This is a genomic window from Desulfocicer niacini (assembly GCF_054657595.1).
In genome coordinates, this window is sequence record NZ_BAAHYK010000027.1 from 1 (window position 1) to 57,671 (window position 57,671).

Genomic DNA, 57,671 nt, shown 5'->3' on the forward strand with positions numbered 1-57,671 from the left:
CTTTATCTCCTTCAAAGCGGTTTAGTACAGGGGCTGCCGGCGCTGTGGCCGCCCATAAACCATGATCTAAATTTTTATCCGTCATTTTTTATTTCCTTTTTCATCGAGTCATGGGTTGCCATGGGATCTAAAGAGTGTTGTTTTTCCATCGAGCCGTTACGGGTACGTCCATGCCGTTACAAACATATGGTTGTAACAAAAGCCAAAGCTTCTATTGCCTTCGGGATCCGTATTCCCATTTCCTCCGGGAATGGACTTGAGCATGTCGATCTTAAAACTTCAATCCGTAGTATACCATAGAAGTATCACAGTTTACACAAAGACATACCAGTCGAGTTTATTGCTGTCAAGCCCTTTATATTTTTTATCATCGGTATTTTATAATTGCCCCGGGAATGAAGGAATCTGTTTATTTCTGTCGGCTTTAAAGAGGCAACGAGATGTGGTGGTGGGCCATGTGTATTCAGGAAGGGGCCCTGGCAAGCAATGTCCAGGGCCCGGTGTGGAGAAGTCAGGAAGTCTGTCGTACTGCCAGTACCGGGCAGGGGGATTGACGAATGACACGGTGGGTGGTGGAGCCCACCATGAGTTTTTCCAAAAGCGTATGGCCGTGGATGCCCAGAATAATCAGATCCATATCTTCATCCCGGGCATACTGGATCAGTTCCCGGTAGGGTTCGCCATCCAGCAGCATGGTTTCCGGGGTGCACCAATGGCGACTGTCCTCGGGGACCATGCGGTGGAGCTGTTGGGTGAGTCTGTTTCTGATCTCTCTGATTCGCCTGAGTTTTTCCTGGCGTTTTTCGGGGCTCATTTCCATGTAATTGCGTGATGAGGTTAGGCGGTAATAGTCCCCAGGGCTGATGTCCAGTTCGTTATCCTGTTTCAAATCAAGGTTTTCTGTGGGCTTGATGACATGAATCAGGTGCAGGGTGGCCTGGAATTCCTGGGCCAGACTGATGCCGTAATCAAAGGCAAGCCGGGAATCCGGGGAAAAATCACATCCCACAAGAATTTTGTCCATTTTAATGGTGTGGTCTGGGGCCGGAATGAAGGTATGCTTCTGTGTGTGGAGTATCAGAAGGGGGCAATGGACGGTTTTCATCAGTTTTTCCGTGACAGAACCGATGAGCAGGCGGGCCATGGCGGACTGGCCCTGGGTGGCGGTGACCACCAGATCAATCTTTTTTTCCCTGGCGATGCGGCTGATTTCGTCGGCGGCATTTCCCTTGGCAATGACCAGTTCATGGGGAACGGGAAGATCAACTGACATTTTTTCGAGTTTTTCCAAAGCAGCCTGGTTATGATGATTCTGGAGCTGCACAGGGTCCAGTGAGCTTGTGCTGTTGGCCAGAATGATGGGAACATCCATCACCACATGACACAGGAAAAGCCGGGCACCAAACTCTTTGCACAATGCCACGCTATAGGAAAGGATAGTGGGGCTGTAATCGGAAAAATCCATGGCACACATAATTTTCTGGGGTTGGATTCTCATGGTTGCCTCCTTTGTAAAAAACGTTGATGGTGTTTTGATAACTCAAGGGGCTTGGTCCTTCTGACCACAAGTTATCACTGGTGACAGATGGTGTGATCAAGCCCTGAATTGCTTCAAAGGGTATGGCTGTTTCCGTTTGACAGACAAAAGAAAGGTAATGAAAGCATGGGTATGCTGATCAAGGACAGGGGCGTAAGCAGAAGGATGGAACATAGGTTTGGAATCAGGAGCCGACAGCCCGGATATTCACACCCTATGTTCGTATTTTAGTATTGTGAATTCATGTGTGTCAAGGTAAATCAAGGGGGGCTTATGCTGCCACGCCAAATTTATGATGGGGGTTGACCTTACTTCAATTTAAACAATGCATTGGTCAACGCCGTCTTCATTACTTCTTCCAACGAGGGATGATAGACCGGCATCTGCAGGATATCCTCAACTGTCAGGCCATGCTCAATGGCCAGAACCAGGGTATGGGCCATGTGCTCGGCTCCACGGCCGAAGATTTCCGCCCCCAGCAATATGCCGCTGCTTTTATCTACATAGACCTGCATCATCCCCTGGTGATCGTTATAAATTTTATGACGCGGTCCGCTGTCCATTCGGGCCTGTCCCATGACAGTCTGTCCCGGATCCAGTGCGCTGTAAACCGCACCGACACAAGCCATCTGAGGATCGGTGAAATAGATTCCCATTCCCGGGGTTCTTTTGCCCTCTTTACGTAAAGGGAAATCAATGGCACTGTCAGCAGCAATTCTACCTTCAATATAGGCTTCATGCCACAAGGGCAGATCCTCCGTGGCATCACCACATATAAACACTGGCGAATCACCACACTGCATGGTTAAAGGATCGTATAGCGGTAAGCTCCGGTCATCAAGAACAAGTCCTGAGTTTTCAAGATTCATGGTTCGAAGGTTGGATCGGCGGCCGCTGGCCATGAGTACCCGCTCATAGGTTTTTGTTATTGTCTCACCATCCGGGGTGAGATATGTAAGTTCATATCCATCTTTCACCTTGACTGCACTGGTAAATTCTCCCTGAGGGATGATATCGAGTTCCTGCTGCATGGCCTGCATCACCTCGTTTTGCATATCGGGATGGGTAAATGCGCCAATGCGACCCGTGTGGCCATACAGGGTGGTTTTAACTCCGAGGCGGTGAAATGCTTGCCCGATTTCAAGGGCGATCACGCCAAGGCCCACAACCGCCATGGACCGGGGAAGATCATCAAGCTCAAAGATAGTATCGCTGGTATCCAGTTCGTGGCGTAACGGTGCAAAGATCGGGGCCACATAAGGTGTGGAACCGCAGGCGATGATGATTTTGTCTGCCTTGATCCGCAATTGGCCATCCACATCAATGGTTTGGGGATTGATGAATGTGGCTTGCCCTTCAACCTTGAATTTAGGGTGAATGGAATCGACATATCTTAAAACACCACCAACAAATTTTTCCCTACGATCCTTATGAATCCTCTCAAACAGACGCTTGCCATTCACATGATAGCTGGCATCAATACCGAAAAAGCTTCCGCCATCAATGGCATGGGCCAGATCCGATGCGGTAACCAGCATTTTACTGGGCATACACCCCACACGGGCACAGGTTGTTCCGTAGGGTCCATGTTGAATCAACAGCAAACTGTCCGTCTGTTTTCGAATTCGGCTGAATGCCCCCAGCCCTGCTGTGCCCACACCAATAATGGCATATTCCACATCACGTTTTTCCATGGCAATCTCCATTTCAGATAAACATTATTGACATCCATTATTTATCCTGCAAAGTAGTTTACACTTTTTTGTAAATTTCCATTCCCATGGGGGTGATGGAAAGCGTAACTGGGAATGAAGGATGCCACATTATTATTGTAAAAAAAACACCGGCAGGTTTCAAGTCAGAGCTGGGGAACGGGCGTATTCCCATTTTCCTGCTCTCCTGCTTAATTGTGATCAAGCCGACCCCATCACCATGTGGCCCATGCTGTGACCAATTCCCTGGTATGCCAATTGTGACTCAAAATTTTTTATAAGACCAGACCATAACCCCCATGGCCATAACCAGCAAACCTGCAGCAATGGAAAATGTACCGGCAAAACCGATCATTTGATAAAGCCACACACCGGCGAGGGGAGCAAACAGTGCTCGGACACCCACCAGGGAAAGGTGCAGGGACTGATACTCTGCTGTGTCTTCATCTCTGCAGAAATAGGCAGACCCGATGGTCCATAAAAGAGCCATGCCCGCCACAAACATACCATTAAACAACATGTACGATACCAGCATATAATACACCTGGATACCCCATATTTCAAAATTAAACGGAAAAAATTCCGTAAGGGTAATGGAGACGATATAGAAAAACATGGCAAGATAGGTGATCCCGGCAAAGATCCGTGGATCCACCCTGCCCAGAAGCCTCCCGCAAAGCGGCAGCAATAAAATTGCCACCACGTTGTATCCGTTTTTATAAAAGGCCACGCTGGCATAATTCAGGTGCAGCAACTCATCAAACAAAATGGTGATCACCGTGATGGAGATCATGAAGGCGATGCCGTAGAGCATGAACCCGATTTCAAAATGTCGGTAGGCTGAGTTACTTCGTAAAATATCCACCATGTTTGCAACCGACTGCCGGATGGAGGCCTTTATCCCCCGGGTAAGGATTTCCGGTGGCGGAGGCGGTTGCCGGTATTCAATGCGGGTGAAAAGATAAATCGCCCCGATGCCAAGCAGTGACACCACGGGAAAAATCCAAGTGAACACGTAGTTGTCAAGGTCCAGGAGCAGCCCATACCCAAAGGTGACCACCAGCATGGTCACCTTGCTCACCGAAGTGGCATAGCTGAACAGGGTCGAAAAATGGGCGTGACTGTAGCTGTTTTTCAAGAACAGGTTAATCAGGGGGAGGGTCACCGGCCATCCCATATAATATATGAGAAATATCAGGAGAAACAGATAATTATATATGGGGGTAGGGTAGGCATGGGGAAAAAAGACAAGAAAAGCCATGGGTAGATGACTGATGATACCCACCACCTTCAGAAGCTTTTTCTTGTTGACAATGCGTTTTAGAAATTCATTTAAAATAAACAGAAAGGCGAACACCACCACGCTGAACTGAAAGAGGAATCCCAGTTGAAAGTTGGAACCGTGGAGGCTTTTTATAAAGACAAATTCGTTGAGGGCTAGCACGCCCTGGATCACACCGTTTAGAAGGGCGTAGGCAAGATGAAGATAAAATGTTTTGCGTTCGTTGGGGGTCAGGTTCAAGTTTTAAAATTATCCTTTGACAAAACAGCTGTGTTAAAATCATCTTATTATGATAACAGTCATGTAGTTTAATATCAAAAGATTTTATCCCACGCAAAAAAACCACGATCTGTTGTAAGGAGATGCAATGACGACAAATGAGATACTGATTCTATCGGCAGCGGAAGTGGCCGCCTGCCTTGACATGCCATCGGCCATTGATGCCATGAAGGGGGCCTTTGCCCAGCTCTCTTCCCACGAGGCCCAGGTTCCCTTGAGAACCCAGATGTCCATCCCCGAAGCCCACGGTACGGCATTGTTCATGCCGGTGTATCTTCCCCAAAACCGTCAGATCGGGCTTAAGACAGTTACAGTTTTTGAAAGCAATCCACAACAAAACCTGCCCCTGATTCATGCCATGGTGCAGATACTTGATGCCGCCACGGGAAGGCCCCTTGCCATCATGGACGGTGAAGTTTTAACAGCCATACGAACGGGGGCTGCCAGCGGTCTTGCAACGGATCTGCTGGCCCATGAAGATGCAGGCATTGTCACCATCATCGGTGCCGGGATTCAGGGACGCACCCAGCTTGAAGCCGTGTGTGCTGTGAGGACCATAAAAAAAGTCCATATTATCAGCCGTTCCCTCCAAAGTGCCCAAAAATTTGCCGGGGAAATGTCGGAACGACTCTGTGTTCAGGTATCGGTTTCGGAACCGGCAACGGCCCTTGCCGAATCCTCCATCATCTGCACGGCCACCACCTCTCTGACCCCGGTGTTTGAAGATGCCATGGTAAGATCCGGGACCCACATCAACGCCGTTGGCTCCTATCGCCCGGACATGTGTGAAGTTCCGCCGGAAACGGTGAAACGTTCCCGGCTGTTTGTGGATCAAAAAGAAGGGTGCTGTGCCGAAGCCGGTGATATCATCCAGCCCATTACCGCCGGTATCATCACAGCTGCTCATATAATGGCAGAGCTGGGGGAAGTTGTTTCCGGTAAGAAACAGGGCCGCTTGACCCCACAAGAGATCACCTTTTTTAAATCTGTGGGCAATGCCGTGCAGGATTTGGCCGTGGGCACTCTTATCCTTGAAAAAGCAAGAATAATGGGTCTGGGAACTCTTGTGCCTCTTTAATAAGTTATCCATGGTTGATATCGGTGATTTCCAATCCATGATTTTCCAAATTTACAGATTTACCTTGACTTCAAAGATGAGAATTATTAGAGGAAATGGGTATATACTCATTTTTTGAAAAGGAACCTGTTGTAGTTTATTTTTTTTATAAAAAAAGATTGCTGTCGGGAACCGGAATATGGGTCTGCCCGTGGCAGGAGATTAATTTTAATGACGGTGTCAGAACCGGTATTTACAACAAAAGGGTGAATTAAAGGGAGATCACATGAAATCCAACCATGCCATACAATCATTACGCTTTATAATAACATTTTTCCTTATTCTGGTGTTCCAGGCGACCTCCCTCCAGGCGGCCCCCACCGGCAAACTGATCATGTTCCATGCAGGCAGCCTTTCCGTACCCTTTGCAGCCATGGAAAAAGCCTTTGAAGCCAAGTTCCCCGGGGTTGATCTCCTAAGGGAAGCTGGCGGCAGCACCAAAATGGCCCGGCTCATTTCAGAAGTGGGAAAACCCGCGGATATCATGGCATCGGCCGATTACAAGGTGATCGACGGCAACCTGATTCCTGATTTTGCCGATTGGAACATCCGTTTTGCAACCAACCAGCTGGTGCTCTGCTATACAGATCAGAGTAAACACAGCGACACCATAACGGCGGACAACTGGTACGAAATTCTCAAAAAAGAGGGCGTGATATGGGGCCATTCAGACCCCAATCTTGACCCCTGCGGTTATAGAAGCATTATGGTGCTGCAGCTGGCGGAAAAGTTCTATAACATCCCGGGACTGTATGAACAACTCCTTTCCAACCGCCCCATGAAGAATGTCCGTCCCAAGTCCGTGGAACTTGTCAATCTTTTAAAAACCGGCAACATGGACTACGCCTGGGAATACCTCTCTGTGGCGGTACAGCACGGCCTTAAATATGTAAAGCTTGATGATCACATCAACCTTGGCAATTATAAATATGATGCCTTCTACAAACAGGCCGAGGTAAAGGTCACCGGCAAAAAACCGGGCACCTGGAAAATCCTCAACGGTAAATCCTGCACCTACGGTATCACCATGATAAAGAACAGCAGCAACCCCGAAGCCGCCGAAGCATTCCTTCACTACCTGCTCTCCCCAGAGGGTGGACTTAAGATCTTGGAAGATATGGGCCAGCCTCCGTTTATTCCGGCAAGGATCACCTCAGAAGCGATAAAAACGTCCCTGCCGGTATCTCTGCAGGAGCTTGTCGAGGTTAAAAATTAGATCCATTTTGAAATCGCCTTCCCTCACCAGGGGTTCCGATGCTTTCTGGTTTTTCGCCATCCTTTTAAGCCTCCCCCTGGTTCTCCTGGTCATCCTGCCCCTTGGCAGGATGATCACCATGCCTGAAATGGCAGACCTGATCTCAACCATCCGGGAAAAAACCGTACAGCAGGCCCTGTTAAGAAGTCTCATGACCGCCCTTTGTGCAACCCTGGCAGCAGTGATTTTTGGTACTCCCCTTGCATATATCCTGGCCCGTAAATCCTTCAGGGGGAAAAACATCATCGAAGGGCTGGTGGATCTTCCCATCATGATTCCTCACCCGGTCATTGGTATCGCCGTTTTAAGCCTTTTCGGGCGCAATACCCTGCCGGGCAAGATGCTTACCTTCTTTAATGTGGAGATCATGGGCTCTCTCACCGGTATTGTCACTGTATTGATCTTTGTGGGTGCCCCCTTTTACGTGAACAGCGTGAAATCAGGGTTTGAAACCATCCCCCTGCGGCTGGAAAAAGCATCGCGCAGCCTGGGAGCGGGGATGACATCCACTTTTTTTAGGGTAACATTGCCCCTGGTGTGGCGGCACATGATGCTTGGGGCGGTGCTGTGCACGGCCCGGGCCATCAGCGAATTCGGAGCCGTTGTCATCGTGGCCTACCACCCCATGACTGCCCCGGTGCTCATCTATGAACGATTCACGGCCTATGGGCTGAAATACTCCCAGTGCGTTGCCTTTTGGCTTATTTTAATTTCTTTATTGCTTTTTATCTCCATGCGTCTGCTCTCCAGGGAAAGAGGGGAAAGATAATGATCAATCTCAATGATGTCTGTGTGACCCTGCCAGCTTTTTCCCTGAAAAACATTTGTCTGTCCATCCCGAGCAATGATTTTTTTGCCATCCTTGGCCCTACGGGATCAGGAAAATCCCTGCTTCTTGAAGCCATTATGGGATTGATGCCCATCTCCTCGGGTATCGTTTCCATTGACAATAAGAATGTTAACACCCTTCCCCCGGAAAAAAGAAACATGGGAATTGTCTATCAGGATTTTGCCCTGTTTCCCCACATGACCGTGAAACAAAATATTTTTTATGGGGTCCGATACCATGCCCTTCCCCGGGCCGGGACAGTTAAACGATTTGATCAGCTGGTGGATCAGATGGAATTGTCACGCTTGCTGAATAGATACCCAAAAACCCTGAGCGGTGGGGAAAAACAGAGAGTGGCATTGGCCCGGGCACTGATCCTTAACCCTGGGATACTGCTTTTAGATGAACCCTTGTCTGCCCTTGATCCCATGCTCCAGGATGACCTGAAAAACCTGTTAAAGCGGCTGCACCTGGAGTTCTCTTCCATCTTTATCATGGTTTCCCACAGCTTTTCGGACGTTCTTTTTCTGGCAAAAAACGGTGCCATCATCCGTAACGGTACCATTGAACAGACGGGCACCATAAAAAATTTGTTTGAGAAGCCCAATTCTGCTTTTACCGCCCGATTCACCGGCATGAAAAACATCTATGTCCGGGCCGCGTCCACCCCGGCCCTGGCTCCGCTGTTCCGTCAAAACGGCAATCTGCCCCGATGCGAAGATCGTCACATGGCCCTGAGACCCGAATCCATTCTCCATGACAACCCCGGACCGGAAAACACCTGCTGCGCCATGGAAGGGGTGGTCACCCGGCTAATTTCCAGGGGATTTTTTTATGATGTCATCATTAAAATGGATACCGTGGAACTGACGGCCCAGTGGACGCGGCACGACGTGCTGACAAAACAGATCAAGCCCGGGCGGCGTATCCCCTTTTTCATCCCCTTCAACAGTATCCACACTTTTTAATCAGTTATGATCAATCCCTCCCTTTTACACGGGAAGGCGCATAACAGGCATTGACAAAAAACGTATACAGTTATAATGTCCCGGACATGAATGAAAAATCATCAAGCCGTTCCAGACATATCGGTAACACCTCAGAATTCATTGCCGATACCTTGAGAGAAGCAATTTTCCAGGGAGAGTACAAGGTCAATCAACCCCTGCGCCAGGATCAGATTGCCAAAAAACTCAAAGTCAGTAAAATCCCCCTGCGTGAAGCCCTGGTTCAATTGAAATCCGAGGGACTGGTGGCGTTCATGCCTAACAGGGGTGCCGTGGTGTCTGGTCTATCCCTGGCTGAAATTAAAGAAATTTTTCTTATGCGCATTGTCCTGGAAAATCTTGCCATCGCCAATGCCATCCCTGTCATCCCGGTGCGGGATATTATCCGGGCCCAGAGTGTCCTTGAAATCATTGACAATGAAAACGACAAAAGCCAGTGGACCGATCTCAACTGGGAATTTCATAAAACCCTGTATCAATCCTCAGCTATGCCCCTGCTTGTGAATACCATTCAGACCCTTCATAACAATGTGTCCCGCTTTCTGGTCATTTATTATGATACCCTGGAAGGTTCAGACGTCTCCCAGAGGGATCACTGGGATCTTCTGGCAGCATTCAAGGCAAAAGATATTTCAAAGGCCCAGGAAGTTCTGGAAAGGCATTTAAGCACCGCAGAACGAAAATTGAGAAAATTCCTCTCCTGAAATTTGCCCCTTTCTGATGCGAGATGATCTGTGTTTTACCATTCCTGGGTGAGCCAATGGGGCATGAGAATGCCATGATGCCGTCCCCAACGGCCAACCAATCCGGCCCCGGAACGTCGGCTGTCCATTTATGCCGGCCTAAAAGACGCAGGAGATTTCATCATGAACCATCGCATTATCTGGATCGACACCCTGAAAGCCATGGCCATTTTCATGGTGGTCATCGGCCACACCATTGGTCTGCCCAAACCGGTGGAGCGGTTAATTTTTTCCTTTCACATGCCAATTTTTTTCTGGATGTCAGGACTTCTTGTGAAGGAAACTGTTAAAGACATCCCATTTGGAACCTATGTGAAAAAAAAGGTCATAAGTCGCCTGATTCCCTATTTTAACTTCTCTATATTAAGTTATATTTTATGGTTTTTTCTCTTTCGCCACTTCGGCAGTCAGGCCCAGCTGGCCATAAGCCCTCTTCGAACCTTCATCGGCATTTTTTACGGCAATGGCATCAACCACTGGATGGATCACAACACAGTATTGTGGTTTTTTCTATGTCTTTTTATCACGGAAATCCTTTTTTTCTTCATCTTAAAAATGCCCTCAAGGTTCTGGCTTATTGTGACGCTGCTGCTGTTTTCCATCTCAGGATACCTGGACACCTGGATTAACCCCCCCGATGGTTTCAGGCTGCCATGGAACATTGATATTGCCCTGTCCATGGTGGTGTTTTACGGTATTGGGTATCTGTGCCGGGAAGTTTTAATGGGTGATATTCAGAAACGTCCTGCCCTGCAATGGTACCTTACCGTCATCTGTCTGGCCTGCTATGCTTCATGCAGTTTTGTAAATGGCAAGGTGGCCGTGGTGGCCGGAAATTATGGAAATTATTTTTATTTTTATGCCGGGTCCTTATCCGGAATTTTATTCTGGAGCCTCATGGCCATGCAGATTCCGCCCAACCGCCTGATATCAAAAATCGGAGATAGCACCCTGATTATTTTTCCTCTGCATTTGCTGGTATTTCCTTTTTTAACGGCAATCCTTGTGTATGGATTTCAAATACCATCAAGCATCAAGGAAAAATCCATTTTGATTTCCATTGCCTATGCCGTTGTAAGCATCCTGATTTTACTCCCCGTGGCAGATGTGATTAAAAAATATTTTCCATTTTTAATTGGTCTTCCAAGGAAAAAATAGGTAGATATTTCAATATCTTCATCAGTTTTTAAACTGTGATTCAATCAGGACTGCAAGGTTCATTATCTTGCGTGCTTATGGGGGGGAGGTACAACATGGGCCATATGGGGGGGCAGATTTGCATTATGGAGGCTTTCGTTGAAATTTGCCTTGAAACACAGATAGTTATCAAAAAAATAGAACCTGATAAAAAACTCAGGCTCTCATACCACATAGTCTGACCCCGTCGGCCAGCCAGCTGTGACGGGTGTCAGAGTTTATGCTCAAGCCCCAAATCAAATATCAAATTTAATGCCCTGGGCCAGGGGAAGGCTTTTTCCGTAATTGATGGTGGTGGTCTGACGGCGCATGTATCCCTTCCAGGCATCAGAGCCGGATTCACGCCCACCGCCGGTTTCTTTTTCCCCGCCAAAGGCACCTCCGATCTCGGCCCCTGAAGTACCGATGTTGACATTGGCAATGCCGCAGTCGGAACCGGCGGCGGAAAGAAATGCCTCTGATTCCTGGAGACTGTCTGTGAAAATAGCTGAGGAAAGCCCCTGATCCACCTCATTGTTCAGGGCAATGGCAGCCTCCACATCTCCGGTATATTTGATGAGGTAGAGTATCGGCACAAAGGTTTCTTCCCTGACGATGTCATAGTGGTTTTCAGCTTCAGCTATCACCGGGGTCACGTAGCAACCCGATTCAAACCCTTCCCCTTGGAGCACGGAACCGCCGGTGAGGACAGTTCCACCTGCTTCTTTCAAACGATCAAGGGCTTTGAGATAATCGGCCACGGCTCCGGTATCAATGAGCGGTCCCATGTGGTTGGCTTCATCCATGGGAGTCCCAATTTTCACAGATTCATAGGCCTTGACCAGAAGATTTTTCACATTGTCATAGATGGATTCATGGACAATGACCCGGCGGGTGGTGGTGCAGCGCTGCCCGGCCGTGCCCACGGCGGAAAAAACAATGCCCGGCACCGCCAGTTTCAGGTTCGCGGCGGGTGTCAGAATAATTGCATTGTTTCCCCCCAGCTCCAGAATGGATTTCCCGAACCGTCTTGCAATGCGTTCTGCCCCATGACGTCCCACCCGTGTGGAACCGGTGATGGAGATCAGCGGCACCCGTTTATCGTCCAGCATGCGCTCGCCCACATCTGCACCTCGTCCTACGATCACGTTGAAAAGGCCTTCCGGCAGTTGGTTTGCCTGGATCACCGGTTTAAGAATATTCTGAACGGCAATGGCCGTCAAGGGTGTCTTAGAAGAGGGCTTCCACACACTTGTATCCCCGCATACCGCCGCCATCATCGCGTTCCAGGACCATACGGCCACGGGGAAGTTAAAGGCGGAAATGATACCCACGATACCCAGGGGATGGTAATGATCATAAAGTCGATGCTCCGGGCGTTCCGAATGCATGGTAAACCCATACAGCTGGCGGGACTGACCCACGGCAAAATCGCAGATATCGATCATTTCCTGCACTTCGCCCTGGCCTTCCTGGAGGGATTTGCCCATTTCACAGGAAACAAGAGCTCCCAGATCCGCTTTGTTTTCCCGTAGGGCATTTCCGATCTGACGTACCACCTCTCCCCTCTGGGGAGCCGGAATCCTTCGCCATTGGATAAAGGCTTTGGCCGCCTGTTCAATGATATTTTCATAATCGGCTTGGGATGCCAGATACACAGATGCAAGCTTTTGTCCATCTGCCGGAGATACAATGTCAAGGGTTCCCTGATCCTTGGTGTCATTCCAGTTCAGGCCCGTGGATGCGCCCTGATTCATATCCTTTAATCCCAGTTTTTCCATGAATGTCATTTCATTTCTCCCTTGAAAAGGCATCGTCGATACGTCATCTCTTCCCTGACCGGTGTCCCACCCATCGGATCAGATAAAGGGGGGTGTTTACGCGAAACATTTATCCTTCGACGCTGCGCTTTTTTTTCTGTTGTCAATTTCTTCAATAATGTGGGACAATTTTATTTTTTTCATCTTTGCTTCAATTTCCACCTGGATATCAGCGAACAAATCCAGAAAGTAACCGTTCACAAGGGTGGTTTCCTGCTTATCATGAAGCGGATCAGCGGTGACATCCAGATGAAAGGCCTTTCGATCCTCCAGTGCGCAATAAATTTCCTGAAGATCAATTTCCATGGGATCTTTAAGGAACATGAATCCCCCGGAAGGCCCTTGGATGGTTTTGAGCAATCCACCTTTGGCAAGGGCGGACAAAAGCATTCGGACCTTGGATGCATTAATCCCGGTATAGCGGGAAATGGCACTGCTGGTTTGTGGTTCCGGCCAGGTGCGGGCCATGAAGCACAGTGCTTTTACTGAATTTGATAATTTTGTTGATGCAGACATAAATTCCTCTTATTAATGTTACGCTGACCGAAACATACATCGTTGTTGTGGTTATTTCAAGTTAATTTTGATTTGTATTTTATATTTTTATATATAATCATTTTTTGATTTTTTAAAATTACTGCTAATAACTATAAATAACTAATACTCAAATACCAAATCTCTTTTCCCGGCTCATGGCATTTTGGAGATTGGTCACAACATGGGCTCCTGTGGGGAGGGGCAGGCGTGACCATCTGTTTGTATTTGTGCATTTGCTATACCCTTCTGTTTGATTAATAAATGTATCTACCAAATTCTGGCATCAACGATTGGCATTGTTCAGCGTTTTTTAAAGATCTCATTGGTTTATCTTCAACGATTAATACATTTTCTATCCATACAGGAGGTAATTCTTCTATTTTTTTAATGCTTGGGGATGATTTTCAACTGTTTCTAAAAAATATTCGATCCCTTTAATAATTTCTATTACTAAACTTTCCTATATTTTCATTGTGATTATTAATTGAGGGGATTAATTAAATTTCAAGGCATAATCGCGGTGCAGGCCTCAGTCAGCACCGCGATTTCAGGCGGCGAAGCCGCCGTAAACGTTTTCAAATAACCGGCTTGACCGGTTCATTTTGATTGTTGTAATTAAGCATCTTCACCCCTGGACTTCAGTTGGCAAAGAAGCTGCCCGGGCAGGTCCCAGACCCGGAAAAGCCCGGAAAGATTTAGTGGGTGATGACAGATTAAATCCAGGGTCTTTGCTGCTTGCAGGTCCTGGCTGTCCACAACCAAAACCCAGGCCCTGGCCAGCAGGTGCAAAAGATTCAAGTGGGGTTTATGAACCAACGGCAGGGTGGCGGCAGCTGCCCCCAAGTGGAATTTGGCCAATGCCGGATCTTTTTTCAAACAGGCAAGAAAGGTCATTCCCAGGCTGGCCATGAAAAAGGATTGTCCGTTTTCATGGGCCCGGATAAGAAAGGTTTCGGCACGGCCGGGGTGCCCCGCTGCAATTAAGATGACGCCCTTGAGGGCAAGGGTATTTCTGAACCGTGACAGGGCGAGACCTAAATCTTCTGACATATCCAGGGCCAAATCGGTCAAAGCTTCAGCCCCGGCCAGGTCTCCTTTCAGCAGGGAGATCAGGCCCAGTTCCTCGTATGCGGCCATCATGCCTAAGGGTGCCCTGATCCGGCCAAAGGCATCCGCAGCCTCCTGAAGGCGAAGGTGGCTTGATTCAAGGTTACCCTTGCCCAGTTCGCAGATCCCGATATTGCACAGGGTCCATGCCTTTTTAATCTCATCGCCTACTTCGCTCCCGGCCTTATGACCCTGCCAGAAATATTCCATTGCCTTGTCCATCCGGCCCTGGGCCTGCCGACATAACCCCATGCGGACCGTCACCCAGAAGGCCTGTTCAATGCCGGGATACACCTTAAGACTCAGGCCAAAGAGGCGGATGGCTTTGTCCCATGCATTTTCTTTCTGGGCCACAGCCCCCATCAGCAAAAGGGGAAATGCCCGGCCGGACCGGTCTTTTTGTTTTACGGCAAGCCTTAAACACTGCCCGGCCATCTCTTTGAGCTCTGACGTCTGCCGGGCAGAAAGCCGCTGCCTTGCGGCCATATCCAGCCAGCAAAGGAGAATCAGGGACATATCCGGGCAGGGTTCGGTACGGGCCATTTCCATGACAAGGGCTTTGGCCGGTTGAAATAGGGCGCGGCTTTCATGGTACCGGGTATGCATGTCAAAATAGATGTATACACCCTTTGCAGCACGAAGCAGGGTAAAAAGATCTTTTTGGTCCACGGCTCTTTGCCATGCCTGACGGATATTGGGAAATTCCGCATCCATTTTTCTGCGGCAGGCCAACATTGTCTCACCGATCAAGCCGTGCTCATTTTCACGGGCCAGGTATAGGTAATGGTATTTATGGGCATCCAGTATTTCATCCTCTAGGCCGGATGCCGACAGGTGTTTTCGGGCATACTGCCTCAGCAAAGGATGCATTTCAAAACGTCCGGTTTCAGGATCTGCCCGGAGAAGCGACTTTCTTACCAGCCCCGTTGTCTTAAGTGCTGCGGTTTCCGGGTCGATTCCCGCAACCCGGGACACCGCCTTAAGCGTAAAGCTATGCTGAAAAGCGGCAAGCTTCATCAAAAGGTCTTTCTCTTTTTTGGTCAGACAGGACCAGGAGGTTTCAAACATAGCCGATATGCTCTGGTGACGTTTAGGCATATCCCGGATATTGGTCTTTAAGAAATCCAGGCTTTCCTGGATCCTGTCCGCAATTTCTTCCGGGTGGAATACATCCATCCATCCGGCTGCCAGTATCAGGGCAAGGGGCATGCCCCCGGTCAGGTCGCAGATCCGTGATATTGCATGAAAATTATCCTTGTTCAGTTTTACATCCGGCCTGATTCTTTCGGCTGTGGAAAGGAAAAGGGCAACCGCATCCCAGGTTTTTTTCGCTCGGCATAGGGCAGCTGCCTTTTCACTGCTAGCCAAAATAAACCTGGGACGGGAAAGGTCTGATACGCAGAAAAGATGTTCCCCTTCGAGCATGAGCCTGGTTCTTGATGTGACCAGGATTTTAAGAAAAGGGGCCTTTGCCAGCAATTCCAGAACAAGGCCTCCTGCCTGGGGCAGATGTTCGAAATTGTCCATTACCAGCAGAACTTTTCTGTGCTCCAGGAAATTAAATATCTGGTCTTCCAATCCGGTTTTTCTGTCCGAGGCAAGCCCCAGGGCCTTGAGCAGTTCGCTGGCAAGTTCACCGGTTGACCTTAAGCCTGCCATCCCGATAAAAAACACCCCATAGGGGAAATAATCCATAAGATTTTTAGCAAGCTCAAGGGCCAGCCGGGTCTTGCCGACGCCCCCCTGCCCGGTCAGGGTAAGAAGCCGTACTTCAGATGCTGCCATTAGTCCTGCCAGGTTTTTTATCTCATCCTTCCGGCCCACAAAGCGTGTGGACTGGGCCGGAAGCCTGATCTGGGGCAGGGTTGCGGCTGATTTGAACTCCCCGTTCCTGCCGGTTTCCCGGATACGTTCCCCAAGTGCCCTTGTCTCGTCTTCAGGCAGGACGTCCAGTTCCTTTTCCAGCAGGGTTTTACATTTTTCATACTGGCGCAGGGCAACGCCGGGCTGCCCTGTTTTTGCATAAAGGCGGATCAACAGCCGCTGGGCCCCTTCATTCAGGGGGTCCAGGGCGGCCAGTTGCCGGGCATGGGAAAGCGCCTGTGAATATGCGCCCCGGCCCATCCCTGACCGGGTAAGGTATTCCAGGACTTCAGCAGCCCGCTGGCCTAGCCGTTCGGATTGTTCCAACTGCCAGTCCTCAAAATCCGGGGCATCTTTGAGAAAGAACCCCGAAAGAAAAGAAGGCTTGCAGATATGAGCCGCCTCTTCAAACGCCCTGATCTGTTGCGATCTGGTCTGTTCCGGTTTGATCTGCTTTGGGCTGTCCCGCTTTCCCTCCCCCTTGCTCCGGGGAAGCACGGCGGTAAGTTCCAGGAACCGGTTCACATCCACCTGCAGGTTTTCATGGGGCACAAAACCGATGGTCTCCCTGTCAATGTCCAACCAGGACTTGCCCAGCGCCTTTGTTATGAGCGAAAGAGCCTTTCGAAGTGATGCCCTGGACCTTGCCGGGTCGCTTTCCGGCCAGAACATGGTGGCCAGTTTTTCCCTGGAATGGGGTTTGGCGGTAACAGCCAGGTAGGCGACCAATGCGACGGCCTTGCGCCGGCGGATCTTTACTGCCGTACCGTTAACACGGAAACACGGGGGACCGAAAAATAAAAATTCAATCTGGGTCATGGGCTGTTTCTCCTGGGGAAGACTTATATTATCCCCCCGGATTTGGCAATTATTTAATTTGGGACGGTCGTGTCACGCTTTTGGGAACATAAAAGGAACGGTGGTCGGTTATTAAGGGCCTAATTGTTTGAAATTTTAAAAAGGAGATTTTCCAAATGATATCCCAATGGATTCTGCCAGCGTCCCTGACCCTAATATGCTGGGGCGTATGGAGCTTTATCCCTAAAATTACCACCCGGTACATTAGTCCCATGAGTGCCATGATCTATGAAGTCATCGGTGCTATCATTGTCGGAGTCGTAATTCTCACTCGCCTGGATTTCAGGCCGGACATCAATCCCAAGGGCATTTGTCTGGCCGTTGTTACCGGGATCGTGGGCCTTACCGGTGCTCTTGGTTTCCTTTTTGCCGTCAAGTACCAAAAGGTGTCTGTGGTGGCCATGTTTACTTCATTGTCACCGGTGATCACCCTTACTTTGGGATGGCTGGTTCTAAAAGAACCCATTACCCTGAAAGAGGGGGTGGGCATTATCAGTGCCTTTGCAGCCATCTATTTTTTTGTAAGTTAACTTTGTTAGACCCGGATATTCATGACGTTTTAATGAAACCGGGTAAGACTTTTATTTACGGGAGTTCAGCATGAAAAGTACGATTGTGAAAAATCTCAGGCCAGAGTTCGAGCCGGTGGCAGTGGTTTGGAGCGATACCATTCCCGCCGGTTCATTCCAGTACAAAAATGGCAAATTCGGTTGTGTTCTTTATTTATTCGCCCAAGCCAGCACATGCGGCAAAATTGCCGGCGGCAGTCGCGAGAGCATCCTCTGCACAGGCGGTCGCGCAGCATTGGGTTTTGGGACCGATTTCGATGCATCGGATGATCAGTTGGATTTGCATGCCGCCTTGTTTAGCAAGGGGCTGAAATCAGCAGTAAACAGGACCGCATTTCAAGCAACAATGGAGGCCGCGCCTAAGAACTGGCGATCCATGTACGAGTATGGCGAGCGCAGGCATTGTAGTTCGGAATTGGCCAAGGAGTGGATCCTTCATGAATTTCCACGATACGATATTCCGTACAGGTACGTTCTGTTTAAACCTTTGAGCCGCACCTCTTTTGATGAGAATATCCGCGCCATAATATTTCCGGTAAATCCGGTTGAGTTTTCAGGCCTTGCAACGCTTGCAGGGTCGGTCATGCAAGGGACCGACCCTGTTCGGGCTCCCCAGGGTACGGATTGCTGTAGTATAACCGCTTTTGCCTATTCCGAGGCAGAATCAGCGTTCCCCAGGGCCGTGCTGGGCATGATGGGGACCGATGGCCGGGAGGTAATGCGCAGGCGTTTTCGAGACGATATCCTGACACTTACCCTGCCTGCGCCCCTCTTCCTTCGGATGGAACAGGAGGCAGACGACTGCGTTTTTCAAATCCCTTCATGGAAAAAGCTGGTTGAGTGTTGATATCAATGGTGTTCAGGGTAAGGGCAATGGCAATCAGTTTTTTTTAAGCCCTGTCTGATCAGGAAGCAATGGACCCAAGGAAACCTTGTTATCATTTTTCCATAGGGTTTGTTTCTTACATTTGGGCCATTGAGATCATACTCAATAACCTATGCGGAACAAGAACACTTGATTTCGTCCGCTTGAGCGCCTGACACGATAATCGCGGTGCTGGACGTAGTCAACACAGCGATTCACGGCGGCACAGCCGCCGTGAGCTTTTGAAATCTGCGATTTACCCGTCAGTATTTCACTTGTTGAAATTAAGTATCATGACCTCCGAATTCGTGATATTTCATCTTTAAATTCCAGTACTCCTGCAAACTGCCTTTGGACTAACCACGTCACAAGATCGAGGAATTTGTCTTTGAGCCCGGAATCGCCTTTTAGCTCAGGCTTGTGTTCAGCCCAAATGGTTCTATGGCTTTGAGTAAAAATAACCTATGCGTTTAAATTGGTGCGCAAAACGATTCTTGGGTTTAATTTTATAATTCCATTCTCCGTGGAATTCATCCCTAAGAATATTCAAGCTGGCCATTTCTTCATCGGTAACTTTTATTCCAGATTTATATTCAGACGAATCTACATCAGTTTTGATTTTCAACCCCTTCTTTGTAGTTGTATTAACAATAAGATTGACTATTGTTGCAAGGCTTTCCAACGGACGTCCCCTCCAATTTTTACTCATGAAAGAGAACATCTGATGTTCTATCTTGTTCCATTTCCTGGCACCTGACGGAAAATGACAAATTTGGATATCAATGCCCAGTTCGTTCGAGAGATTTTGTATTTCTTTTTTCTTTGCATCGACTGAGATAACAGGTTGCCCGGAGTCTTGAAATTCAGCTACTTGCTCATTTATACAATGGAATTGAGCATCCCTATCTGGATGTTGCTTCCCTTCCAAAATCTTTCGGTTGGCCTGCATGCTGTACCCCATTGTTTGCAATATAGTATGTTTGTTTCACCTGCGCTATCAGCACTTTTTTCTGTTCGACCTTCATGTTTTGGACAATAGTATGAGTGGGTGTTAAAAGTTAAACTTTGTAAATTTGATTTTTGCTCAAGGCCTAATGTGAAAATTGCGTCTGGTATTCCGGTCCTCGTTAATAGTTTTGAAAATTCGGTAGCAACGTTATTTTCAAGGAATGTCTCATCAAAAAGAGAATTGCATAGCTCCCCATACTTACTGGCAAATTTTTCAAAGCCTCTGTGTACAGAATCCCTTAATGACTCCTGAATCGCCTTTGCTGCTTTTTCCTCTTTTTGTCCACCAAGTAAACTCGGTAGCGCTAATTCGTAAATTTTTCCGGCTAATGATAATCCTAAGCAACATTTTGTTTTGATTTTGGCTTGGTGAATCTGTCCGCTCTCAGAGCGTGCCGGATATTTTTAAAAACAGGTTCCACCGTTATCCTCGCACTCTGTGGAGCATATCCGGGAGGAAATAAAGGGGGGGTGTAACTGTTGAAGAAAAATTGACTCATCCGTGGAATATTGCCATTGATGCACTTAAAAATGAAATCACTCTCAATATACCCGGGACTTGATGATCCTGGAAATGGGTGTTATGGTCTGGTCCCATAAAAAACAGGGCTGATTGAGAATAATGGCCTTATCTCTGAAAAATAAAGCCCTATGCTCTGTTTTACCGGGTTAGGTCTCGATGTTTTGTTTCTGTCTGGCCAGCCGTCCGGGCAGGATTGCAACCGTAAAGTATGGGGTTTGTCGGTGGGCCGACATGGCAGTTATTGAAATAATGAAATTTTAAAGCTGGAGAAGGTATGAAAAAAATTCTGGTATTGGGAGCAGGGCTGGTGGCAGGGCCGTTGGTGAAGTATCTCATGGATTCCCCGGATATTGAAGTGGTTCTGGCGGCACGGGATCAGAAAAAAGCGGAACGTCTGGTGGAGGATCACCCCTCCGGAAGCATAATAACCTTGAATATTGATGATGAACCTTCACTCAAAGAGATGATCACCGGCGCTGATCTTGTGATAAGTCTCCTTCCTTGGACATTTCATCCCAGGGTGGCCAATCTGTGCCTGGATCTGGATACCAATTTACTCACCGCTTCCTATGTCAAGCCGGAGATGCAGGCCTTGGATGCCAGGGTAAAAGAAAAGGGGCTGATTTTTCTGAATGAAATCGGTGTGGACCCCGGTATTGATCACATGGCTGCCATGAAAATCATCAATGAGATCAAGGCGACAGGAGGGGAGGTGACCTCCTTTTATTCCTATTGCGGCGGTTTGCCAGCCATGGCGGATAACAACAACCCGCTGGGGTATAAATTTTCCTGGAGTCCTGAAGGGGCTCTGATGGCTGCGGGAAATGATGGTCGTTATCTTAAAGATGGTGAAGTTGTCGAGGTGGCAGGAAATGAGCTGTTTGAACATTACTGGCTCCTTGATGTCCCCGGTGCCGGGGTTTTTGAAGCCTATGTGAACCGGGATTCAATACCATACAAAGACGTTTACAATATTCCTGCGGCCACCAGCATATACCGGGGGACCCTGAGAAACATCAGCCATTGTGAAACCTGGACTTATTTTAAAAAGCTGGATCTATTCAGCCGGGAGAAGCTGTTTGATTTTTCAATTTTCTCCCCGGCCCAGGTGATGGCGCAGGTCATCAACAGTGACGGCAAGGATCTTCAAAGGGATCTTTGCGCCTTCCTGAATGTTCCCCGGTACTCCATCACTGTGAAAAAGCTTGAATGGCTGGGATTGTTCAGTGACGAAAAACTTTCCCTGGGACGGGTTTCCCTGTTTGACATGTTTGTCCATGTTTTAAAAGAGAAGCTGGTTTACAATCCCGGTGAAGTGGATCTTCTGCTCCAGCACCATGAGTTCATCGGCAGTTACCCCGACGGCAGGCAGGAGAAAATTTTTTCCACCATGGTGGATACCGGGATTCCCAATGGAGATAGCTCCATGGCCAGGACAGTGGGGCTTCCGGCAGCCATTGCCGCCCGTCTTATTGTGGAAGGTAAAATTGGCGTGAAAGGTGTCTGCATTCCTGTGATTCCGGAGATATATACTCCGGTGCTGGCGGAACTTGAGACGCTTGGCATCCGTTTTATGGAAAAGAAAATGTCTTTGTGATCTTATCTGCTCATGGTGCTCGTTGGTTATGGCTATCTTCCATAGCGCAGATCTGTGCGGTTAGAAGTTCGGTTTTATTAATAAATTGAATTTATAGCGTTTTAAAAACGGCCAAGGTAGAGTTGCCATGGCCGTTTTTTTAATGAATTAATTCAGGATATGGGCCAGAAATTGTTTGCTTCTTAGCTCTTTGGGATTGGTGAAGATATCTTCGGGCGGGCCCTGCTCAATCCAGTTTCCCCCGTCCATGATCAATACCCGGTGGGCAACGTCCCTTGCAAAGTGCATCTCATGGGTGACAGCCAGGATGGTCATGCCTTCTTCGGCCAGCCGTTCCATAACATCCACCACTTCCCCCACAAGTTCCGGGTCCAGGGCTGAGGTGGGTTCGTCAAAGAGCATGACGTCGGGTTTCATGGCAAGGCTTCTGGCAATGGCCACCCGCTGCTGCTGTCCGCCTGAAAGCCTCGAGGGGTGAACATCCCTTTTATTGGAGAGTCCCACCCAGTCCAGGAGTTCTTCTGCATAGGGAATGGCTTCGCTTTTGGATTGCCCCAGCACCGTTACCGGACCTTCAATGACATTCTCAATGGCCGTCATGTGGGGAAACAGGTTGAAGGACTGAAAACACATGCCGGTTTTTTTGCGGATCTGGAGGATTTTTTTTTCTTCCTCTTTTGTTGCTTTGCCTGCGTTCACACTGAGTTTATCCACGGTGATGGTGCCAGCCGTGGGTGTTTCAAGGAAGTTGATGCAGCGAAGCAGGGTACTTTTACCAGAACCTGAAGGTCCCAGAATCACCACTACTTCTCCAGCTTTAACCTCGAGGTTGATGCCCTGGAGCACATGGATGTCTCTGCCGAACACCTTGTGGAGATTTTCGATCTTCACCATTGTTTTTTTTTCGTTCATCAGTGGGTCCTCCTGTCGCCCCGGGCCATGTGTGTTTCAATTTTTTCCTGGGCATATTGAAGAATAACGCACATTACCCAGTAGATGAAGGCGACCATGATCAGCATTTCCAGGGATTGAAAATATCGCCTGCCGATTTTGATGGCCCGGTAACTCAACTCCCACACGCCCATGAGGGAGACCAGGGAAGAGTCCTTTATCATGGCGATGAACTCATTGGAAATGGGGGGGATGATGATGCGCAAGGCCTGGGGAAAGATGATGCGGCGCATGGCCTGGGATTCAGTCATGCCAAGGGCCTTGGCTGCTTCTCTCTGGCCGATGGTGATGGACTGAATGCCAGCCCGGACGGTTTCGGTCATGTAGGCCCCGTAACAGACACCCAGGGCCAGGATACCCGCAGGGATGGCTGGCAGGGTCAGGAGATTTTGAATGCCATTAATGCCAAGGTCCTCCAGGGCTTTCCCCAGCTGGGGAAGCGCAAGATACCACATGTACACCTGCACCAGAAGGGGGGTTCCCCGGATCAGGGAGACATAGGCAGTGGCAATGCTGTTGGCAATGGGATTGCGGGATAGTCTTCCCAGGGCACCCAGGATGGACAGAATGCAGGCAAGGGAGATGGCAAGAAAGGATACCAGCAGGGTAAATCCCATACCGGTGAGGATGAATCCCACCCACTTGGCCATGAACATGAAATCAAGCTTAATGATGAAAAACAAAAAGAAAATAAAAGCCGTCAGCGCCATTAATGCGATGGTGGTGTTTCGCTTAAAGCGTGTCTGTCTGTTCTCAATCTCTTCAAGCACGGCATAGGCTTCAGGGGGGATGGTACTGCCACCTGCCTTTTGGGGGTCACTCATGGGGAAACTCCTTCAAAATCACGTGGGAAGCATAAAATTTTAACGGGCTTGATCACGAGATCGGCCAGCCGTCATGGGGCAATAAGCCAAGCCTGCCTCCTTTTACAATGGCCGATGTTGTGGGCTTCAGCCCAATTTTAACAAAGGGGCAGGGCTGGTGAAAATCATACGCCTGCCCCTTTTTTTTTATAACTTGGGAATCAGGTTTGTTCCGTAAAAATCCATGGACATTTTCACAAGCGTTCCGTCTTTGTACATGGAGTCAATAATTTCATTGAGTTTTGCCAGCAGAGATTCACTGTTTTTACGGCTCTTGTCCAGGGCCACACTTAGGGGCTCATAATATGTGGGTTCACCCAGCATTTTAAGGGGGCAACCGGTGCCGCATCCGCTTTTAATGGATTGGGCCAGGGTCTGGCGGGAGGTAAAAACCGCATCCAGTCGGGCACCATCCCCCAGGGCCAGATCTTCGATTTGATTGGCATCGGTGGGATAGGTTTTTAAGTTGTCATGGCTGGGTTTCCAGGAGAGATAAGTGATTTTGGTGTCCTGGATATCAAGATCCTGCTGCAGGAATCGTTCGTTGGTGGTTTCCGAGGCAACTCCAATTCTTTTGTCCTTTAAGTCGTCAATGGTCTTGATGGTGGTGTTGTCTTTGTGGATGGCGAACTGGGCCGGAGAGCTGTAGTAGGGCATGGTGAATAACAGGGCATTTTTGCGCTCTTTGGTGGGGGTCATGGATCCCACAGACATATCCCAGCGTTTACCCCATTTGCCGGCGGTGATGAGGTCCCAGTCCGGCGTAATGAATTCAACCTTGACACCCAGGCGTTTGGCAATTTCCGTGGCAACACTGATATCAAATCCTTCCAACTCGCCTTTTTCATTGAGAAAGCTCTGGGGGGCATAGTTGGCGTCGGTGGAGACCTTGATGACGCCTGCAGCCATGATTTCGTCAAGAACTGTTCCTGCAGCCATGGTGTTTTGTGCAGAATAAATCAGCAAGCCTGCCACGAGTAATCCCAAAAATAAATTTCTTTTCATTGCACTACTCCTTAAATGTAAGATGGTTATGGGTCACCAGGGAATGAAAATTACGATCACTCCCCAATGAAAATAATTTTTGTGATCTGATTATGGGATGACTGAAGAGCTGTTTTGTTTCGAAACCCCTTTTTAATCACAGGACGACTATACCATGGAAGTGGTGGTTGTTCTAATGAAAAAACAGAAAAAGTCATAATAACGCATTGAATTTTATGGATGTCTCAATGGTTGAGTGATTTCTTAATGGATGTTTCAATGGTTTAAGTTTTATGCCGTACAGGTTCCTCAAAGGTCACAGTTGTGGTGAAATCCAGTACCGTCTTTTTCTGTGATAATAATCCTTAGGGATCGGTTTCAACGGCTGGATTCTCTGGCTGGATGGGATGTCCGAGGCCAGTTTTGCGCTCATTTACCCTGCCAGCAGTTCCCTTGCGATTCTAACGCCATCTCCGGCGTTTTCAGCAAAAGCATCTGCGCCAATGCGTTTGGCCCATCTCCGGGTCACCGGAGCGCCTCCCACCATGGTTTTGAATCGGCCTTTCAAACCGGCTTTTACCAGCTCCTCTTCCAGTTTTTTCTGTTCCGGCATGGTGGTGGTCAAAAGAGCGCTGGTGCCTATTATGTCGGCATTGAATTTGTCTGCCCCGTCAATGAATTTTTCAACGGACACATCCCGGCCAAGATCTTTCACTTCAAATCCGTTGGCTTTGAACAATGACACCACAATGGTTTTGCCTATGTCGTGGACATCCCCGGCCACGGTGCCGATGATGATACGGCCGCCGGCACTGGAGTCTTTTTCCGGAATGGCTTCATTGATCATATCCGTGGCCGTCTGCATGGCCGTTGCAGACTGGATCAGTTCGGGCAGGAACAGAGTGCCCATGCCAAAAAGTTCTCCTACTTTGTTGATGCCCGGGATGAATCCCTTGTTGATCAGCTCAATGGGATCAATGCCTTCTCCCAGACCCTTTCGGGCGGCCTCTTCTGCAAGCCCTGTATCCCCTTTGACAATGGAATCCATAGCCTGTTCAAATATCTCAATGGTCATTTTTTATCTCCTGAATTCATAACATAGCGATCTGGCGTTTGAAAAGGCAGCCTCCAAGGCAACCTCAGCAGAGCCGCCCCCCCCGATGGGCAATAGGAACCGGACAATTGAGCTGTCTACAGTTCCGGTCCGGGCCCCCATTGCCCGTCGGGGGGGGGGGGGCGGCGGCATATCGCCATTTTAATGTTTCGTTGTGTCCGATAGGACATGCCCGTTATATGAAATTAATTCACCGCCCGGATTTGAATCAGAGCGGTGATTTTTCTTGCTGGGTGGATTAAAGGCCCAGCTGGGCCTTGAACAACTCCACCGACCGGATTTTGATGTCCAGCAGTTCGGCAATTTTCATCTTTGCGCGAATGCCCTTGGGGCTGCCTGCAATGGAGGTGACGGTGCCGAGTCCCAGGTCCTTCCTGAGTTCGCGCATCACCTCTTCATTGGTCAGATCAAATACTTCAATCCCCAGTTTTTCTGCAACATATGCTTTGGCATCATTTATTTTCATCTTGCGGGTCATTTGCATCCAGGCAACCAGATCTCCGGCTGTCCGCATGCCGCCCATGCATGATGACATGATATGTGCAATGGCCATTCCCATGGGATCTCCGACGCCAATCTACAGCCCGTCGGCTTTGCCGATCTGCACCAGGGCCTTGGAGACCCGGGTGACACAGTCAATGGGAGGTTGTTCCATCATGGGAATACCGCACACACCCATGCCCACGTTGGCGTGAACCGGGATGGTGGCGGCATCCGTTGTGGCCTTTAAAAAGGTGACGGCCCGGGCCAGATTCCAGGGAACTGATTCCGTGGTGGACGTGTTTACCGCCATGCCGTAGATGTCGGCCCCGGCTTTTTCAACGGCCTTTACCTGGTCGATGGTGTACATGCCTGCGATACGTTTATCGTCGTAGGTGAGTTGACCGTGCATGCCCAGGATGAATTCACCTGCCCCGCCCATGAGGATGGGTAGATCGGGAAATTTCGCCTTGAGTCGTTCAACCCCTTTAAGGGCTGCCAGAAAGTCTGCATCCCCTGCGGATCCGGAGGTGTCAAAATTCAAGCCCTCAAGGCCCACTTCAGCAAGTTTGGAACCCACAAATTCAAGGTCATCTGCCAGGTATTCACAGGCCTGTTCCTGGGCGCGTCTGGCCTCTTCAATTTTTCCCAGGGGCATCAGCTCTGCGGCATTGGGACAGGGGCCGTCGGGCTGGAAATAGAGCCCCATGTTGGGCTGGGCACCATAAAAGAAGGGTGCCGTGGTGGCCTGGGAGATATTGTAATAGTCGTTGGCCTCAAAATTGATGATGCTTTTGACTGGCTTGTAGGAATAATCGCTGTGACCAAGGGAGGTGGTGTCTGCCCCACAGGCCCGTTCATAGGTCAACACTGCCTGTTGACGGCTTAAAGGCGTACCCACACCACCGCCGTCCTGGCCCGAATAAAAACTCATGGTGGTGCCGTCATCGGAAACCACCACCTCCTCACCGGGGTTGACACTTACAATGCGTGAAGGTTCGGCCAGGATATCAAACAGTTTTTGCTGATCCGCTTGGCTCAGCTCCGGCACGCCCAGGCGTTTGGCCGCATCGGCACAGCCGTCCTGGATGTCGTCCATGACATCCTCGACATCCATCCAGAGCCGTTCACCATCCCCCATGCGGGTTAAAATCTGGTTGCTCATGTGTTGTCTCCATTTAAAATACCCATCTCCCGTTCCGTATCCGCCACAATGGATCTGATGGTGGCAAGTACATCGTCGGGCAGGGGGGTGGGCGTATGATTTTCAAGTATGGTTCTTACCTTGACCATGGCCCGTTCATAGGCTGTGGTGGCGCCTGCCTTTTCCCAGGCGCCTCTCATTTTACGGTCCATGATTTCAGGTCTTGACTGGGATCTCATCCATTTAAAGGTGTGGGGGTTCATGAGGTAATCACCGCCGGGACCTGTCTCCTTGACAGCATCCACGGCAAGGGTTTCATCATTCACCGGTATTCCCTGTACCGTATGTTTGATCATCCGTGCAAACTCGCAGTCCAGAACCAGCTGACCATAATCAAAGGTGATGCCGCTTTCCAGCATCCCCAGACCGTATATCATATTGGCACCTGCCAATGCGGGTATCAGTCCGGTTAATGTCTTTTCATGGCCTGTCTGGGTATCAGATATTTTGCTGTCGCCCTAACCACCGGCGACATAGCTCGGAAGTGCATAATACCTGGCAAGTCGCGCCACGGCTCCGCTGATCAGCGCGCATTCGGGGGTTCCTACGGTGGCGGCGGCAAGCTTGAGATCCATGGCTGTGGTGGAGCTGCCGTAGATCACCGGGGTGCCCCGGCGCGTCAGCTGAGCCAGGGTTATCCCGGCCAGGATTTCAGCGTTGTGGTTTACCAGGGTTCCCGCCAGGGTCACAGGAGAGGTGCCGCCAGCCATGGCCATGGAGAGAATGTTGCAGACCACGTTGTTCTTGGCCGACTCCATGATGATTTCACAGCAGTCTGCAATGAGTTTCAGGGGACTCACCGGGCAGGTGGTGAAGGATACCAGCCGTCGTTTTGCAAAGGCCTCTTCGCCGCCGGCAATGGCCTTTCCCATATCAATTATTTTGTTGAGAAATTTGCCGTTCACCGGTCCAAAGGCACAATGCTTGGTGGTGTTGGTGAGATAGGCTTCGGCATTGTGAAGGGCCACGGTGTTTTGGTTGACGTCATGGGCACCCAGGGCCTTTTCACAAAAATCTATTTCATCCAGAAAATCAATGACCTTGGCTGAATCCACCACATCCTTTTTAAAGGGGGGGCGGTTTTCCCCGGTGTAGGGATCATTGATCATCACCCCTTCACTGAAGTTGGTGAAATGAACCCTTGTGCTCTCAAGGACAATGTCATGCTTGGGGTCCCTGCCGTGCAGGATTACCTTGGAGGGTGCCCACCTGATGGCATCCTCCACCACATGGGGGGGAATCTTTACAATGCGGGTCTCCCGATTTACCATGGCATGGCCCGCTTCAAAGCGGTCCAGAGCCTCGGGATCCTCCACAAAGACGCCTGTTTCGGCCAGAACCTCTAGGGTCGCCAGATGAATCTCTTCCAGCTCATCCTCGGTGAGGATGTTGAGACTCAGCCCGGAACCCAGCAATCTTCCGGCGTGTAGGTTTCGTTTCATAGGAAATTATTCCTTTTGGGTTAAATCAACTGTTTGAATAATCTGCAATAAATTGCGTTCCCTGTGCCATGAGTCCATCGTGGTCATCAGGTGGGACTAATCTTTCAATCATTTGGTGGGTGTATTCCCGCAGTATTTTCCCCGTATCCGGGCACTGCTGGGTCTGCCACTGCTCCAGGGTATATCCCGGCCATATGGGGCTTTCAAATCGGAATTCCCGGAATTTTTTCCCGGTTGAGGGGGCACCCAGGTAATTTCCGGCGGATCCCATGGTATTAATTTCATCCAGGCCCACCGCTTCAGCGTCAATGGAGAACCCCTGGTTAAACATGCGAGAGAGGCGGATCACCTCGTTGGCGTATACCACAGCAGCCGGGCTGAAGGCCATGGAGTCAAAATTGCCTCCCACAAAGGGAGCCAATCCTGCTTTGCCCATGGTGCTTGTGAGATGATTCATCCAGAAGGTCCCGCTGGCCAGAAGATCCGGTCCCCAGCCGGTTCCACTGCCGGAAGTCCCGGAGTGGGGGATAGCGTAATAATCCATCATCTCAGCGCAGGCAAGATTAATGAGCATGGTGTGGGGGGTGTAAACACTCATCATGTTTTTCATGTCAAAGCCTGCCGGGAGACTGCCGGCTATGACCGTTGTGCCTTCCTTGACAATCTGGGCAAAGACGATGCCGGCCAGAAGTTCGGCATTGAGAAGGGCCAGGGTACCCCCTGGTGTAATGGGGGCTGTGGCGCCGGACATGCCGTAGTTGTTATAGATAAAGGGCAGGCCCCGACGGGCGGTGACCATTATTTTTTCGGCGGTCTCTTCATTGAGTACCAGAGGGGTGATGGGATTAAAGTAGGGAATTACAAAGGGTTTTTCACTGAGGTTCCCGTGGAGGGATTCAAACATGTCCAGTGCCGGTTCAAAGCAGCTGCTTTCTGAAATCAGCAGTACCAGAGGTTTTGTGGTATTGGCCACCATGGAGAGGCTGGCATAAAGATCGGCACTTTTGGGATCCAGATCCTGGGCAATGCCCGGGGTGGATATCACATCAAATTGTTCCAGGGTATTGCCCAGGCGCACAGCTGTCTCCATATGTTTAATGGAAAAGGGGCTGGTGCGATCCGTTAACGGGTCCTGGTAGTGCAGGTTGGTCACCCCCACCCCGAATCGGGTGGATTGCTGGGAGGGGCCACCCAGGGTAAACCGTTTTTCCCCGGTGCGGTTGTGAACGGCAACGCTGGATGGGGCCGTATTCAGGGCCCACTGTACCAGTTCCTCTTGTATATAAACCTGGTGATCCTCTTCAATGCGGCAGGAGTGCTCGTCAAAAAGCGCAAGGGCTTTGGGGCAGTCCACTCGGATACCGGTGGTGGACAAAATTGCCAGGGACTGTTGATGGACCTGTTGGATTTGATCCGGTGTTAAAAGATGAAGAGAAGGTGCTACAGTAACCATGGGTAGTGTTCCCCTTTCTAAGTTTTATCGGCGACGCCAGCGCATTTTTGTTGATGTTGCCACTGTAAGGATAACATTCCTATATCAACGCTTGAGTTTCCTTGTCAAGGGAATATTCTCCTTGTAAATAAAGTCTTTTTTCTTTGATCATGACCGGTAATGATGTTGTTGCTTTGGTTGCAGGATCATAATCTATCATTGTTGTAAACTTGTTTATGGTGTTGAACCAATATTAAAAAAATGTTACTACTCACCCGATAACCTTTAAAATGTGAAGATATTCGGAGGAAAAACGTGATTAAAGACATAACAGAGCTGAATGTGGGACTTTCCAAGTACGTCATCACAGCATATAAATCTTTGCTGGGTAACCATCCGGTGAATGGATCCCAGCTGAGCCGTAACTCCGGAATTCCCAGGGCCAGGATTTATGATGTACTTCGCACGCTCAAGGACAAGGGCTTTGTGGTGGAGTCCAGCCAGGGCATGTATACTCCCATTCCTTCCGGGGAGCTTATCCAGCGCTTGCGCCACGATTATGAGGCGGCATTGACGCTCCTGGAAACCGAATTCAAGGATGCAGAACAGGAAGCAGGCAGTGACGTTATCTGGCGGATTAAAGGCCATGTCGCTGCCATGGGTAAGGCCAAAGAGATGATTGATGCGGCAGAGGAGGAGATCTATGTCCGGCTCTCCCCTGAGGAGGGTATGTATCTCAATGGACCTTTGAAAGAGGCGGAGCAGCGCGGTGTCCAGGTTAAGTTCATCTCCCTTGCCCCCATGGAGATGATGTTTGATATCCAGGTGAATCATCCCCAGTCTGAATTGGATGAACCCGGCCCCAAGCATCGCTATTTTGATATCGTTGTGGATCGAAAGGAGATGCTTTGCGGCATGTTTGTGGCAGGGGATGAGGCCAATGCCGTTCTCAACTGGGGAAGAAATGAATGGTTTGTCACCTCCGGCCGGGACAGTCTTCGTCATGATTTTTACCATTATTTTCTCCATAAGGTTGAGAGCCTGAAACAGCCCCTGTCCGAGTCGGACAAGAAACTTTATCGTTTGATCCAAAAAGATATGTAAAACATTGAATGTGTGCCGGGGTCATACGAATTTCATCAGCTCTCGATGGCACCGGCTTCCTGTTGTTTTTTGACGTCGTTGATAATATAGTCTGCATTTCGCTCTGCCACAGCCGCCTGGACTAGCTTTCTGGATGTGTTAATTCTTTCTCCGATTACTTCAAACATTAAATATTCTCCATATAACCCCACGGGCGGATCTTATTTCGTCTCCTTGGTCTGCCCACAACGAAGCATGAAAGAGTGTTAGGCTTGCCTAGTCTTTCTTATAAAACCTACATGGCTGTGAGCACCAGCCACAACGAAAAATGAAGCTCATATGATTTCAGTCTATTGGGCGGAGTTTCATATAAAAAGATTATTTGGCTGCAAGTGCCTTTGCCATTTTGGAAGCAGAGCCTGCATCAGGAGCAAAGCCGTCTGCACCGATTTCATCACAGAATGCCTGGGTTACCGGGGCACCACCAATCATGATTTTTACTTGATCCCGCAGACCGCTTTCCACGATGGCATCAACGGTTTTTTTCATCATGGGCATGGTGGTGGTCAGAAGCGCGGAAAGACAGACAATCTGAGCATTTTTCTTTTTAATTTCAGCCACGAAATCTTCGGGGGCGATATCAACACCCAGGTTATGAACGGTCATGCCGGCACTTTCCATCATCATGCCCACCAGGTTTTTTCCGATGTCATGGAGATCTCCCTTTACTGTTCCGATGATAACGCTGGCACCGCCGTCCCCTTCACCCTCTCCCAGTAGGGGTTTAAGGGTTGCCACACAGCTTCCCATGGCCTGGGCTGCCATTAAAACTTCGGGGATGAACATATCACCGTTTTCCATTTTTTCACCCACCAGATCCATACCGGCGATGAGTCCTTTGTTAAGGATCTCAGTGGCGGGTACCTTTTCTGAGATTGCTGTGTTTACCAACTGGGTCACTTTGTCTATGTCACAGTCTACCAGGGCTTCAATCATTGCGTTAAAATTTGCCATGTTTTTCTCCTTATATTGTTATTTTTGATGTTCATTTGAAAGACGATGGGAAATCAATTCTAAAATATGATAAACTTCCATGTCGTTTTCCTGTCTTGCCAGCCCATCCTTAATTTGAATCATGCATCCCGGGCAAGCTGTGGCCACCACCTGGGCTGATGAATCCAGGATATTTTTGGTTTTTTTATGTAAAATGGTCAGGGAGGTTTCAGGGTGAGTCAGCCCGTAAGTTCCCCCAGAACCGCAACAGCGGTCAGCGTCGGCCATTTCAACAAAATCGTTGCCGAAAACGGTTTGCAACAAGCGGCGGGGTTCGGCTGAAACTTCCTGTCCCCTGATGAGGTGACAGGGATCGTGATAGGTGACCAGTAGCCTGGGGGTTTGTTTCAGGTGTTGCTGAATCTGGTGCAAGCCGATTTTTTTCACAAGATATTCGCTGATATCATATGTTTTATGGGCCACAGCAAGGGCTTTGGAATAAAGGGGGGAGCTTTTGTCAAATAGTCCCGGATAAATTTTTTTCAGCATATATCCCCCGGAGGCACAGGCGGTGACTATGTCATGGGGATAGTTATATAAGGTAAGAATGTTTTTCCGGGCAAGTTCCCTTGCGGTTTCCAGGTCCCCACCTACTTCAGCAGGGGCACCGCAGCAATTTTGACGGCGGGGAATGATTACATCCGTTTGAAACCGGTTCAGAACCTTTACAATGGATTCTCCGATGTTGGGGTAAACATAATTAATGAGACATCCGGTGAAAAAAACCGCAGTTTGGCGCGTTTTCCGTGCAGGATTTTTTTCGGGTATTGTATTGCGAAAAGAATGATGGACCAAGGCCGGGATATATCGATCTCTTGACACCAATGGTAAAGGAAAGCGACGTTTGAGCCCACTTTCCCGGGGAATTCGTTTAAACAGCAGATATTGTGAAAAAGAGCCGCCAAGGGCAAATAAGTCCATGATTTCATGCCCTTGAAGAAGCATTTGGTGGGCCAGTTTCTTGACAAGGGGTAGTCCCTTTTCCTGTCTTTGCTGATTTCTGGCGGCCAGAATGATACGATCCAGCCGCACACCACTTCCACAGTTCTCCACACAGGCAAGGCAGAGAAGGCAATTGTTAATCACCTCTGAATAGGACGTGTTTGATCCCATCTCCCCCTGGAGAACGGCCCGGGTTAAGGCCACTTTTCCCCGGGCGGAAAATTTTTCCCATTTAAGAGAATCAAAGATCGGGCAAACGGCTCGACATTCTCCACATCGGGCGCATTTTTCCAATTCCGATGTGATTTTTTCCAGATGAGATATTCCGGGCAGTTTATTTTTTTGGGTGTTCTTGTTCATTAAAGCTCACAGTTTTGTGGGAGGGGGGCTGATCCGGCCCCGGATCGAAGGAAAAAATTTTTCCTGGATTGAGAATATTATCGGGGTCCATTGTTTTCTTAAGGAGCCGCATGAGATCAAGGGTGGGTGGATCAATGTTCAGACCTATTTTATTCTTTTTTACAAGACCAATGCCGTGTTCAGCTGCGATGCGGCCTTCCATTTTTACTGTTTCCTTGAGAATCTCAATGCTGGCAGCCTCCACCATGTCCATTGCAACGGTGCCGTTTTTTTCCACCAGACTTACATGAAGGTTTCCATCACCGGCATGGCCGAAATTGACGGCAAACAGTCCATAACGTTGGCAGATTTCATCCATTTTTTCGATGATATCGGGTATGCGGGTTCTGGGGACAACCAGGTCTTCGCCATCCCCCCGTATGGGAAGGTGGCTCAGGGCCGCGGATATGGATCTGCGGATTTTCCATAGATTTTGACGTTCATTTTCGTTGCGGGCCACCCGGATATCCATGGCATTATTTTTTTTGCAAATGATTGCCAGTTTTTCCATGGCCGTGTTTAATTCCGAGTCAAATCCATCCACTTCAATGAGCAAAAATGCCTGGGCATCCTTGGAAAGACCCACATTCAGGTAGTTGTCCACCGCTTGAATGCAATGATGGTCCATAAATTCCAGGGTGGTGGGGACTATTCGGCTTGCAATGATGTCCACCACGGTTTTTGCCGCCAGGTGGATGCTTGGAAAGGCGGCTGCCATGGTTTTCCGACTTTCCGGAAGGGGAATCAGTTTTAAAACGGCCCGGGTGATAATGCCCAGCGTGCCTTCGGATCCCACAAAAAAACCGGTCAGGTCATACCCCACCACATCTTTGATGCATTTGGAGCCGGTGTGGATTACTTCCCCTGTGGGCAGTACCACCTCAAGTTCCATGATATAATTGCGGGTAACACCATATTTAACGGCCCGCATACCACCGGCATTTTCTGCAATATTGCCACCTATGGTGCACGCGTTCATGCTGGCGGGATCCGGGGGGTAGAACAACCCTTTTGCTTCCACAGCCTTGTGGAGGGTTGCCGTGATAACGCCGGGTTCCACAACGGCATACATGTTCCCTGTGTCAATTTCCAGAATCCGGTCGAATCTGTCCATTAAAAGTACAATACCGCCTGAACAGGCCAGTGCACCGCCGGTATAACCGGTGCCTGCTCCCCGGGGAATGACCGGTACCTTGAATCGGGCGGCAAATTTCATCAGCCGGGAGATCTGCTTTACGGTGCTGGGGATCACCACAGCATCGGGTAGATAGCGGGTTTCGGTTGCATCGTAGGCATAGGTCAGAAGATCCGCCGGGTCATCACTGAAATTCTTGGAACCGACGATTTCAATTAATTCATCTTTATAGGCATAGGCCATGGAAAAGTATCCTTACATCTGGGTGATTTTATTCACACCGATGAATTTAGCTCCGGCACCAATTCCCACCAGGGTAAAAAAGATCATCACCGTGGAGACGGCTGCAACGATGGGTGTCACCTCATATTTTAGTGAGTTCCATATTTGCACCGGCATGGTGGTGGTGGTGGGATCCGTGACAAAAAGGGCTATGTTGAATTCTCCAAAGGAGGTGATGAAAGAAAAAATCATGGCCGTGAACACACCGGTTCGTATGCAGGGCAGTGTGATGGTGAAAAAGGTTTTAATGGGGCCTGCGCCAAGATCTCTTGCCGCATCTTCAATGGTGAAGTCATATCCAGACAGTACCGCCTGTACCAGTAAAAACACTGTGGGGATTCCCCAGAGGCAATGCCCGATCACCACTGCGGCATAGGTGCCGCTTAGGTGTATCTTGTGCAGGAAGATGAGTAGGCATATGCCAATTATGATTCCTGGGACCAGAAAGGGCATCATGATGACGAGGTTGATAAGGTTCCGACCCGGGAATTTTTTCCGCATGTATCCCAGGGCGGAGAGGACGCCTGCGGTGGTTGATATGACCATGGTTGCAGCAGCCACCAGCAGACTGTTTTCAAATGCCATCATCCATGTATAATCATTGAAAAATTCCAGATACCACCGGATGGAAAAACCGTTCGGGGGAAAAACAATGTAATTGCCCTGGTTAAAGGAAACAGCCACGGTGATCCAGATGGGAGTCAGGATGAAACCCAGAACCATCATTGTTATAAAGAATAGACAGATTGTCGGTATATCAAACTTTTTTTTCATTTGAGTTACTCTCCCCATGCCAATGGCATCATCGTGTGATATTGGAACGGCTGGAAAGCCAGTTGTTGATTAATAAAACAGAGACACTTATGGCAAAAAGGACAAAGGCCATGGCGGCACCAAAGGGCCAGTTCAACATGCTCAGCATCTGGTCCGCAATTTCAATGGAGATGGTCCGTTGGGAAGAGGAACCCAAAAGGGAGGGTACGGCATACTCACCCACGGACCACACAAAGGCAAACAGGCCCGCCACGGCTACCCCTGGTAGGCTCAGTTTAAAGGTGATTTCATAAAATGTTTTGATTCTGCCGGCACCCAGATCCCTGGCGGCTTCAAGGAGGGGCCATTCAATCCCTTCCATTACGCTGATCATGATGAGCAAAATCCATGGGAAGACATTGTCCAGCAGTCCGATTACAACAGCGGTGGTTGAAAAGACAATGGACAGGGGTTTTTCAATTAGATTGAGTGATAACAAAATTGAATTTAAAAGTCCCTGACTGCCAAGGATGACAAACCATCCGTAGATGCGGACAATGAGATTGGTCCACAGGGGGATGATCAGGAGAAGCAGAAGAAACATTTTCCACTTTCCTGTCATGCATGAAATGTAATAAGCCACGGGATAACCGAGAATTAAACAAAGCATAGTGACCGCAAGGGCGATTTTTATTGTGTACCAGATAACCTGCAGGTAAAAGGGATCGGTGAGAAATTTAATATAATTTCCCAGGCCGATACCGGGTTTAAAAACGCCCATCTCCACATATGAATAAAAACTTATGCGAAGTAGAGAAAGGATGGGGATAAAAAAGAAGAACAAAACTATTGCAACTGCCGGTAGGAACATTATGAAAAATTTATTTTTACGATATATCTCATGCATTTTTTCCAGCAGACTGTTTTTTTTGATGGCACTTTCCATTGTTTTCTCCGGTCTGTTTACAGGACATCACCTTGTTCTGGTATGAGAAGACAATCCTTGGGGTTGATTTCAATGTAGGCGCTTTCAAGTTTTTGGTAACGAAGTGCCCGGTTGATGCCACCAAAATCGTCAACGATCATCATTTTTCCCTCAAAGCTTACATGAAATCTCAAGAGCTGCCCCAGAAAGGTCACCTCTTCCATTGTCACCGGTAGCATGATGCCGCCGTTTGAAGGGGTCGGGTCAGTTTTAACAAAAAGTTTTTCGGGGCGGATGCCCACAATAACATCCTGGGTCAACCGTGAAGTATCCGCACAGGGAATGTCCATGTAGCAGGTGTTGGAAAGTGCAACGGTTGCAGTTGTATTCGCTTTTTTTATTAATTTTCCCGGCATGAAATTCATCTCTCCGATGAAGTCGGAGACAAATTTGGTTTTGGGATTGAAGTAGACATCGGTGGGGGTGCCGATTTGTTCGATGCGTCCTTTGTTCATAATGACGATGCGATCAGCCATGGCAAGGGCTTCGGTCTGGTCGTGGGTAACGAAAATGGTGGTGACTTTGAGATTTTTTTGAATTCTTTTGATTTCAAAACGCATTTGGTGGCGTAATTTAAGATCCAGAGCACTTAAGGGTTCATCCAGCAGCAGTACGGCAGGATTAACGATTAATGCCCGGGCCAGGGCCACGCGTTGTTTCTGACCACCGCTGAGTTGATTGGGATATCTGTCACCAAAGCCATCAAGGCCCACCATTGCAAGATACTTTTTAACCTCTTCAGTTATGGTGGCTTTGGGAACCTTTCTCAGGACAAGTCCAAATGCCACATTTTCACTGATGGTTTTATGGGGAAATAATGCCCAGTTCTGGAATACCGTTGAGGTATCTCTTTTTTCGGGGGGAACATTGCTTACATCTTTTCCCTGGATGCGAATGGTACCGGAGGTGGGTTCCTCCATCCCGCCGATCATCCTCAGGGTGGTTGTTTTTCCACATCCGCTGGGCCCGAGTAAGAATAGAAATTCTCCCTTTTTTATTTCCAGGGAGACATCCTCAACTGCAATTACATTGCGATATTTTTTATTCAGATCAACAAGCTCTACGTCATACATTTCAGCGTACCTTTTTATGAGTCAACAAGGTTGGTATGCGTTCATTGGATTTGATCCATTTGAGCCGCAGCTCATGTTGGCGTCAAGTCCCTGTCATGATTTAAGCCCACGCAGGAGCGTGGGCGATTTCTAAATTACTGGGCGTTCTGGCTTAAAACTTCTTTTTTCCATCGTTCTGAGAGCTCACTCCATCTGGAATTAAGAAATTCCCAGTCAAAAAAGGTGATCTTTTTGAAGGCATCATTGGAATCAGGCATAATGGCTTTTACATCATCGGGGATGATCGCCTTGGAACTTGAAACCCAGTTGCCGGCATACTTGAGATATTCCGACTGGTTTACAGGATCCATGCAGAAATTGATGAACGCTTCTGCCAGATCCACGTTTTTACACCCTTTCATGATGGTCAGGTAACCGATCCATGAGATGGAGCCTTCCGTGGGAAGCACCATGTCGATGTTTGCCCCCTTTCGCATTTCAGATACGGTTCCACCCACATAGTAGGCACCCATCAGGGCTTCACCCGTGTTGAGAAGGGAGAGAAACTCAGCGCCGCCTTTGTAGAATTTCTTGGTATTTCGTGCCAGTTGTGCACTGATTTTAAAAACGTGGTTCAGACCTTCCTCGGTGTACAGCTCTTGGGCACCGGGCATGAGATCCGAAATATAGGCAGCCGCATAAAGACCATAATAAAAGGTTGCATCAAGGCTTAATTTTTGTTTCAGTTCGTCTCGTAAAAGATCCGTCCATGAGGTGGGGGTGAAATCAAGTTTGTCCTTGGCGTAGACCGGCAGGTAGGCGCTGCCGTCCAGGGGGACACCGTATCCTTTCTGCCAGGGTTCACGGTTGAGCAGTTCTTCATAAATATGGGCGGCGTTGGGAATGTTTTCTTTTCTGATGGGTTGCAGGCGATTGATGTTCATGGCGGCACTGTAGTTCCAGCCATCTGCCATGAAAACGTCGTAGGGCGGTTTGTCTTCCGGCGATGCCTTGATCTTTGACATGAATTCAGACCATCCCGGCGACACAATAATTAAGGCACCGCTTTGTTTCATGAAAGGATTGACAAAGGCCTTTTTGAAGGACTCCGCATAGGGACCGCTCCAGCAGGTCACCGTCAACTTTTCTCCTTTAAAGCGGGTTAAATCATCCGCCGCAATGGCCTGACCACTGGCAAACACCAATAAAAGGGTAACAATTAATCCGGTAATAACGCTTCTTGTCTTCATGCTGTTTCTCCTTTAAACCATTAACAGTGCAGGTGCTTTATGCTCGTATTCGAGCGTGATTATATGGAAACCGAATATCTGGACTTGACCACAACATCGGCTATTTGTGGCTTGACAGGGCCAGGCATGCCCCTGTTCCATTTTTATCTACATAAACAAGTGAACATTGAGTATCAAACCATTACCTGGGGCACCGTAACGCCTCCATGGGTTATCACCGCCACAGTGTGTGTCATTTGCCGGGGTACAGACAGCTCAATTGCCTGTTCAATGCTTTGGAAATGAAGCAGTCCCATTTTTTGGATGATCTCTCCCGGGATAGTGGGGGTAATGACACCGAAGCGAACCCGTTTTCTCAATTGGTTGAACATGATGGCAAAGGCACAGGCATTGCGGTCTGATGCTTCACCACGTTTAAACATTTTCTCCAGTTCATCGGGTTCCCATTCAAGGTAGCGTGCCCATAGAGGGTGGGTTGCCGTTCCTTCGGGACAGGGAGAGACCATCACCACCAGTCCCTTATCGGAGGCCATGAGATCACCAGCCCAAAAGGCCTTTGTACATTGCCAGAAATCAATTTCAAAGGGGTAGGAGTTCGCGATCACAACGGGATATCTTTTTTTTACGGCGACCCCGTATAATTGTCTTGCATATTCAACTCCCTTTCTATGGGCGGTGATGAAATGTCCGGCAACGCATTGATAGATACCCCCGTGGGGATGAAGAATGGCATTTACAATGAAATGAAGGGGGATCTGTTCTCTGACAAAGGTTTCCATGCGATGTCTTGTGGGGGCTTCGGGATTTCCCAGTTGATTTCCGGGGACATCTGCCGATGCGGCATGAAAGGCATCAACGGTGCGGTCACTGCACACCCCTGGCAGGAGAATTTTACCGCCGCCGCTGAATCCGGTATCCATGTGGGGGCCAATGCCACCGATACCGATGCGAAGGTCTGCATCAACCACTATCTGGTTTATCTCTGCGGGAATCCCATTGCTTGATTTGCCAATGAACAGCATTTTTGAGGTGTCCTGGCAGGAGGTGTTGATAATGGTATATTCATGGGCAATCACATCACCGGTTTTAATTATGAGTTCTTGCGGGGTCAGAGGGCGGTGGGAACCCAGTGCAATGACGATATATATGTCCTTTTTTAAAACGCCGGCATCAAGGAGGCGATTTAATATCGGGGGCAATATTTCGGCGGTGGGGGTGGGCCGGGAAATATCATCAATGATGACGGCAACGGTCTGTCCCGGTTTAGCCAGCGCCTCCAGGGGGGGGCTGTCTGTGGGGTGGGAAAGTGTGCGTTCCATCAATTCTTTAATATCAGCAGTTGGCAGCTGTGCATTGGGCACCACGATTTCGCCCAGCTGGTGATCCGGAAGATCAAAGTTCAGCTCATTGCCATCATAGGGCATGTGAATGGTTGCCATCAGTCGCTCCTGGAGCCGCTTGCTTCAAGTTCAAAAGCCTGAAGTACCTTGGACAGTGCATCAATAAACAGATTCATTTGTTTATTGGTTCCGATGGTTACCCTTACCATGTAATCATAGCCCCAGGCATCGCAGGGGCGTACAATGATGCCTCTTTTCAAAAGGGCATTGAAAAGCCGTTGCGCGGGAACCGGGGTTTCAAACATGAAAAAATTGGCATGGGACGGGATAACCCGCAACCCCATATCCTGAAGTTGTTTCTGGGTGAGTGCGCGATCCTGTTTGATTTGCGCAACTGCCTTCTTGAAATTGTCGGTGTCCTCATTGATGGCGGCAATGGCGCCGGCAATGGCCACCCGGTTGGCATTAAAGGGCTCACTGACGGTGTTGATCACCGTAACGACATCCTTGTCTGCGATGGCATAACCCAGGCGGGCGCCAGCCAGTCCATAGGCTTTTGAAAAGGTGCGAACAGATATGATGCGCCGTCCTTTTTCTATGAGAGAAACGCGGTCGGGGAGCAGGCTGGCATCGGCAAACTCGGCATATGCCTCATCCAGAACCACCCAGGTGTGTTCCGGCAGCATATCCAGCAGTTTTTCCAATTCGTCTTTATCCACCAGTGTGCCGGTGGGGTTATTGGGATTGGCGATCCAGATTAATTTTGTTCTGGGCCCCACCTGTGTCTGGAGGGCAGTTAGATCCACACCTTCTTGTGCCATGGGAACATCAATGACCGTTGCGCCCATTACCTTGGAAATCTCTTTATAAAGGGTGTAGGTGGCAGAGGGAATAAGTACTTCATCGCCTTCCTGGATAAAGCATTTACCAATGGTCTGCAGCATCCCTTCTGCACCGTGGGAGACACAGATACAGTCAGATGATACCCCGTGGACCTGCCCCAGGGTTTCCCGCAGTGTCTTAAAGTTGGAATCCGGATACTGGTTCAGCTTTACGATTTCCTGCGTCATTTTTTCAATGCTTCGGGGGTAGGGACCATAGGGATTTTCGTTGGAAGCTATTTTAATGATTTCGTTCAGCCCATATTCCGCCTGAACCTCTTCAATGAATTTGCCTGGCTTGTATGCGGTTACCCCATTGATGGCGGGGCGAATGCCTGAAACAGACGGATTTGATGGAGTAGTCATGGGCTCTCAGTTCCTATAGAAAAGGTCAGTATCTCGTCAAGATTTTATTCATCCCGGTTTTTTTTCAATACGCTAACAACACTGTCCATTGACGCCTTTATGTGCTGTGACATGGTTTCTTCTGCCTTTGCAAGTTCGTTGTTGATCAAATATTCAAAAATTTTCTGGTGCTGCCGGTAGGTCTCATCTTCGTAGGTCCCTCTCCAGCTTTCTGACAGCAGATGTGCATAGCGGCGCAGAATGGCAAGCTGATCATGGAGACAGGTTAATTGATGGATAAGGGGGGTATTGTCACTGAATTGTGCGATCTGCATGTGGAAATTTTCATCGGCTTTATTGAACTCATTTCGGTTTCTTGATTCAATTAAAGCAGGATAAGAGCCAAGCAAGGTATCCAGAAGCTGAGCTCTCTGGGGATTCATATTCTGTATTGCCAGTTTGACAGCCAACAGTTCAAGGGCTTCACGAAGGATATAAATATCCTGAACTTCTTTGGTTGAGAATTCTCTCACCGTAAAGCCCTTGTTATGAAGACTCTGGACCAGGCCGTTGCCTGTCAGGCGAATCAGTGCTTCTCTCACCGGTGTTCGGCTGACGCACAATTCTGTGGCGATATCCTTATCGGATATTTTTACCCCCGGAAGGATTTTAAAGTCGAGTATCCTTGACCGAAGGAGTGAGTAAATTTCAGTGGAAAGATTTTTTTTATTCATGTCGACATTATAATCGACATAAAAATATATAGTCAAGTATTTTTTTTTAATGAAACATGGTGGGGCAGTCAGGCTTTCCCGTTGGGGGCGACACATTATCATGAAATGAATGACCCCACCCCCATGTGGCCCATGTTATGATCAAGCCCAAAAAATAGTTGACACATGGATCTTTGCATATTAGTGTTGTCTCGTCGGTAGCAACAATAAAATATGGAGGCATGATGAGACGGATTCTGGTATTGGGCGCAGGCCTTGTGGCCCGCCCCCTTGTGCGATATTTGCTGGCCCAGGACGATATTCAAATCGTCCTTGCAGATCAATTACAAAGCAGGGCTGAGACACTGATTGACGGGCATCCTTCGGGAAACGCCATTGCCATGGATGTTCGGGATACGGCACAGTTAAATGACGCTGTCTCCAGGACAGATATTGTTATAAGTCTGCTTCCCTGGAATTTTCATCCCAAAATAGCAGGGCTTTGTCTGGAGCATAAAAAGCATCTGGTTACGGCTTCCTATGTTAAAGAGGAAATGCAGGCCATGGATGCCGAGGCCAAGGAAAAAGGGTTAATTTTTCTTAACGAAGTGGGGGTGGACCCGGGCATCGATCACATGGCTGCCATGAAAACCATTGATGAAATCAAGGCCGCCGGTGGCGAGGTCACCACCTTTTATTCCTATTGCGGCGGGTTGCCGGCCATGGCCAACAACAACAATCCCCTGGGCTACAAATTTTCGTGGAGCCCCGAGGGTGCCCTGCTTGCTGCCGGTAATGACGGTCGTTACCTGGATGACGGTGTGGTGGTTGATGTGCCCGGCTGCGAGCTGTTTGAGCACTACTGGCTCACCGATATTCCCGGATCAGGAGTGTTTGAAGCCTATGTGAACCGAGATTCGCTTCCTTATCTGAAACTTTATGATATCCCCACTGCCAAAAATATTTATCGCGGTACCCTGAGAAACATTGGATATTGTGAGACTTGGGGGTTTTTAAAGAAACTGGGGCTCATGAATCGTAAAATGAAGTTTGACATGCATGAGACAACCCCCTGTCAGGTTATCACCAATATGATCCACAGCAATGGAGATGACGTCAAGGCAGATGTGGCCGCCTATCTTAAAATTCCCAAGCACTCCCTGACCCTGAAAAAACTGGAGTGGCTGGGCATGTTCAGCAATGATTTTCTGGATTTGGGAACGGTATCCGTATTTGACATGTTTGCCCATATCTTAAAAGAGAAGCTTACCTATAACGACGGAGAGGTGGATCTCTTGCTCCAGCACCATGAGTTTGTGGCCCGCTATCCCGATGGCAGGCAGGAAAAGACCATGTCCACCCTTGTAGACACCGGCACCCCGGGGGGGGACAGCTCCATGTCAAAAACCGTTGGACTGCCCGCCGCCATCTCGGCCCGTCTCATTGCCGAGGATAAAATTGATCTAAAAGGGGTTTGCATTCCGGTGCATTCCCAGATATATAAACCGGTGCTGGCGGAGCTTGAAGCCCTTAACATCAAGTTTGTTGAGCGCAAAACAACACTTTAAACCGGATCATCGGGTATCAGGGAGAGGAATATGAACTCATTACTCATTCGGGCGGAAGATAAAAATATCTGGGAAAAAAGAGCAGCCATCGTGCCGGACGATCTTCAATTAATTCTGGAAGAAACCGGTGCCGAGGCGTACATTGAAAAAAGTGAAAAACGTTTTTTCACCGGAGCCAGCTATGAAGCCGCTGGTGCAAAGGCCTGTGAAGGCATGGAACAAGGGGATGTGATTTTTGGTGTAAAGGAAATCCCCGAAGAAAAGATTCTTGATGACAAAACCTACATCTTTTTTTCCCACACCATCAAAGGGCAATCCTCGGGTATGCCCCTTTTGAAAAAAATTATGGCTGCCAACGCCACTCTCATTGATTATGAAAAGATCACCGACGATAAAAATCGAAGGCTCATCTATTTTGGACGCTATGCCGGGGATGCCGGAGCCATTGATATCCTGCATTTGATGGGAGAATACTGGGACCACCACGGCATTGATACCCCTTTCAAGGCGTGCAGGGCGGCCCACCAGTACGCTTCGGTGGCCGATGCCAAAGAACATATTTCTAAACTCGGTGAAACCATCAAAAAGCAGGGATTGCCGGAAAAGCTTCTCCCCATGGTCATCGGTGTACTGGGATACGGCAATGTCTCGGGCGGTGCCCAGCAGATTTTAGATTGCCTCCCCACCCAGCGTATTGCCCCCTGTGATCTCAATGCCTTTGTGGAAAAGGGTGCATTTGATCCCAAAACCGTTTATGTGTCTGTGTTTAAAGAAGAAGATCTGGTGAAGAATAAAGAGGGCAGAGCCTTTGAACTGCAGGAATATTATGACCATCCGGAACGGTTTGAAAGCATATTTGAACAATACATGCCCTCCATCAGCGTGCTGGTCAATGCCGTGTACTGGGAGAAACGATATCCCCGGTTTGTCACCTGGGATAATATCAAACGCCTGTATGAAAAAGATCCCGCGTCCCGGTTTTGTGGCATTGCCGACATCACCTGCGATACCCACGGCTCCATTGAATGCAATGTGAAATCCACCGATTCCGGCATGCCCGCCTATCTGGTGGACCCCCTTACCCGCTCCGTCACCGATGGACATAAGGGAGACGGCATCGTGGTGCTGGCCGTGGATAATCTGCCCTGCGAGATTCCCAATGATTCTTCCACGTTTTTCAGCAATCAGCTCCGACCCTTTGTGGGCAATATTTTGAAAGCTGATTATAACACTTCCCTGGACAGTTCCGGACTTTGTCCGGAAATTAAAAAGGCGGTGATTGTTTACAAGGGCAAACTGACACCGGGGTTTGAATATCTCCGGAAATTTTTGTGATTGGTTCTGGCGGCCCGGCTTGCCGTGCCGTTCTTTATACTGCTTTGTCAACGGCATGACCTAAAACATGGAACTACAGGGTTTGGTCACAACCTCACCCCACCCCAAAGTGTCCCATGTTGTGACTAAGCCTGAAATACACCGGATATCCGGTAAGAAAACCGTTGCTTTTGTGCCTCAGAGGAGGACTTGTTCTTTTCTCCGACATATGTCGGAGAAAGGGCTTGAATGAAGGGGATACCCTTCCTCCGGTTCCGCCCAGGCCCATGAAAGAAGTTGACAAAAAAAAATCAATTGATTATTGATTAGCCAAAAAATTATTCCTCAAGAAGAGGATGGATTTAAAAAGGGATGAGCAGGTGTTATAATCACAGATTCATCCGAACTTAAGGGAATCAGCAGGTTTTGATCTCCCGTTTAAAGAAGATAGAACTTGGTAAGCAAAAGAGAGCTGTCTTTTTAAAACGGTAATTCAGTATGGGCTGGCTCCTTAAAATAGATACATGACAAGGCCACGAAGGCAAACAGCAGAAAAAATCTGCATTGCTTTTGTGGCTTTTTTTTTGGGGTGAAAACAAGGAGAACGGATGGAAGCAGATATAGTCCCGGACAGCATTATGAATCTCGAAGAGCTGTGGAAATCACAGATGCTGGCTTGGGAAAAAAACCCGGGTCAAAGCTGCAAGGAGACCGCTTCCAGGAAAAAACCGGCACCGGGGGCTGTTGAAAAAAATCGGATCCGTCATGCTCCACGGGTGGCGGCAATGCTTAAAGGCCTTGAGCTTGAACCTTATTTCCGCATTCTGGACATCGGCGCCGGTGCAGGCACCCTTGCGCTTCCCATGGCTGAAAAGGTCCGTCAGGTAACCGCACTGGATCCGTCAACGACCATGCACAGGGTTTTAACCAATTATGTGATGGACCAGGGAATCACAAACATCTCTTGTATTCAAGGGGCCTGGGAAGATCCGGATATCATGGATCACCTTACGCCGCCCTATGATCTGGTGGTGGCCTCCCTGTCCTTGGGAATGTCGGATATCAAAGGGGCCATAAGAAAAATGGAGGCTGTGGCAAGTGGAAATATAGTCATTTACTGGCATGCCGGAATTCCGGGTTGGGAGAAAATGCCCCGGGCGCTGTGGCCCACCCTTTTTAAAAAGGAGTACCATGGGGGCCCGAAGAGTGACCTGCTCTTCCGGGTGCTTTATGAAATGGGCATTTATCCCCGGGTGGAGGTGTTGCCCTGCCGGTTTGAAGAGCGGTTTAAATCCCTTGATGCTGCAGTGACGTACTATGCTGAAAAATTCTGTGTAACGGACCCGGAATTATTTTTTGTGATTGAAGCATATTTAAAAAAGGTATTGATCCATCAGGGGGGTGAGTGGCTGTATCCCGTTGATCATCTGGTCATGAAATTCCAATGGCTGGCAGGTGATCGTCCCGGCGTGGATTATAAATAAGGGAAAAGAGCAGCCCTTCCCGGCCAAGGTCATGGGCCGCTCTTTCCGGTAACGGCAGATGTTTCCACCGAGCAATACCTTTATCAGGGAAAATGTCTGAAATCAAGCGGTGACACCCTCCTGTTCTGATGTTGAGCCCGAATGGGGAAGGGGGAATGCCATCCCCTGGATATTCAGAAAAAGGTAAGAGTTGCCGGTGATCCCATCTGCCTTTCAACAGAGGAAAACCAAAAGGAGAAAAGGATGAAGGTGTTGAAAGGATTATTGCCTGGCATGGTACTGATGTTTATGACGGTGGGCTGGTGCAGTGCAACGGAATCACCGGCAGTGCTGGACACACTGGTGGTTACCGCCACCAAATATGAAACCCCGCTAAAAGAAATTCCCGCATCGGTGACGGTGATCCGTGCCGATGATATTGCAAAGCAAAGTCTTCCCAATGGAGATGTGGGGGATGTATTACGATCCGTGGTGGGAATTACCACCCGAAGGGCCTACGCCCCATTTCCCACCTATCCCAATATCCGGGGCATGGGAAGCGATGCCACAGTGACACTGGTCAACGGGATTCCCACCAACTGGGAGATTACCCAGGCCATTCCCACCCAAAACATTGAGCGCATTGAAATTCTTCGGGGACCGGCCTCGGCCTTGTATGGTGCCAATGCCACCGGGGGTGTGATCAATATTATCCTCAAAAAAGGGAAGAAAACTCCGGCGTCCCGCCTGGGTGCCTCCTATGGACGTTTTGAGACCCTGGGCATCTACGGAAATACCCAGGGGGCGGTGAATAAATTCAACTATGCCCTGGCAGCCTCCTATGAAGATTCCGATGGTGCCAATGTGGTGAAAAATAATCTCAACCCCAGCATCAAAATGATTGACACCTGTGATTACTCCAAGAAAAAATTTTCCATAAACACCGGATATGATCTCACCGATGACAGTGAGGTTTCTTTTTTCTACAATTTTCTCAATGATGAGTATACCCGGGGACGTCCCCATGTGGGGGGAGACTGGGATCGCCATCTGGCTGGATTGAGCTATTCCAAAGACATGGGAGACCGCCTTTCCCTGATGGCCTATGCAGGATTCCGGTACGATGATCTTATCCATCTCTATGACAAGGGGGGAAGTAATTATGATCCCAGGCAAAAACGATACACCGATTATTATGAAACCCCGGCAGAACTAAGACTCACGGCGGATGTCGGAGGAAATCATGTCTTAACCACCGGATTTGCCTTTAATGAAACCCGCACCGATCAGGATTATAATGACTGGTCCACAGGGGCCTTGCTCCAGGAAAATGAATATAAGGTCAGAACCCTTGCCGGATATATTCAGGATGTGTGGCATCCCATTGCTCCCCTGACCATCCATGCCGGTGTGCGATACGATCACTGGAAAAATTTTGATAACTATTTCAGCAGCTATAATGATGACAGCCTGGAGGACCGAACGGACAGCCAGTGGAGTCCCAAGGTGGGCATGCGATATCAATTCACCAACAAGATGTCCGGATGGCTGAACTATGGTACGGGGTTTACGCCCCCAACCTCAGCACAGCTCTACGATGACAGAACCTCCGGGGGCAACCCCAGAGAGCCAAACCCTGACCTGGAACCGGAAAAAACCCATGCCTGGGAAATCGGCCTGGAAAAATGGATGGGAAATATGGTCCAGGCCTCTGTGGTGGGGTATTATAATATCACCGATGATAAAATTTTGTCCTGGTTTAATGACAGCAACGTGTGGGTGAATAAAAATATCGGAAAAACAGAATCCTATGGCACGGAATTGAGCCTTGCCTTTTACCTGTCGCAAAACTGGACGATTAACGCCAATTACACCTATACCCATGCCACCATCGAAAAAAATCCCATGGACACGGACAAAGAGGGCAACTACCTGACCTTCACCCCAAAAAACAAGGCTAATATCGGCATCACCTATGCGCAACCGGAAAATTTTTCCATCAATGTCATGGGACGCTATCTGGGGGAACAGTTCTGCAGCGACACCAACGCCAGGGTTAATGCCAGCGGAGAAAGCCTTATTATGGAAGAATCCATTGTATGCGATGTCAAGGTGGTCAAACAGCTAAAACCCACCTGTAGAGGCATTAAAGGCATTGATCTTTCCCTGAGCGTGGACAACTTGTTTGGTGAGAATTACAGGACTTATTACATGTATGAAGATCCAGGAACGGTGGTTACGGCCCAGGTGGATTTTGTTTTTTAACCGACTGACCCCGTTTTTTTAAGGATTTATCGCAACACTTCTGTAAATATTCAGCTAACGTCAGCACTTATGCTGCTGTTTCAGGCAGGATGCCTGGCACCATGTGCCGGGCATCCTGAATTTTTTACGGTGGCGGCGAACTACCCTTGCCAGGCGATCCAATGTGACCGTGGCGTCCTTAAAACGGTTTGAGCAGACAGGAAAGGTTTCCATGGAAAATTTTCTAAAGCTTGTTTTTGCCCTTGACAGGCTTGATGAAATGTTGACAATCCTCCAGCCTGCTGTGGCAAATTCCATCAAAGAACTTGAACAGATCGATTTCTCACAAGTCAGGGAATTGATGTTGCCGGTGTATCCATCCTCCATCATCTGGCCTTCCTGGGCAATGGCACCATGGGAGCGCTTACCTATGAGCCTGCGTTGCCCCATGAAAAAGAATCCGCCAACGTGTTTGATCGTTAGCGGCTTGCAGAGCAGTCTCGGGAGATTATTGAAGGCCGAAGTGACACCGTGCTTCCACAACTCATACGGGCGGGGGGAGTCCTGGTGGTGTCCAATAAAGTGGTGCTGCCGCCGTTATTAGAAACCCTTTTTATAAATCCTTTTGTTTCGATGGACTTATGATTTAGAAACCCGATTACTCTTTTTAGCGAACAAGCCAATGGACGCTGAGAGTCCTACAACAAGAATCGATCCTATGTTATGTGTGACTGCACCTAAAATTGGTGTCAACCACCCCATGAAACCTGCAATAACAGAAAAGAAGTTGATTAAAAAACTGATGGCGATATTAATCTGGATGACCCTGACCATGGTCCGGCTTAATGAAAACAGATAACCCAGTTTATCCAGCCGGTCATTCATCAGGACGATATCGGCTGTTTCAAGTGCGGCATCAGACCCATTCAAACCCATGGCAATGCCTGTGTCAGAAGCTTTTAAGGCAGGCGCATCATTGATACCATCTCCCACGTATACCAGTTTTCCTTGATCATATTCTGAAATTCTATTCAGTTTATCTTCAGGTGTTTGCCTGGCATATGACTTTTCAATACCTATCTGACTGCAGATATTTTTTACCGGTGCTTCCTGATCCCCTGAAATAACCGCAATATCGTTAAGTCCTAAAGCTCTAAGCGCCTCAATCGAATCAGCTGCACAAGCTCTTGCCTGATCCTGCATACAGATGTATCCTTTAAGCTCCTGATCGATTTTGACTTCAACGGTTGTGTACCCTTTATCTGAAAATTTTTGAGTGGTTGTTATTTCAACTATCTTTCCGTCTACTACCCCTTTAATACCCAGACCAGGAATATTCACCACATCATGTGCTTCAAGGATATCTAAAGAAAGCTCTTCTGCTTTTAGAACCACTGCACGAGCTAAAGGATGGTTCATCTTTTTTTCAAGTGCCGCAGCGGTTTGAATCAAAAGCCTCTCATTTACATCTGAGGACTGAATGAGTTCCTTCACTTCAGGAGAGCCTTTGGTTAAAGTGCCGGTTTTGTCAAAAAAGATGCCGGTGGCCTTTGCAATGTTTTCTAAATAAACACCACCTTTAACCAAGATTCCCTGTTTGGCAGCCAGCCCAATTGCGGATACTGTGGCCACCGGTCCTGCTAAAAGGAACGAACAAGGGCAGCCCACGATCAATACAGTGATTGCTCTTTCAACATCCTGGGTAAAAAGATATGTCAAAATGGTAGATGCAAGTATTACGGGTGTAAACCAGGACGCATAACGGTCAACAATTTTGGCTGATTCAATTTTTGACTGTTCCGCTGCCGTGACCATGGAAATAATCTTACCCATTGTTGAATCGTCACCTACTTTCTCAGCTCTGACCCGCATGAATCCATCGGAGTTGACTGTTCCTGCCCAGACAGCATCCCCTGCTTTTTTTTGTTTAGGTATGGGCTCACCGGTAACCGCTGATTCGTCCACGGCAGATATGCCTTCAAGCACAGCACCATCAACAGGAATAACACCACCAAGCTTAACAACAATAACGTCACCTTTGGTAATTTGCGAGACGTTAATCTCTTGCTCTTTACCATTCTTTTCAAGGATGGCAGTATCGGGAGTCGTTTCTATTAAAGCCTCAATGGCATGCCTGGCAGAGTCACTGACCGCCTCTTCAATCAATGCACCCGTAACCATTATGGCAGAAACGATTGCGGCCTCAAGAAAATTACCATTGATCAGACAGGCAATTATCGCAATGGATACAAGCTCATCCACGTTCATTTGCTTTTCCGCAACACCTTTAATGGCCTCAATTATTATGGGTGCCCCATTGATAATTACAGACAAGATAAGGACCATATCCATAACACTGATGTATGGGATACTCTGAATCTGGGTGGATTTTAAAAGGAAAGCAATGGGAATAAGAGCACCTCCAACCGCTGTTTTTATGAAATCTTCAGAAGAAAATATTTCCTTATATACATTTAATTTACCATGTCTTCCTATCATCAAAACCTCTTTGTTTGATATTCAAATATTATGTGTTTCAATCTATAAGAAGATCTAAATACATAAATTCATATTGAGTGTCAAGTGTTTTGATTGTCAAACATTTTTGTTGTCTTAATAAAAAGCCTATGATAGAGAAATTAGAAACTTACTCAAAAAATGAAACACAAGGCATCATATGGACATTAAACATCTGTCAAAAATAATTGTAGAATTTTACGAGAGGCTTTCATCATGGGAAGATTCGGTTGTCAGGGATTCCGGATTATCAACAGCCCAGGCGCATACCATCGAAATTGTTGGACATGCTGGCCCGATTAAAATGAAAGATCTTGCCGAAAAAATAGGCGTGACCACCGGGACACTAACTGTCGCCATCGACCGGCTTGAAGAAAAACAACTGCTGGTTCGTCAACCCTGTAAAACTGATCGAAGGGCTTATCTTATCGAATTGACAGAGTCAGGGAAGACCTATTTTAAACAACACCACAATTTCCATATCAAAATGACCCAGGAAATTGTTGCTGACTTAACTGATAAAGAGCAGCATCTTTTCGGGTCCATCATCGAAAAGATGCTGAAAAAAATATAATTCTATAACGCCGACAGACTTTGGATTTCTCTGTGATAGTTCAAATACCGCTTCAGTGTTATATCATTCTTCCCGTATTCAGCGATGATATGATAATATATGCTCAAATTGATCTTCTGCCTCTTTTTCATCCTTTATGGGAACAATCTCTTCGGTAATAATGTCAACAAGGCGGTCAGCATAGACAACAATCCGCTCCTCAAGCCGGTAAAGCGTGTAATCCTTGACCGGCAGGGCCAGTTCTTCTGCTTCTGTCTGGGGCAGGCCACCACGTATATGCTTTTCCATGATATTCGTTAATTCTTTTGAAAACTGTATGCCGTAAAAAGCTGCCGCCACCAGTGGAACGTCGATATGGGCCACAGCAAGCTAGGAGCGCAACAGCATCAAAAAGATGGACGGGATCACAAACAGGGTGCCGGCAGCAATCCCGCCTAATGTGCCGTGCATCCGCCATCCCAGGTATGTGGATAATTGCTGGGCTTCAGGGCCGGGCAGGAGCATGCAGAAATTAAGTGCTCTTAAAAACTGGTTTTCACTGATCCAGTTCCTGCGTTCAACAACCTCGGTGTGCATGATTGCAATTTGCCCTGCCGGACCACCAAAGCTGATAAACCCAAGCTTTGTCCAGAATTTCAGGGCTTCTTTAAAAGATATGATTTTAGATTTCATTTCATTTTATTGTGTATCCTTGTTTAAAGGTTTAGAAGAAAGGTCTGTGCCGGAAAAAGCGTATCCCAAAGTCCCGGCTTTCCCAAACAAAAAGGCGGCGATAAGGCAGTATTGCGGGCTCTTCAGCCAGATCAGTGCACCCAAAAGAGCGGCAGCTGCCACAAAAAAATCTCTGATCAGATAGTAGAGTTAGTAGAGTCCAAACATGGCCCCCCGGCAGTAATCCGGTGCACAAGGCAATGGTGCAGCCTCTTGGTGTTGCCACCTTCTTGTGTCAGGGGATCTTTGTCAGTGTTACCACAAACAAAGGGGTTTTAGCGGGGTCGAACGGAACGAGGTAAAGCGGTGTTAATCGGCAAATTTCTTTTTCCATATACATTTGTAATTTTTAACAAAATAATAGCGGCGCTTGTTATCATTTGGAAAGAATTAGAGGTTAAAATATAAATATCGCTTTGAATAAGTGAATAGATACCCCAAACAAGTCCGTCGGAAAAATTCAAAGCCCAGGTTCCCAATGAGAGGTCTGTTAAATCGGATTCACGATAAGCAACCAACAACTGGGGGATATTTGAGGCTAAAACACTTATCGGAAGTATTGCACCCAGGCCTGCAACTCCAAAAGCTGAACCACACACAATCATTATAAACAACCAAATCGGGGCAACCCGGAATTCATCAATGCCCCTTCCAAAGCGGATTGATAGAATAGAAACCAGAGCAAAGATCACTCCAGAGGCACCGGCAGCAAGGACGACGAATAATTGATCCGTTATTAAGCCATAGGTTGTCCAGGCAAAACTTACAAGAGAACTTGTTGCAGCTGAATCCGGAGAGACGCCATTCGCTTTCCCTGAACGAAGAAGTCCTATGAGTTGCGGCAAGGCTCGAATCAATCCAATTATTGTTCCTATTAATCCCAATGCCGCTGCGTATTTCATATCAATGACCCCAATATACAGGTTTGTAATAAATACACATCCGAACCTTCTAATAAACAAGCGGTTTGATGTGATGAGTTTTTGAGTATCCCATATATTTTGGAGATGATCCAGCCTGAATTTTTTGATGATTCTATTCAGCCTCGGTATTTTATATAACTGCCACGGGCAGATCTTATTCTGATCTCGACCTGCCCACAACAAAGCATGAAACTTACCCCCTGATTGACGGAGAGTTTCTTATAAATAACAAAATCATTCAAAATATAGAAACATGAATGCAACTTTTAGGTGTGATATGGATTTACTATATTAATTGACAAAATAATAGCCTTTGATTATAATAAATCGTCAAAAAGATAAAATATTAGCCATTAAAAATGGATGAAACGATGTCCTATTCCTTGCACACACCAGAAGAAATCTCCCAGACCCTTGCCAAAAGACTTAAAGATCTGCGCCTGCAGAAACGGTGGCGGCGAACTACCCTTGCCAGGCGATCCAATGTGACCGTGGCCTCCTTAAAACGGTTTGAGCAGACAGGAAAGGTTTCCATGGAAAATTTTCTAAAGCTTGTTTTTGCCCTTGACAGGCTTGATGAAATGTTGACAATCCTCCAGCCAGCTGTGGCAAATTCCATCAAAGAACTTGAACAGATTGAGCAGAAAGTTCCCAAGAGGGGCAGCATTTGAAAAAGCTCAACGTCATTTATTCCAAAGCAAAAGGCGATACATTACCCGTTGGGCAATTGGCGACCTCGGGGCATAAACTTTATTTTGAGTATGCGCCCTCCTTTCTTGTGGACCCCCTGTGGCTATCCCCGTTTAAACTGCCACCCAAACCAGGACTTTTTGAACATAAAGATCTGGATTTTGCTCCGTTGTTCGGTCTGTTTGATGATTCTCTGCCCGATGGGTGGGGATTAATGCTCATGGATCGTTTTTTCACAAGCCAGGGAATTGATGTTGCCGGTGTATCCATCCTTCATCGTCTGGCCTTCCTGGGCAATGCCACCATGGGAGCGCTTACCTATGAGCCTGCGTTGCCCCATGAAAAAGAATCCGCCAACGTGTTTGATCTTCAGCGGCTTGCAGAGCAGTCCCGGGAGATTATTGAAGGCCGAAGTGACACCGTGCTTCCACAACTCATGCGGGCAGGGGGGAGTCCTGGTGGTGCCCGGCCCAAAGTTCTTGTGGGCGTAGATGGAGAAAAGATCATCTCCGGTGAGGATGATTTGCCCGAAGGTTTTGAGCACTGGATTGTCAAGTTTAACGCTGGAAATGATCTACCCGATGCCGGTGCCGTGGAATATGCCTATTCCTTGATGGCCAGAGACGCTGGTATTGTTATGCCCGAAACCCGTCTTTTCCAGACAGGTTCTGGGGAATCTTTTTTTGGAATAAAGCGTTTTGACAGGCAGGCAAACCGCAGGTACCATGTTCATACCCTGGGTAATATGCTCCATGTTAATTACCGGATACCTTCCATGGACTATCAGGCTTTTTTCAAGGTCATCAAAGTTCTGACGAAAAATCATCAAGATCTGCTTCGGGGATTCAGACAGATGGTTTTTAATGTGTTTGCCAACAATAGAGATGACCACGTTAAAAATTTTGCCTTTATGCTGGATGATTCCCGGGAATGGACCCTGACGCCTGCCTATGATCTGACCTATTCCCCGGGGCCGGGGGGGGAGCATTCCATGACAGTGGCCGGCGAGGGGCAACAACCCCGAGCAAGGGATTTCATACAGTTGGGGCAGGAGGCCGGTTTGTCAAGAAGCGAAGTTAATGACTGTCTGGATCGAGTTCTCCTTGCCGTAAACAGGTGGACAGATCATGCCCAAACCGCCCATGTGATGGAAACAAGTAAAGATAAAATAGAGCAATCTATTAACCGAAATATCAAAGGAGGAAAGCTGAATTTATGAAAGCTAAACTTTTATGCGGTAAAGAGACCCTTGCCGCATGAAAACAACAACAGAAGAAGAACTGGCCCTTGTCCTTGAAGAAGGGGAAGGCTATACCCTGGAATTCAAGCAGAACATCAATTGTAACACCCCAGGACCCGGGTGATATCCGGGACGGCACTAGGGAGAGCGAAAAGCACAAAGGCCATGGTGGCATCAAAGGGCCGGTTCAGCATGCTGAGCATGCTCAGCATCTGGTCCGCTTGAAAAATTTAACCCGGGTCTAATTATTCCATCCAGGAAATTCGAGGTTCATTGCGGGACGGCATGCGGGGATATTTAAATTTGGGATACCCCACCATCATGGCTCCATAGTTTGTCATTTGATCCGAAAGCCCCAGGGCCTTTCTGAGGGGAGCCCATGCCAGAACGGCCCGGTTAAAATATCCATTCCAGCAGGATCCAAGTCCCTGGGAAGGGGCCGCAAGGTCAAAGAATGTCATGGCGATTTTACAGGCGGAATCGGCAAAGGGATCCTGAACACCGCCATTGGTGAGAACCAGTGCCGGGCATCCCCGGGAGACCACATCCACTCCGTATTCCCAGGCTTGGGAAATGATGTCAAAGTGCATCATTTTCCCAAAATCCGGTTGTTCCTTGAGCATATGCCGCATCCAGTCAATGACGTGGGCACTGAGTTCGGATACGTTTTCCTTTCCGTTGATGACCTGCCAGTGGATGGGTTGGCTGTTGTGTCCGGAGGGTGCATATGATGAGACGGCAATTAATTTTTCAAGTTTTTCTTTTTCAACCGGTTTGTTTTTGTAGGTGCGGATGGAACGTCTGTGGCGTAGAAAATGTTCGGTCTGCTCTTGGTTGAATATCATCTTTTTGTCCACGGCAAGACAGTCTGCGGGGGATAGATATCTATGGGTTAACGCCCCATGGGGACACACGGCAACGCAGTGTCCGCAGTTAATGCAGACATCGGCTGCATGGGCCTTTGGGCGGGGCACCTGCCGGGTATCTGAAAAATCAATAATGGCAAGGGGGCATTCTGCGGCACAGATGCCGTCTTTGCTGCATTTTTCTTCATCCACTATAAATAACGCTTCCATAAAATCCTTTCTTTTGGGCTTGCTCATAAGATGGGCCACTCGTTATAATTGTTGGGTCAACGGGGTGGCTCATGTGGTAACTAAAGCCCTTCTTTGTTAGTTGTTAAGTATTTGAATGGTTAAAATATTATTAATCGGTAAATTGTATGCTTCTACCTGGCTTGCAAAGAAAAAATATCTCTTTATCCGTACATTTTTCAATATCAAGTGGCTTCCCATTTCTGACAAATCAACCACGTAAGCACCTGAAATTTTTCTTGTTTTAAGTGTGGTTTCTTTCCTTTTGAGTACAAGCTTGACTTCTTTATCCCGCAGCTTAAGAAAATCCCCCACTTTTTTCAGCTTTAACAAACCGTCTATTTTAAATTGTACAGTGCCTGTGCTTTTGCTCATGTCTTTATAATACTCTTTTGTTTGCTTTTGCCGCCGTCGGTCCCGGCCCGGATCGGCTGCCCATTGGAGGCGGCATCATGCCATTTTCAAATTTCGTTGTGAGAGGATCTCCCGTCATATTCCAATTGACAAAAATGAATGCAAATAGTTCTATGCAGCGGGAAACGGTGGTTGAAGATCGGATCATTCCATTTCCCATGCAGACCCTCGGATTTTTGAGCATTCAACCATACAGCAACCTTGATTGAAGCGCAAATGATCCTTGATAATGGTAGAAAATTTTTAAACAAAGCCGGGGCATCATCCCGGCACAGGGAACAGGGCAAGGGCCTAATGAAAAATAAAATACTCAATATCGGGATTGTAGCCCATGTGGACGCGGGTAAGACCACCTTGACCGAGCAGCTGCTTTTTCAGTCTGGTGCCATCAAAAAACCGGGCAGCGTGGACAAAGGGTCCACTATAACCGATAACCTGGCCCTGGAAAAACAGAGGGGTATCACCATACAAAACAGCTGTGTCAGTTTTCATTGGAACAACACAAAGATAAATCTCATTGATACCCCCGGGCACATTGATTTTTCTGCCGAA

The 57,671-nt window shown here is 48.2% G+C and carries 47 protein-coding genes and 4 pseudogenes (1 of these 51 running past the window's edge); 19 read left to right on the forward strand and 32 right to left on the reverse strand.

Translation table 11 applies throughout. The features are described from left to right. On the forward strand, nt 1-300 hold a 300-nt coding region (locus tag ACYQ2M_RS15070; RefSeq protein ID WP_459917189.1), incomplete at its 5' end, for a hypothetical protein. A gap of 211 nt (nt 301-511) precedes the next feature. Here the strand turns inward: ACYQ2M_RS15070 and ACYQ2M_RS15075 are convergent. The 3 genes from ACYQ2M_RS15075 to ACYQ2M_RS15085 form a co-directional block, all read right to left on the reverse strand. Then, nucleotides 512-1,498: a universal stress protein gene (locus ACYQ2M_RS15075; protein WP_459917190.1), complete on the reverse strand. Its 987-nt coding sequence runs from the start codon at nt 1,496-1,498 to the stop codon at nt 512-514. A 347-nt stretch (nt 1,499-1,845) separates the two neighbouring features. After that, the gene (locus ACYQ2M_RS15080) at nt 1,846-3,231 is read right to left on the reverse strand and encodes a dihydrolipoyl dehydrogenase (protein ID WP_459917191.1); all 1,386 of its coding nucleotides are present in this window, start codon (nt 3,229-3,231) and stop codon (nt 1,846-1,848) included. Between the two features lie 283 nt (nt 3,232-3,514). Further along, on the reverse strand, nt 3,515-4,771 hold the full coding sequence (locus tag ACYQ2M_RS15085; protein WP_459917192.1) for an MFS transporter: 1,257 nt from the start codon (nt 4,769-4,771) through the stop codon (nt 3,515-3,517). A gap of 127 nt (nt 4,772-4,898) precedes the next feature. On the opposite strand from ACYQ2M_RS15085, the gene ACYQ2M_RS15090 reads away from it, so the two are divergent. The 6 genes from ACYQ2M_RS15090 (at nt 4,899) to ACYQ2M_RS15115 (ending at nt 10,919) form a co-directional block, all read left to right on the forward strand. Then, complete coding sequence (locus ACYQ2M_RS15090) at nt 4,899-5,888, forward strand: ornithine cyclodeaminase family protein (RefSeq protein WP_459917193.1); 990 nt, start codon at nt 4,899-4,901, stop codon at nt 5,886-5,888. Nucleotides 5,889-6,153: 265 nt separating this feature from the next. Beyond that, on the forward strand, nt 6,154-7,143 hold the full coding sequence (wtpA, locus tag ACYQ2M_RS15095) for a tungstate ABC transporter substrate-binding protein WtpA (protein ID WP_459917194.1): 990 nt from the start codon (nt 6,154-6,156) through the stop codon (nt 7,141-7,143). Further along, the gene (locus tag ACYQ2M_RS15100) at nt 7,124-7,951 is read left to right on the forward strand and encodes an ABC transporter permease (protein WP_459917195.1); all 828 of its coding nucleotides are present in this window, start codon (nt 7,124-7,126) and stop codon (nt 7,949-7,951) included. The genes wtpA and ACYQ2M_RS15100 overlap by 20 nt, the downstream gene beginning before the upstream one ends. Beyond that, nucleotides 7,951-8,979 carry an ABC transporter ATP-binding protein gene (locus ACYQ2M_RS15105; protein ID WP_459917196.1) on the forward strand — a complete coding sequence of 343 codons (1,029 nt, stop codon included), beginning with the start codon at nt 7,951-7,953 and terminating at the stop codon, nt 8,977-8,979. The genes ACYQ2M_RS15100 and ACYQ2M_RS15105 overlap by 1 nt, the downstream gene beginning before the upstream one ends. Nucleotides 8,980-9,029: 50 nt before the next feature. Beyond that, nucleotides 9,030-9,722 (forward strand): GntR family transcriptional regulator, encoded by a 693-nt coding sequence (locus ACYQ2M_RS15110; protein ID WP_459917197.1) that lies wholly within the window; start codon nt 9,030-9,032, stop codon nt 9,720-9,722. A 162-nt stretch (nt 9,723-9,884) separates the two neighbouring features. After that, nucleotides 9,885-10,919, forward strand: coding sequence for an acyltransferase family protein (locus ACYQ2M_RS15115; RefSeq protein ID WP_459917198.1), 1,035 nt, complete (start codon nt 9,885-9,887; stop codon nt 10,917-10,919). Between the two features lie 275 nt (nt 10,920-11,194). Here ACYQ2M_RS15115 and amaB read toward each other — a convergent pair whose 3' ends face one another. From amaB to ACYQ2M_RS15130, 3 genes are all read right to left on the reverse strand, one after another. Next, nucleotides 11,195-12,727: an L-piperidine-6-carboxylate dehydrogenase gene (amaB, locus tag ACYQ2M_RS15120; RefSeq protein WP_459917199.1), complete on the reverse strand. Its 1,533-nt coding sequence runs from the start codon at nt 12,725-12,727 to the stop codon at nt 11,195-11,197. Nucleotides 12,728-12,814: 87 nt separating this feature from the next. Next, nucleotides 12,815-13,273: an RrF2 family transcriptional regulator gene (locus ACYQ2M_RS15125; protein ID WP_459917200.1), complete on the reverse strand. Its 459-nt coding sequence runs from the start codon at nt 13,271-13,273 to the stop codon at nt 12,815-12,817. Nucleotides 13,274-13,909: 636 nt separating this feature from the next. Continuing rightward, entirely contained in the window at nt 13,910-17,083 is a 3,174-nt protein-coding gene (locus ACYQ2M_RS15130) for an AfsR/SARP family transcriptional regulator (protein WP_459917201.1), read from the reverse strand. Nucleotides 17,084-17,238: 155 nt separating this feature from the next. On the opposite strand from ACYQ2M_RS15130, the gene ACYQ2M_RS15135 reads away from it, so the two are divergent. Together ACYQ2M_RS15135 and ACYQ2M_RS15140 are read left to right on the forward strand one after the other, a co-directional pair. Then, a complete protein-coding gene (locus ACYQ2M_RS15135; RefSeq protein ID WP_459917202.1) occupies nt 17,239-17,652 on the forward strand; it encodes an EamA family transporter in 414 nt (137 codons plus the stop codon). A 70-nt stretch (nt 17,653-17,722) separates the two neighbouring features. Continuing rightward, complete coding sequence (locus tag ACYQ2M_RS15140; protein WP_459917203.1) at nt 17,723-18,538, forward strand: DUF169 domain-containing protein; 816 nt, start codon at nt 17,723-17,725, stop codon at nt 18,536-18,538. A gap of 457 nt (nt 18,539-18,995) precedes the next feature. Here ACYQ2M_RS15140 and ACYQ2M_RS15145 read toward each other — a convergent pair. Continuing rightward, a pseudogene (locus ACYQ2M_RS15145) lies at nt 18,996-19,532 on the reverse strand (ISAzo13-like element transposase-related protein); the annotation flags it as partial. 829 nt (nt 19,533-20,361) lie between these two features. Between ACYQ2M_RS15145 and ACYQ2M_RS15150 the strand changes: the two are divergent. Beyond that, on the forward strand, nt 20,362-21,684 hold the full coding sequence (locus tag ACYQ2M_RS15150) for a saccharopine dehydrogenase C-terminal domain-containing protein (RefSeq protein ID WP_459917204.1): 1,323 nt from the start codon (nt 20,362-20,364) through the stop codon (nt 21,682-21,684). A 147-nt stretch (nt 21,685-21,831) separates the two neighbouring features. On the opposite strand, the gene ACYQ2M_RS15155 is transcribed toward ACYQ2M_RS15150, so the two are convergent. The 7 genes and pseudogenes from ACYQ2M_RS15155 to ACYQ2M_RS15185 form a co-directional block, all read right to left on the reverse strand. Continuing rightward, nucleotides 21,832-22,596, reverse strand: coding sequence for an amino acid ABC transporter ATP-binding protein (locus ACYQ2M_RS15155; RefSeq protein WP_459917205.1), 765 nt, complete (start codon nt 22,594-22,596; stop codon nt 21,832-21,834). Next, nucleotides 22,596-23,459, reverse strand: a complete 864-nt coding sequence (locus ACYQ2M_RS15160) for an amino acid ABC transporter permease (RefSeq protein WP_459917206.1) — start codon at nt 23,457-23,459, stop codon at nt 22,596-22,598. Before ACYQ2M_RS15160 ends, ACYQ2M_RS15155 begins: the two co-directional genes overlap by 1 nt. A 186-nt stretch (nt 23,460-23,645) precedes the next feature. After that, complete coding sequence (locus ACYQ2M_RS15165; protein ID WP_459917207.1) at nt 23,646-24,503, reverse strand: transporter substrate-binding domain-containing protein; 858 nt, start codon at nt 24,501-24,503, stop codon at nt 23,646-23,648. Nucleotides 24,504-24,915: 412 nt separating this feature from the next. After that, nucleotides 24,916-25,557, reverse strand: a complete 642-nt coding sequence (locus ACYQ2M_RS15170; RefSeq protein ID WP_459917208.1) for a cobalamin B12-binding domain-containing protein — start codon at nt 25,555-25,557, stop codon at nt 24,916-24,918. Nucleotides 25,558-25,834: 277 nt separating this feature from the next. Further along, nucleotides 25,835-27,241 (reverse strand): annotated as a pseudogene (gene mtbB, locus ACYQ2M_RS15175) ([dimethylamine--corrinoid protein] Co-methyltransferase). Continuing rightward, a pseudogene (gene mttB, locus ACYQ2M_RS15180) lies at nt 27,238-28,722 on the reverse strand ([trimethylamine--corrinoid protein] Co-methyltransferase). The pseudogenes mtbB and mttB overlap by 4 nt, the downstream one beginning before the upstream one ends. Before the next feature lie 25 nt (nt 28,723-28,747). Continuing rightward, nucleotides 28,748-30,175, reverse strand: a complete 1,428-nt coding sequence (locus ACYQ2M_RS15185; protein WP_459917209.1) for a trimethylamine methyltransferase family protein — start codon at nt 30,173-30,175, stop codon at nt 28,748-28,750. A gap of 294 nt (nt 30,176-30,469) precedes the next feature. Between ACYQ2M_RS15185 and ACYQ2M_RS15190 the strand changes: the two genes are divergently transcribed. After that, on the forward strand, nt 30,470-31,258 hold the full coding sequence (locus ACYQ2M_RS15190) for a TrmB family transcriptional regulator (protein WP_459917210.1): 789 nt from the start codon (nt 30,470-30,472) through the stop codon (nt 31,256-31,258). Nucleotides 31,259-31,293: 35 nt separating this feature from the next. Here ACYQ2M_RS15190 and ACYQ2M_RS15195 read toward each other — a convergent pair whose 3' ends face one another. The 11 genes from ACYQ2M_RS15195 to ACYQ2M_RS15245 form a co-directional block, all read right to left on the reverse strand. After that, entirely contained in the window at nt 31,294-31,425 is a 132-nt protein-coding gene (locus tag ACYQ2M_RS15195) for a hypothetical protein (RefSeq protein WP_459917211.1), read from the reverse strand. A 190-nt stretch (nt 31,426-31,615) separates the two neighbouring features. Next, a complete protein-coding gene (locus tag ACYQ2M_RS15200) occupies nt 31,616-32,251 on the reverse strand; it encodes a cobalamin B12-binding domain-containing protein (RefSeq protein WP_459917212.1) in 636 nt (211 codons plus the stop codon). An 18-nt stretch (nt 32,252-32,269) separates the two neighbouring features. Further along, entirely contained in the window at nt 32,270-33,592 is a 1,323-nt protein-coding gene (locus tag ACYQ2M_RS15205; RefSeq protein WP_459917213.1) for a (Fe-S)-binding protein, read from the reverse strand. Then, nucleotides 33,567-35,009, reverse strand: coding sequence for an FAD-binding oxidoreductase (locus ACYQ2M_RS15210; RefSeq protein ID WP_459917214.1), 1,443 nt, complete (start codon nt 35,007-35,009; stop codon nt 33,567-33,569). The genes ACYQ2M_RS15205 and ACYQ2M_RS15210 overlap by 26 nt, the downstream gene beginning before the upstream one ends. A 12-nt stretch (nt 35,010-35,021) precedes the next feature. After that, on the reverse strand, nt 35,022-35,822 hold the full coding sequence (locus ACYQ2M_RS15215; RefSeq protein ID WP_459917215.1) for an ABC transporter permease: 801 nt from the start codon (nt 35,820-35,822) through the stop codon (nt 35,022-35,024). Nucleotides 35,823-35,850: 28 nt separating this feature from the next. Continuing rightward, complete coding sequence (locus ACYQ2M_RS15220; RefSeq protein ID WP_459917216.1) at nt 35,851-36,747, reverse strand: ABC transporter permease; 897 nt, start codon at nt 36,745-36,747, stop codon at nt 35,851-35,853. Nucleotides 36,748-36,764: 17 nt separating this feature from the next. Beyond that, nucleotides 36,765-37,859 (reverse strand): ABC transporter ATP-binding protein, encoded by a 1,095-nt coding sequence (locus tag ACYQ2M_RS15225; RefSeq protein ID WP_459917217.1) that lies wholly within the window; start codon nt 37,857-37,859, stop codon nt 36,765-36,767. Nucleotides 37,860-37,993: 134 nt separating this feature from the next. Then, a complete protein-coding gene (locus ACYQ2M_RS15230) occupies nt 37,994-39,088 on the reverse strand; it encodes an ABC transporter substrate-binding protein (RefSeq protein ID WP_459917218.1) in 1,095 nt (364 codons plus the stop codon). Between the two features lie 173 nt (nt 39,089-39,261). Further along, nucleotides 39,262-40,527 (reverse strand): nickel-dependent lactate racemase family protein, encoded by a 1,266-nt coding sequence (locus ACYQ2M_RS15235; RefSeq protein WP_459917219.1) that lies wholly within the window; start codon nt 40,525-40,527, stop codon nt 39,262-39,264. After that, nucleotides 40,527-41,675, reverse strand: a complete 1,149-nt coding sequence (gene hisC / locus ACYQ2M_RS15240; protein WP_459917220.1) for a histidinol-phosphate transaminase — start codon at nt 41,673-41,675, stop codon at nt 40,527-40,529. The genes ACYQ2M_RS15235 and hisC overlap by 1 nt, the downstream gene beginning before the upstream one ends. 44 nt (nt 41,676-41,719) lie before the next feature. Next, nucleotides 41,720-42,388 carry a GntR family transcriptional regulator gene (locus ACYQ2M_RS15245; RefSeq protein ID WP_459917221.1) on the reverse strand — a complete coding sequence of 223 codons (669 nt, stop codon included), beginning with the start codon at nt 42,386-42,388 and terminating at the stop codon, nt 41,720-41,722. 221 nt (nt 42,389-42,609) lie between these two features. Here ACYQ2M_RS15245 and ACYQ2M_RS15250 point away from each other — a divergent pair, with 221 nt between their 5' ends. From ACYQ2M_RS15250 to ACYQ2M_RS15265, 4 genes are all read left to right on the forward strand, one after another. After that, entirely contained in the window at nt 42,610-43,935 is a 1,326-nt protein-coding gene (locus ACYQ2M_RS15250) for a saccharopine dehydrogenase C-terminal domain-containing protein (protein ID WP_459917222.1), read from the forward strand. Between the two features lie 30 nt (nt 43,936-43,965). Further along, entirely contained in the window at nt 43,966-45,270 is a 1,305-nt protein-coding gene (locus ACYQ2M_RS15255; protein ID WP_459917223.1) for a bifunctional lysine ketoglutarate reductase /saccharopine dehydrogenase family protein, read from the forward strand. Between the two features lie 587 nt (nt 45,271-45,857). Continuing rightward, nucleotides 45,858-46,733 (forward strand): class I SAM-dependent methyltransferase, encoded by an 876-nt coding sequence (locus tag ACYQ2M_RS15260; protein ID WP_459917224.1) that lies wholly within the window; start codon nt 45,858-45,860, stop codon nt 46,731-46,733. Between the two features lie 243 nt (nt 46,734-46,976). Beyond that, nucleotides 46,977-48,977 (forward strand): TonB-dependent receptor, encoded by a 2,001-nt coding sequence (locus tag ACYQ2M_RS15265; RefSeq protein ID WP_459917225.1) that lies wholly within the window; start codon nt 46,977-46,979, stop codon nt 48,975-48,977. Between the two features lie 60 nt (nt 48,978-49,037). Here the strand turns inward: ACYQ2M_RS15265 and ACYQ2M_RS15270 are convergent, their stop codons facing one another. Together ACYQ2M_RS15270 and ACYQ2M_RS15275 are read right to left on the reverse strand one after the other, a co-directional pair. Further along, a complete protein-coding gene (locus ACYQ2M_RS15270; RefSeq protein ID WP_459917226.1) occupies nt 49,038-49,406 on the reverse strand; it encodes a hypothetical protein in 369 nt (122 codons plus the stop codon). 189 nt (nt 49,407-49,595) lie between these two features. Beyond that, nucleotides 49,596-51,455, reverse strand: coding sequence for a heavy metal translocating P-type ATPase (locus tag ACYQ2M_RS15275; protein WP_459917227.1), 1,860 nt, complete (start codon nt 51,453-51,455; stop codon nt 49,596-49,598). Nucleotides 51,456-51,633: 178 nt separating this feature from the next. On the opposite strand from ACYQ2M_RS15275, the gene ACYQ2M_RS15280 reads away from it, so the two are divergent. After that, nucleotides 51,634-52,047, forward strand: a complete 414-nt coding sequence (locus ACYQ2M_RS15280; RefSeq protein WP_459917228.1) for a MarR family winged helix-turn-helix transcriptional regulator — start codon at nt 51,634-51,636, stop codon at nt 52,045-52,047. Between the two features lie 78 nt (nt 52,048-52,125). Here ACYQ2M_RS15280 and ACYQ2M_RS15285 read toward each other — a convergent pair whose 3' ends face one another. The 3 genes from ACYQ2M_RS15285 to ACYQ2M_RS15295 all read right to left on the reverse strand — a co-directional run bounded on the left by ACYQ2M_RS15285 (nt 52,126) and on the right by ACYQ2M_RS15295 (nt 53,660). Continuing rightward, nucleotides 52,126-52,335: a hypothetical protein gene (locus ACYQ2M_RS15285; RefSeq protein WP_459917229.1), complete on the reverse strand. Its 210-nt coding sequence runs from the start codon at nt 52,333-52,335 to the stop codon at nt 52,126-52,128. An 81-nt stretch (nt 52,336-52,416) separates the two neighbouring features. Then, nucleotides 52,417-52,719: a chromate transporter gene (locus ACYQ2M_RS15290; protein WP_459917230.1), complete on the reverse strand. Its 303-nt coding sequence runs from the start codon at nt 52,717-52,719 to the stop codon at nt 52,417-52,419. A gap of 314 nt (nt 52,720-53,033) precedes the next feature. Continuing rightward, nucleotides 53,034-53,660: a hypothetical protein gene (locus tag ACYQ2M_RS15295; protein WP_459917231.1), complete on the reverse strand. Its 627-nt coding sequence runs from the start codon at nt 53,658-53,660 to the stop codon at nt 53,034-53,036. A gap of 392 nt (nt 53,661-54,052) precedes the next feature. Here ACYQ2M_RS15295 and ACYQ2M_RS15300 point away from each other — a divergent pair, with 392 nt between their 5' ends. Next, nucleotides 54,053-54,352 (forward strand): helix-turn-helix domain-containing protein, encoded by a 300-nt coding sequence (locus tag ACYQ2M_RS15300; RefSeq protein WP_459917232.1) that lies wholly within the window; start codon nt 54,053-54,055, stop codon nt 54,350-54,352. Continuing rightward, on the forward strand, nt 54,349-55,590 hold the full coding sequence (locus tag ACYQ2M_RS15305; RefSeq protein WP_459917233.1) for a type II toxin-antitoxin system HipA family toxin: 1,242 nt from the start codon (nt 54,349-54,351) through the stop codon (nt 55,588-55,590). The genes ACYQ2M_RS15300 and ACYQ2M_RS15305 overlap by 4 nt, the downstream gene beginning before the upstream one ends. A 266-nt stretch (nt 55,591-55,856) precedes the next feature. Here ACYQ2M_RS15305 and ACYQ2M_RS15310 read toward each other — a convergent pair whose 3' ends face one another. Both ACYQ2M_RS15310 and ACYQ2M_RS15315 read right to left on the reverse strand, forming a co-directional pair. Next, nucleotides 55,857-56,687, reverse strand: a complete 831-nt coding sequence (locus ACYQ2M_RS15310) for a nitroreductase family protein (RefSeq protein ID WP_459917234.1) — start codon at nt 56,685-56,687, stop codon at nt 55,857-55,859. Between the two features lie 96 nt (nt 56,688-56,783). Beyond that, nucleotides 56,784-57,080 carry a hypothetical protein gene (locus ACYQ2M_RS15315; RefSeq protein WP_459917235.1) on the reverse strand — a complete coding sequence of 99 codons (297 nt, stop codon included), beginning with the start codon at nt 57,078-57,080 and terminating at the stop codon, nt 56,784-56,786. Nucleotides 57,081-57,413: 333 nt separating this feature from the next. Between ACYQ2M_RS15315 and ACYQ2M_RS15320 the strand changes: the two are divergent. Continuing rightward, a pseudogene (locus tag ACYQ2M_RS15320) lies at nt 57,414-57,671 on the forward strand (GTP-binding protein); its annotated part runs 417 nt beyond the window's last position; the annotation flags it as partial.

What these genes read in the sequence shown, in the direction of transcription:
- ACYQ2M_RS15075 (WP_459917190.1), bottom strand. Translation starts at nt 1,498, where the DNA reads ATGAGAATCCAACCCCAGAAAATTATGTGTGCCATGGATTTTTCCGAT.
- ACYQ2M_RS15080 (WP_459917191.1), bottom strand. Translation starts at nt 3,231, where the DNA reads ATGGAAAAACGTGATGTGGAATATGCCATTATTGGTGTGGGCACAGCA.
- ACYQ2M_RS15090 (WP_459917193.1), top strand. Translation starts at nt 4,899, where the DNA reads ATGACGACAAATGAGATACTGATTCTATCGGCAGCGGAAGTGGCCGCC.
- wtpA (WP_459917194.1), top strand. Translation starts at nt 6,154, where the DNA reads ATGAAATCCAACCATGCCATACAATCATTACGCTTTATAATAACATTT.
- ACYQ2M_RS15105 (WP_459917196.1), top strand. Translation starts at nt 7,951, where the DNA reads ATGATCAATCTCAATGATGTCTGTGTGACCCTGCCAGCTTTTTCCCTG.
- ACYQ2M_RS15115 (WP_459917198.1), top strand. Translation starts at nt 9,885, where the DNA reads ATGAACCATCGCATTATCTGGATCGACACCCTGAAAGCCATGGCCATT.
- amaB (WP_459917199.1), bottom strand. Translation starts at nt 12,727, where the DNA reads ATGACATTCATGGAAAAACTGGGATTAAAGGATATGAATCAGGGCGCA.
- ACYQ2M_RS15125 (WP_459917200.1), bottom strand. Translation starts at nt 13,273, where the DNA reads ATGTCTGCATCAACAAAATTATCAAATTCAGTAAAAGCACTGTGCTTC.
- ACYQ2M_RS15130 (WP_459917201.1), bottom strand. Translation starts at nt 17,083, where the DNA reads ATGACCCAGATTGAATTTTTATTTTTCGGTCCCCCGTGTTTCCGTGTT.
- ACYQ2M_RS15135 (WP_459917202.1), top strand. Translation starts at nt 17,239, where the DNA reads ATGATATCCCAATGGATTCTGCCAGCGTCCCTGACCCTAATATGCTGG.
- ACYQ2M_RS15140 (WP_459917203.1), top strand. Translation starts at nt 17,723, where the DNA reads ATGAAAAGTACGATTGTGAAAAATCTCAGGCCAGAGTTCGAGCCGGTG.
- ACYQ2M_RS15150 (WP_459917204.1), top strand. Translation starts at nt 20,362, where the DNA reads ATGAAAAAAATTCTGGTATTGGGAGCAGGGCTGGTGGCAGGGCCGTTG.
- ACYQ2M_RS15155 (WP_459917205.1), bottom strand. Translation starts at nt 22,596, where the DNA reads ATGAACGAAAAAAAAACAATGGTGAAGATCGAAAATCTCCACAAGGTG.
- ACYQ2M_RS15160 (WP_459917206.1), bottom strand. Translation starts at nt 23,459, where the DNA reads ATGAGTGACCCCCAAAAGGCAGGTGGCAGTACCATCCCCCCTGAAGCC.
- ACYQ2M_RS15165 (WP_459917207.1), bottom strand. Translation starts at nt 24,503, where the DNA reads ATGAAAAGAAATTTATTTTTGGGATTACTCGTGGCAGGCTTGCTGATT.
- ACYQ2M_RS15170 (WP_459917208.1), bottom strand. Translation starts at nt 25,557, where the DNA reads ATGACCATTGAGATATTTGAACAGGCTATGGATTCCATTGTCAAAGGG.
- ACYQ2M_RS15185 (WP_459917209.1), bottom strand. Translation starts at nt 30,175, where the DNA reads ATGGTTACTGTAGCACCTTCTCTTCATCTTTTAACACCGGATCAAATC.
- ACYQ2M_RS15195 (WP_459917211.1), bottom strand. Translation starts at nt 31,425, where the DNA reads ATGTTTGAAGTAATCGGAGAAAGAATTAACACATCCAGAAAGCTAGTC.
- ACYQ2M_RS15200 (WP_459917212.1), bottom strand. Translation starts at nt 32,251, where the DNA reads ATGGCAAATTTTAACGCAATGATTGAAGCCCTGGTAGACTGTGACATA.
- ACYQ2M_RS15205 (WP_459917213.1), bottom strand. Translation starts at nt 33,592, where the DNA reads ATGAACAAGAACACCCAAAAAAATAAACTGCCCGGAATATCTCATCTG.
- ACYQ2M_RS15210 (WP_459917214.1), bottom strand. Translation starts at nt 35,009, where the DNA reads ATGGCCTATGCCTATAAAGATGAATTAATTGAAATCGTCGGTTCCAAG.
- ACYQ2M_RS15215 (WP_459917215.1), bottom strand. Translation starts at nt 35,822, where the DNA reads ATGAAAAAAAAGTTTGATATACCGACAATCTGTCTATTCTTTATAACA.
- ACYQ2M_RS15220 (WP_459917216.1), bottom strand. Translation starts at nt 36,747, where the DNA reads ATGGAAAGTGCCATCAAAAAAAACAGTCTGCTGGAAAAAATGCATGAG.
- ACYQ2M_RS15225 (WP_459917217.1), bottom strand. Translation starts at nt 37,859, where the DNA reads ATGTATGACGTAGAGCTTGTTGATCTGAATAAAAAATATCGCAATGTA.
- ACYQ2M_RS15230 (WP_459917218.1), bottom strand. Translation starts at nt 39,088, where the DNA reads ATGAAGACAAGAAGCGTTATTACCGGATTAATTGTTACCCTTTTATTG.
- ACYQ2M_RS15235 (WP_459917219.1), bottom strand. Translation starts at nt 40,527, where the DNA reads ATGGCAACCATTCACATGCCCTATGATGGCAATGAGCTGAACTTTGAT.
- hisC (WP_459917220.1), bottom strand. Translation starts at nt 41,675, where the DNA reads ATGACTACTCCATCAAATCCGTCTGTTTCAGGCATTCGCCCCGCCATC.
- ACYQ2M_RS15245 (WP_459917221.1), bottom strand. Translation starts at nt 42,388, where the DNA reads ATGAATAAAAAAAATCTTTCCACTGAAATTTACTCACTCCTTCGGTCA.
- ACYQ2M_RS15250 (WP_459917222.1), top strand. Translation starts at nt 42,610, where the DNA reads ATGATGAGACGGATTCTGGTATTGGGCGCAGGCCTTGTGGCCCGCCCC.
- ACYQ2M_RS15255 (WP_459917223.1), top strand. Translation starts at nt 43,966, where the DNA reads ATGAACTCATTACTCATTCGGGCGGAAGATAAAAATATCTGGGAAAAA.
- ACYQ2M_RS15260 (WP_459917224.1), top strand. Translation starts at nt 45,858, where the DNA reads ATGGAAGCAGATATAGTCCCGGACAGCATTATGAATCTCGAAGAGCTG.
- ACYQ2M_RS15265 (WP_459917225.1), top strand. Translation starts at nt 46,977, where the DNA reads ATGAAGGTGTTGAAAGGATTATTGCCTGGCATGGTACTGATGTTTATG.
- ACYQ2M_RS15270 (WP_459917226.1), bottom strand. Translation starts at nt 49,406, where the DNA reads ATGGGGCAACGCAGGCTCATAGGTAAGCGCTCCCATGGTGCCATTGCC.
- ACYQ2M_RS15275 (WP_459917227.1), bottom strand. Translation starts at nt 51,455, where the DNA reads ATGATAGGAAGACATGGTAAATTAAATGTATATAAGGAAATATTTTCT.
- ACYQ2M_RS15280 (WP_459917228.1), top strand. Translation starts at nt 51,634, where the DNA reads ATGGACATTAAACATCTGTCAAAAATAATTGTAGAATTTTACGAGAGG.
- ACYQ2M_RS15285 (WP_459917229.1), bottom strand. Translation starts at nt 52,335, where the DNA reads ATGGAAAAGCATATACGTGGTGGCCTGCCCCAGACAGAAGCAGAAGAA.
- ACYQ2M_RS15290 (WP_459917230.1), bottom strand. Translation starts at nt 52,719, where the DNA reads ATGAAATCTAAAATCATATCTTTTAAAGAAGCCCTGAAATTCTGGACA.
- ACYQ2M_RS15295 (WP_459917231.1), bottom strand. Translation starts at nt 53,660, where the DNA reads ATGAAATACGCAGCGGCATTGGGATTAATAGGAACAATAATTGGATTG.
- ACYQ2M_RS15300 (WP_459917232.1), top strand. Translation starts at nt 54,053, where the DNA reads ATGTCCTATTCCTTGCACACACCAGAAGAAATCTCCCAGACCCTTGCC.
- ACYQ2M_RS15310 (WP_459917234.1), bottom strand. Translation starts at nt 56,687, where the DNA reads ATGGAAGCGTTATTTATAGTGGATGAAGAAAAATGCAGCAAAGACGGC.
- ACYQ2M_RS15315 (WP_459917235.1), bottom strand. Translation starts at nt 57,080, where the DNA reads ATGAGCAAAAGCACAGGCACTGTACAATTTAAAATAGACGGTTTGTTA.